General features: G+C 41.3%; 61 protein-coding genes and 1 tRNA gene (2 of these 62 cut by a window edge). 32 read left to right on the forward strand and 30 right to left on the reverse strand.

The annotated features are described in order from the left end of the window. On the reverse strand, positions 1-1,786 hold the 5' portion of the coding sequence (uvrB, locus tag PTT44_RS09340; protein WP_168159035.1) for an excinuclease ABC subunit UvrB. It extends 236 nt beyond the left edge of the window; only the first 1,786 of its 2,022 coding nucleotides appear in the window; its start codon is at positions 1,784-1,786; the stop codon falls past the left edge of the window. A 175-nt stretch (positions 1,787-1,961) separates the two neighbouring features. Between uvrB and PTT44_RS09345 the strand changes: the two genes are divergently transcribed. The 3 genes from PTT44_RS09345 (at position 1,962) to PTT44_RS09355 (ending at position 5,401) form a co-directional block, all read left to right on the forward strand. Then, the gene (locus PTT44_RS09345) at positions 1,962-2,753 is read left to right on the forward strand and encodes an A1S_2505 family phage non-structural protein (RefSeq protein ID WP_058869426.1); all 792 of its coding nucleotides are present in this window, start codon (positions 1,962-1,964) and stop codon (positions 2,751-2,753) included. A gap of 441 nt (positions 2,754-3,194) precedes the next feature. Then, complete coding sequence (locus PTT44_RS09350) at positions 3,195-3,728, forward strand: hypothetical protein (protein WP_035326867.1); 534 nt, start codon at positions 3,195-3,197, stop codon at positions 3,726-3,728. Positions 3,729-3,934: 206 nt separating this feature from the next. Next, entirely contained in the window at positions 3,935-5,401 is a 1,467-nt protein-coding gene (locus tag PTT44_RS09355; protein ID WP_168159036.1) for a sensor domain-containing diguanylate cyclase, read from the forward strand. A gap of 42 nt (positions 5,402-5,443) precedes the next feature. Here PTT44_RS09355 and PTT44_RS09360 read toward each other — a convergent pair whose 3' ends face one another. After that, the gene (locus PTT44_RS09360) at positions 5,444-5,623 is read right to left on the reverse strand and encodes a hypothetical protein (RefSeq protein WP_004693646.1); all 180 of its coding nucleotides are present in this window, start codon (positions 5,621-5,623) and stop codon (positions 5,444-5,446) included. 217 nt (positions 5,624-5,840) lie between these two features. Between PTT44_RS09360 and PTT44_RS09365 the strand changes: the two genes are divergently transcribed. Beyond that, the gene (locus PTT44_RS09365) at positions 5,841-7,067 is read left to right on the forward strand and encodes a pyridoxal phosphate-dependent aminotransferase (protein WP_058869424.1); all 1,227 of its coding nucleotides are present in this window, start codon (positions 5,841-5,843) and stop codon (positions 7,065-7,067) included. 102 nt (positions 7,068-7,169) lie between these two features. On the opposite strand, the gene PTT44_RS09370 is transcribed toward PTT44_RS09365, so the two are convergent. Next, positions 7,170-8,039, reverse strand: a complete 870-nt coding sequence (locus PTT44_RS09370; protein ID WP_168159037.1) for a DMT family transporter — start codon at positions 8,037-8,039, stop codon at positions 7,170-7,172. Positions 8,040-8,170: 131 nt separating this feature from the next. Beyond that, positions 8,171-8,590, reverse strand: coding sequence for a GFA family protein (locus tag PTT44_RS09375; protein ID WP_168159038.1), 420 nt, complete (start codon positions 8,588-8,590; stop codon positions 8,171-8,173). 341 nt (positions 8,591-8,931) lie between these two features. Between PTT44_RS09375 and PTT44_RS09380 the strand changes: the two genes are divergently transcribed. Next, positions 8,932-9,366 (forward strand): PaaI family thioesterase, encoded by a 435-nt coding sequence (locus PTT44_RS09380; protein ID WP_168159039.1) that lies wholly within the window; start codon positions 8,932-8,934, stop codon positions 9,364-9,366. Between the two features lie 69 nt (positions 9,367-9,435). Here the strand turns inward: PTT44_RS09380 and PTT44_RS09385 are convergent, their stop codons facing one another. Further along, complete coding sequence (locus PTT44_RS09385) at positions 9,436-9,894, reverse strand: hypothetical protein (RefSeq protein WP_168159040.1); 459 nt, start codon at positions 9,892-9,894, stop codon at positions 9,436-9,438. 251 nt (positions 9,895-10,145) lie between these two features. Here PTT44_RS09385 and PTT44_RS09390 point away from each other — a divergent pair. Continuing rightward, positions 10,146-10,221 (forward strand) — tRNA-Asn (locus PTT44_RS09390). Positions 10,222-10,394: 173 nt separating this feature from the next. Then, on the forward strand, positions 10,395-10,556 hold the full coding sequence (locus PTT44_RS09395) for a hypothetical protein (RefSeq protein WP_168159041.1): 162 nt from the start codon (positions 10,395-10,397) through the stop codon (positions 10,554-10,556). Positions 10,557-10,969: 413 nt separating this feature from the next. Here the strand turns inward: PTT44_RS09395 and PTT44_RS09400 are convergent, their stop codons facing one another. From PTT44_RS09400 to PTT44_RS09450, 11 genes are all read right to left on the reverse strand, one after another. Beyond that, entirely contained in the window at positions 10,970-11,623 is a 654-nt protein-coding gene (locus PTT44_RS09400; protein WP_168159042.1) for a tRNA-(ms[2]io[6]A)-hydroxylase, read from the reverse strand. A gap of 23 nt (positions 11,624-11,646) precedes the next feature. Then, complete coding sequence (gene pdxJ / locus PTT44_RS09405; protein ID WP_168159043.1) at positions 11,647-12,372, reverse strand: pyridoxine 5'-phosphate synthase; 726 nt, start codon at positions 12,370-12,372, stop codon at positions 11,647-11,649. 13 nt (positions 12,373-12,385) lie between these two features. Next, positions 12,386-13,096, reverse strand: a complete 711-nt coding sequence (gene recO / locus PTT44_RS09410) for a DNA repair protein RecO (RefSeq protein WP_168159044.1) — start codon at positions 13,094-13,096, stop codon at positions 12,386-12,388. A gap of 10 nt (positions 13,097-13,106) precedes the next feature. Beyond that, positions 13,107-13,304 (reverse strand): NF038104 family lipoprotein, encoded by a 198-nt coding sequence (locus tag PTT44_RS09415; protein ID WP_004693662.1) that lies wholly within the window; start codon positions 13,302-13,304, stop codon positions 13,107-13,109. Positions 13,305-13,339: 35 nt separating this feature from the next. Beyond that, on the reverse strand, positions 13,340-14,368 hold the full coding sequence (gene era, locus PTT44_RS09420) for a GTPase Era (protein ID WP_168159045.1): 1,029 nt from the start codon (positions 14,366-14,368) through the stop codon (positions 13,340-13,342). Between the two features lie 6 nt (positions 14,369-14,374). Continuing rightward, a complete protein-coding gene (gene rnc, locus PTT44_RS09425; RefSeq protein WP_058869418.1) occupies positions 14,375-15,067 on the reverse strand; it encodes a ribonuclease III in 693 nt (230 codons plus the stop codon). Then, a complete protein-coding gene (locus PTT44_RS09430) occupies positions 15,039-15,413 on the reverse strand; it encodes a DUF4845 domain-containing protein (protein WP_148826278.1) in 375 nt (124 codons plus the stop codon). Before PTT44_RS09430 ends, rnc begins: the two co-directional genes overlap by 29 nt. Before the next feature lie 21 nt (positions 15,414-15,434). Next, a complete protein-coding gene (gene lepB, locus PTT44_RS09435) occupies positions 15,435-16,262 on the reverse strand; it encodes a signal peptidase I (RefSeq protein ID WP_004693669.1) in 828 nt (275 codons plus the stop codon). Between the two features lie 20 nt (positions 16,263-16,282). Continuing rightward, positions 16,283-18,100, reverse strand: a complete 1,818-nt coding sequence (gene lepA, locus PTT44_RS09440) for a translation elongation factor 4 (protein ID WP_168159046.1) — start codon at positions 18,098-18,100, stop codon at positions 16,283-16,285. A gap of 145 nt (positions 18,101-18,245) precedes the next feature. Next, positions 18,246-18,722 carry an acyl-CoA thioesterase gene (locus PTT44_RS09445; RefSeq protein ID WP_010326440.1) on the reverse strand — a complete coding sequence of 159 codons (477 nt, stop codon included), beginning with the start codon at positions 18,720-18,722 and terminating at the stop codon, positions 18,246-18,248. Positions 18,723-18,833: 111 nt separating this feature from the next. Next, positions 18,834-20,213: a Do family serine endopeptidase gene (locus tag PTT44_RS09450; RefSeq protein WP_168159047.1), complete on the reverse strand. Its 1,380-nt coding sequence runs from the start codon at positions 20,211-20,213 to the stop codon at positions 18,834-18,836. A 228-nt stretch (positions 20,214-20,441) separates the two neighbouring features. On the opposite strand from PTT44_RS09450, the gene nadB reads away from it, so the two are divergent. Then, the gene (nadB, locus tag PTT44_RS09455; protein ID WP_168159048.1) at positions 20,442-22,076 is read left to right on the forward strand and encodes an L-aspartate oxidase; all 1,635 of its coding nucleotides are present in this window, start codon (positions 20,442-20,444) and stop codon (positions 22,074-22,076) included. Between the two features lie 45 nt (positions 22,077-22,121). Here the strand turns inward: nadB and PTT44_RS09460 are convergent, their stop codons facing one another. From PTT44_RS09460 to pabC, 4 genes are all read right to left on the reverse strand, one after another. Further along, complete coding sequence (locus PTT44_RS09460; RefSeq protein WP_010326437.1) at positions 22,122-22,538, reverse strand: PaaI family thioesterase; 417 nt, start codon at positions 22,536-22,538, stop codon at positions 22,122-22,124. 87 nt (positions 22,539-22,625) lie between these two features. Then, on the reverse strand, positions 22,626-23,225 hold the full coding sequence (tmk, locus tag PTT44_RS09465; RefSeq protein ID WP_125280455.1) for a dTMP kinase: 600 nt from the start codon (positions 23,223-23,225) through the stop codon (positions 22,626-22,628). After that, entirely contained in the window at positions 23,226-24,281 is a 1,056-nt protein-coding gene (gene mltG / locus PTT44_RS09470) for an endolytic transglycosylase MltG (RefSeq protein WP_004693810.1), read from the reverse strand. It abuts the gene before it with no gap. A gap of 1 nt (position 24,282) precedes the next feature. Then, complete coding sequence (gene pabC, locus PTT44_RS09475) at positions 24,283-25,095, reverse strand: aminodeoxychorismate lyase (RefSeq protein WP_168159049.1); 813 nt, start codon at positions 25,093-25,095, stop codon at positions 24,283-24,285. A gap of 164 nt (positions 25,096-25,259) precedes the next feature. Between pabC and PTT44_RS09480 the strand changes: the two genes are divergently transcribed. From PTT44_RS09480 to PTT44_RS09510, 7 genes are all read left to right on the forward strand, one after another. Continuing rightward, the gene (locus PTT44_RS09480; protein WP_168159050.1) at positions 25,260-26,270 is read left to right on the forward strand and encodes a sulfate ABC transporter substrate-binding protein; all 1,011 of its coding nucleotides are present in this window, start codon (positions 25,260-25,262) and stop codon (positions 26,268-26,270) included. A 37-nt stretch (positions 26,271-26,307) separates the two neighbouring features. Further along, positions 26,308-26,913 carry an RBBP9/YdeN family alpha/beta hydrolase gene (locus tag PTT44_RS09485; protein ID WP_078389712.1) on the forward strand — a complete coding sequence of 202 codons (606 nt, stop codon included), beginning with the start codon at positions 26,308-26,310 and terminating at the stop codon, positions 26,911-26,913. 85 nt (positions 26,914-26,998) lie between these two features. Next, a complete protein-coding gene (gene cysT / locus PTT44_RS09490) occupies positions 26,999-27,832 on the forward strand; it encodes a sulfate ABC transporter permease subunit CysT (protein WP_004693816.1) in 834 nt (277 codons plus the stop codon). Beyond that, entirely contained in the window at positions 27,829-28,710 is an 882-nt protein-coding gene (gene cysW, locus PTT44_RS09495; protein ID WP_004693818.1) for a sulfate ABC transporter permease subunit CysW, read from the forward strand. The genes cysT and cysW overlap by 4 nt, the downstream gene beginning before the upstream one ends. A gap of 12 nt (positions 28,711-28,722) precedes the next feature. Then, complete coding sequence (locus tag PTT44_RS09500) at positions 28,723-29,784, forward strand: sulfate/molybdate ABC transporter ATP-binding protein (protein WP_004693820.1); 1,062 nt, start codon at positions 28,723-28,725, stop codon at positions 29,782-29,784. 57 nt (positions 29,785-29,841) lie between these two features. Beyond that, complete coding sequence (locus tag PTT44_RS09505) at positions 29,842-30,765, forward strand: CysB family HTH-type transcriptional regulator (protein ID WP_087010831.1); 924 nt, start codon at positions 29,842-29,844, stop codon at positions 30,763-30,765. A gap of 120 nt (positions 30,766-30,885) precedes the next feature. After that, positions 30,886-32,094 (forward strand): outer membrane protein transport protein, encoded by a 1,209-nt coding sequence (locus tag PTT44_RS09510; protein ID WP_171527540.1) that lies wholly within the window; start codon positions 30,886-30,888, stop codon positions 32,092-32,094. Positions 32,095-32,155: 61 nt separating this feature from the next. Here PTT44_RS09510 and carO read toward each other — a convergent pair whose 3' ends face one another. Then, complete coding sequence (gene carO, locus PTT44_RS09515) at positions 32,156-32,905, reverse strand: ornithine uptake porin CarO (protein WP_168159051.1); 750 nt, start codon at positions 32,903-32,905, stop codon at positions 32,156-32,158. 302 nt (positions 32,906-33,207) lie between these two features. On the opposite strand from carO, the gene dapD reads away from it, so the two are divergent. The 6 genes from dapD (at position 33,208) to PTT44_RS09545 (ending at position 37,204) form a co-directional block, all read left to right on the forward strand. After that, positions 33,208-34,029: a 2,3,4,5-tetrahydropyridine-2,6-dicarboxylate N-succinyltransferase gene (gene dapD, locus PTT44_RS09520; RefSeq protein ID WP_004693827.1), complete on the forward strand. Its 822-nt coding sequence runs from the start codon at positions 33,208-33,210 to the stop codon at positions 34,027-34,029. Between the two features lie 95 nt (positions 34,030-34,124). After that, the gene (gene queE / locus PTT44_RS09525; RefSeq protein WP_004980577.1) at positions 34,125-34,835 is read left to right on the forward strand and encodes a 7-carboxy-7-deazaguanine synthase QueE; all 711 of its coding nucleotides are present in this window, start codon (positions 34,125-34,127) and stop codon (positions 34,833-34,835) included. A gap of 43 nt (positions 34,836-34,878) precedes the next feature. Then, positions 34,879-35,547, forward strand: coding sequence for a 7-cyano-7-deazaguanine synthase QueC (queC, locus tag PTT44_RS09530; RefSeq protein WP_005399706.1), 669 nt, complete (start codon positions 34,879-34,881; stop codon positions 35,545-35,547). Positions 35,548-35,563: 16 nt separating this feature from the next. Next, complete coding sequence (locus PTT44_RS09535) at positions 35,564-35,971, forward strand: hypothetical protein (protein WP_062034668.1); 408 nt, start codon at positions 35,564-35,566, stop codon at positions 35,969-35,971. A 72-nt stretch (positions 35,972-36,043) separates the two neighbouring features. Then, positions 36,044-36,736, forward strand: coding sequence for a diphthine--ammonia ligase (locus PTT44_RS09540; RefSeq protein ID WP_168159052.1), 693 nt, complete (start codon positions 36,044-36,046; stop codon positions 36,734-36,736). A 9-nt stretch (positions 36,737-36,745) separates the two neighbouring features. Further along, complete coding sequence (locus PTT44_RS09545) at positions 36,746-37,204, forward strand: peroxiredoxin (protein ID WP_168159053.1); 459 nt, start codon at positions 36,746-36,748, stop codon at positions 37,202-37,204. A 74-nt stretch (positions 37,205-37,278) separates the two neighbouring features. Here PTT44_RS09545 and PTT44_RS09550 read toward each other — a convergent pair whose 3' ends face one another. Continuing rightward, positions 37,279-37,878, reverse strand: a complete 600-nt coding sequence (locus PTT44_RS09550; protein ID WP_010326424.1) for a LysE/ArgO family amino acid transporter — start codon at positions 37,876-37,878, stop codon at positions 37,279-37,281. A 118-nt stretch (positions 37,879-37,996) separates the two neighbouring features. On the opposite strand from PTT44_RS09550, the gene PTT44_RS09555 reads away from it, so the two are divergent. Further along, positions 37,997-38,887, forward strand: a complete 891-nt coding sequence (locus PTT44_RS09555) for a LysR family transcriptional regulator ArgP (RefSeq protein ID WP_168159054.1) — start codon at positions 37,997-37,999, stop codon at positions 38,885-38,887. A 37-nt stretch (positions 38,888-38,924) separates the two neighbouring features. Here the strand turns inward: PTT44_RS09555 and PTT44_RS09560 are convergent, their stop codons facing one another. Together PTT44_RS09560 and PTT44_RS09565 are read right to left on the reverse strand one after the other, a co-directional pair. Continuing rightward, complete coding sequence (locus tag PTT44_RS09560) at positions 38,925-39,521, reverse strand: YceI family protein (protein ID WP_168159055.1); 597 nt, start codon at positions 39,519-39,521, stop codon at positions 38,925-38,927. Positions 39,522-39,564: 43 nt separating this feature from the next. After that, a complete protein-coding gene (locus PTT44_RS09565; RefSeq protein WP_168159056.1) occupies positions 39,565-40,134 on the reverse strand; it encodes a nicotinate-nicotinamide nucleotide adenylyltransferase in 570 nt (189 codons plus the stop codon). Between the two features lie 104 nt (positions 40,135-40,238). Between PTT44_RS09565 and PTT44_RS09570 the strand changes: the two genes are divergently transcribed. Together PTT44_RS09570 and PTT44_RS09575 are read left to right on the forward strand one after the other, a co-directional pair. Beyond that, positions 40,239-41,039, forward strand: a complete 801-nt coding sequence (locus PTT44_RS09570; protein ID WP_004693847.1) for an enoyl-CoA hydratase-related protein — start codon at positions 40,239-40,241, stop codon at positions 41,037-41,039. Between the two features lie 104 nt (positions 41,040-41,143). Continuing rightward, positions 41,144-41,899 carry a nitroreductase family protein gene (locus tag PTT44_RS09575; protein ID WP_168159057.1) on the forward strand — a complete coding sequence of 252 codons (756 nt, stop codon included), beginning with the start codon at positions 41,144-41,146 and terminating at the stop codon, positions 41,897-41,899. A 232-nt stretch (positions 41,900-42,131) separates the two neighbouring features. On the opposite strand, the gene PTT44_RS09580 is transcribed toward PTT44_RS09575, so the two are convergent. The 4 genes from PTT44_RS09580 to purL form a co-directional block, all read right to left on the reverse strand. Then, the gene (locus tag PTT44_RS09580; RefSeq protein ID WP_168159058.1) at positions 42,132-42,446 is read right to left on the reverse strand and encodes an NGG1p interacting factor NIF3; all 315 of its coding nucleotides are present in this window, start codon (positions 42,444-42,446) and stop codon (positions 42,132-42,134) included. Positions 42,447-42,450: 4 nt separating this feature from the next. Further along, complete coding sequence (locus tag PTT44_RS09585) at positions 42,451-43,215, reverse strand: abortive infection family protein (protein ID WP_168159059.1); 765 nt, start codon at positions 43,213-43,215, stop codon at positions 42,451-42,453. A gap of 125 nt (positions 43,216-43,340) precedes the next feature. Next, the gene (locus PTT44_RS09590; protein WP_252151854.1) at positions 43,341-43,469 is read right to left on the reverse strand and encodes a KGW motif small protein; all 129 of its coding nucleotides are present in this window, start codon (positions 43,467-43,469) and stop codon (positions 43,341-43,343) included. Between the two features lie 222 nt (positions 43,470-43,691). Beyond that, entirely contained in the window at positions 43,692-47,528 is a 3,837-nt protein-coding gene (gene purL / locus PTT44_RS09595) for a phosphoribosylformylglycinamidine synthase (RefSeq protein WP_168159060.1), read from the reverse strand. Between the two features lie 436 nt (positions 47,529-47,964). Between purL and PTT44_RS09600 the strand changes: the two genes are divergently transcribed. The 3 genes from PTT44_RS09600 (at position 47,965) to ruvB (ending at position 51,358) form a co-directional block, all read left to right on the forward strand. Continuing rightward, positions 47,965-49,305 carry a deoxyguanosinetriphosphate triphosphohydrolase gene (locus PTT44_RS09600; protein ID WP_168159061.1) on the forward strand — a complete coding sequence of 447 codons (1,341 nt, stop codon included), beginning with the start codon at positions 47,965-47,967 and terminating at the stop codon, positions 49,303-49,305. Positions 49,306-49,431: 126 nt separating this feature from the next. Continuing rightward, a complete protein-coding gene (ruvA, locus tag PTT44_RS09605; protein WP_010326413.1) occupies positions 49,432-50,034 on the forward strand; it encodes a Holliday junction branch migration protein RuvA in 603 nt (200 codons plus the stop codon). 313 nt (positions 50,035-50,347) lie between these two features. Continuing rightward, entirely contained in the window at positions 50,348-51,358 is a 1,011-nt protein-coding gene (gene ruvB, locus PTT44_RS09610; protein WP_005399718.1) for a Holliday junction branch migration DNA helicase RuvB, read from the forward strand. 54 nt (positions 51,359-51,412) lie between these two features. Here ruvB and PTT44_RS09615 read toward each other — a convergent pair whose 3' ends face one another. Both PTT44_RS09615 and PTT44_RS09620 read right to left on the reverse strand, forming a co-directional pair. Continuing rightward, entirely contained in the window at positions 51,413-52,645 is a 1,233-nt protein-coding gene (locus PTT44_RS09615) for an acetamidase/formamidase family protein (RefSeq protein WP_168159062.1), read from the reverse strand. Positions 52,646-52,861: 216 nt separating this feature from the next. Then, a complete protein-coding gene (locus PTT44_RS09620; protein WP_062034680.1) occupies positions 52,862-53,443 on the reverse strand; it encodes a hypothetical protein in 582 nt (193 codons plus the stop codon). Between the two features lie 221 nt (positions 53,444-53,664). Between PTT44_RS09620 and ybgC the strand changes: the two genes are divergently transcribed. The 5 genes from ybgC to tolB all read left to right on the forward strand — a co-directional run. Beyond that, positions 53,665-54,072, forward strand: coding sequence for a tol-pal system-associated acyl-CoA thioesterase (ybgC, locus tag PTT44_RS09625; protein WP_004693869.1), 408 nt, complete (start codon positions 53,665-53,667; stop codon positions 54,070-54,072). Between the two features lie 26 nt (positions 54,073-54,098). Then, positions 54,099-54,797, forward strand: a complete 699-nt coding sequence (gene tolQ / locus PTT44_RS09630; RefSeq protein ID WP_004693871.1) for a protein TolQ — start codon at positions 54,099-54,101, stop codon at positions 54,795-54,797. Then, on the forward strand, positions 54,797-55,249 hold the full coding sequence (tolR, locus tag PTT44_RS09635) for a protein TolR (RefSeq protein ID WP_004693872.1): 453 nt from the start codon (positions 54,797-54,799) through the stop codon (positions 55,247-55,249). The genes tolQ and tolR overlap by 1 nt, the downstream gene beginning before the upstream one ends. Positions 55,250-55,252: 3 nt before the next feature. Continuing rightward, entirely contained in the window at positions 55,253-56,560 is a 1,308-nt protein-coding gene (gene tolA, locus PTT44_RS09640) for a cell envelope integrity protein TolA (RefSeq protein ID WP_168159063.1), read from the forward strand. Between the two features lie 359 nt (positions 56,561-56,919). After that, positions 56,920-57,671: the 5' portion of a Tol-Pal system beta propeller repeat protein TolB gene (gene tolB, locus PTT44_RS09645; RefSeq protein WP_005399723.1), read on the forward strand. 532 nt of this gene lie beyond the right edge of the window; the window shows 752 of its 1,284 coding nt (coding positions 1-752); it begins with the start codon at positions 56,920-56,922; its stop codon lies beyond the right edge, outside the window.

Genomic DNA, 57,671 nt, shown 5'->3' on the forward strand with positions numbered 1-57,671 from the left:
TTTTATTTTGTCTGATGGTGCTACGCGGAATAATGCCATGCAGCTCATTAAAGGCCATTTGTTTTTCACGACGACGGGCTGTTTCATCGATGGCTTTTTGCATCGAATCGGTAATCCGATCACCATATAAAATCGCTTTGCCTTTTACATTACGCGCTGCACGACCAATGGTTTGAATCAAAGAGCGCTCAGAACGTAAGAAGCCTTCTTTGTCCGCATCCAAGATCGCCACCAAAGACACTTCAGGCATGTCCAAACCTTCACGTAGTAAGTTGATACCGACGAGAACATCGTAGACACCTGAACGTAAGTCATGAATAATTTTCACCCGTTCAACAGTGTCAATATCTGAATGCAGATAAGCAACTTTGACCCCATACTCTTTCAAATACGAGCTTAAATCCTCTGCCATACGTTTAGTTAAGGTGGTAACCAAGACACGCTCATCTAGATCTTTACGGATATTGATCTCAGACAAGACATCATCAACTTGAGTCAATACTGGACGTACTTCAATTTCGGGGTCAATCAGACCTGTAGGACGAACCACCTGCTCGGCCACTTGTTCGGCTTTTTCAAGCTCGTATTTGGCCGGTGTTGCACTGACATAAATTGTAGCTGGGGTAATCCGTTCCCACTCTTCAAACTGCATTGGACGGTTATCTAGAGCACTAGGAAGACGGAAACCATAATTCACCAAGTTTTCTTTACGCGAACGGTCACCTTTATACATCGCACCAATTTGCGGTACAGTCACGTGTGACTCATCAATAATCAGTAAGGCGTCATCAGGAACATAATCAAACAAGGTCGGCGGCGCTTCACCCGCAGGACGACCTGACAAATGACGTGAATAGTTTTCAATACCGTTGGTGTAGCCCAACTGCTGCATCATTTCTAAATCATAACGGGTACGTTGCTCAATTCGCTGAGCTTCAAGCAATTTGTCATGTGCACGAAAGAAACCTAAACGCTCTTTTAACTCTTCACGAATCGTGCCGATGGCGCGCTCTAAATTATCTTTCGGTGTTACATAGTGACTTTTTGGATAAATGGTTACACGCGGAACTTTACGTACCAGTTTGCCTGTCAGTGGATCGAACCAACGAATCGAATCGACTTCATCATCAAACAACTCGATTCGAATCGCATGCTGATCCGATTCGGCAGGGAAAATATCGATAATTTCACCGCGGATACGATAGGTACCGCGTAAAAACTCAAGCTCATTACGGCTATATTGCATTTCCACCAAACGACGAATGACGTCATCACGTGCGATACGATCGCCCTGTACAATATGTAGCAACATGCTCATATAGGCATTAGGGTCACCCAAACCATAAATAGCAGAAACTGAAGCAACAATAATTGCATCGCGACGTTCTAAGAGAGAACGTGTTGCAGATAAACGCATTTGGTCAATGTGGTCATTGATCGCAGAATCTTTTTCAATGAATGTGTCTGAAGATGGGACATAGGCTTCAGGTTGGTAATAGTCATAATAACTGACAAAATATTCGACGGCATTGTTCGGAAAGAAAGATTTGAACTCACCATAAAGCTGTGCAGCTAAGGTTTTATTATGTGCCATGACAATGGTCGGACGTTGCGTCCGTGCAATCACGTTGGCCATGGTATAGGTTTTACCAGAACCGGTAACCCCAAGTAACAACTGGTCGTGATAGCCCTTTTCTATTCCAGCAACAAGTTTTTCGATGGCTTGCGGCTGATCACCTGCGGGTTGGTAATTGGTGACTAAATCAAAAGGTTGTTTCTCACTCACAGACATATCCCAAGATTTGCTTCTTCAACCGACTATTTTAACAGATTCAATCCCGAGCAATTCTCGCTTTTAGATTTTTAATGTAATTTACTGAAAATATTACAAAGATTTTTCACTTGACCCCCCCGTATTTCAAGGGCAACATGAAGTGAAGAAGAGCGAAAAATCAGAGCCTATGACATACCAATATCATGACGAAAGCATCGTCAAAAACCTAGATGAACATACCGTATTTGTGTTTGGTAGTAACATGGCAGGTCAACATGCGGATGGTGCTGCCCGAACTGCACTTGAGCACTTTGGCGCAATAAAAGGCGTCGGACGTGGTTGGTCAGGGCAAAGTTATGCCATTCCCACCATGAACGAACACTTACAGCAAATGCCGCTCTCGCAAATTCAACACTATATTGATGACTTTAAAATCTATACTAAAAATCACCCTAAAATGACTTACTTTCTAACCTCTATCGGCTGTGGTATTGCGGGTTATAAAGTTGAAGAAATTGCTCCTATGTTTAAAGGCATTTCTCATAATGTTATTTTCCCCGCATCATTTCGCCCATTTGTGGAAAGAACTCTGCCACGTCTAAGTAAAAAGTTTTTGCATACTATTTTTAACGATGCTGTGATTTTCAGTACTCAAAATGATGACATGCTGATTCAGCATTTGGCCTTAACCGATAATGAAAAAAGTTTAGCCAAAATTATTCTCAACACACGCATGTATCCAACCGACAGTAATGGCCGTGATCGTGTGTTTGAAATTGAAGATATTTTACATGCGCTGTCTGGGAAAATATTTGATTTTGAGACCAACGCTGAGGGACGCATGCTTTTTGGTGGTGCCATTCTAGCGCTGTTGGAACTTTATAATATCAATGAACAAGACTTCATTGAGGTTTGGCAAGGCACACGAGAAATCGCACCACCGAAGCCTGAACATCGTGCGCGAAAAGCCTCACGTTAAATCCAGTCTTCTCAAAAAAGCCAATCCATCAGATTGGCTTTTTTAATTGAAAATAATAGAGTTATTGAAATCTTCCCTATCCCCCAATCGCCTACTACTACAACAAATATGTGACGGTACTGTACCTGCTTTTCCCTTTTTAACTTTTAAAAGTTCACTTACACTCTGAATCATAATCATACTTTTCAAAAATTTAAATAAATCATGAGAACAAATAGACAGCTTGAAGCCTTAAAATCCAAAAGAAACAAGCATGCACTTTTCAGTATGGCTATTGCCGTTGTCATGCTGATTGCATTTTATCAACTGCCTCAGTTTCAAGATTTTAATTTTATAAATCTATCCCCTGTATATTTTATCTTTGTTATTTGCTTATCCTTCCTCAAAAAGACAAAGAACGAACAACCAAAAAAGAACAACCTCCTCTTAAATATTTTATTCATGACGGCACCCTTCTTCATCATTAATGTTTTTGCACTTTCCAGTCTCAGCAAATTTACTGACTATTCGGCTGTACGTATTGCAAAACATATACCTAACCCACAACACATCGAGGGCCAAATTCGGTTAAATAGCTACACTGTGGGCTCTGGGCGTAATAAATCACACTATGAAGATATTGTATTAAATGAAGCTTCTCAGCAGCAACCACTAAGACTGGTTTGTAATTTCATGGATCGCTTTAAAAGCTGCCCGCTACTAGAAGACCTTCAACAACAAAAGGTTAGTATCCGTTATTACACAGACAACCGTCAGTTTATCTACCCAGAAGTTTTAGTGTTATCGGTCACAGCAGACAACACAACCATCAGCAGCCAAGACTTCATGCAGATCTATCAACAACAACGAAAGAATTTTTTGATTTATTTATTCTTCATGGTATTGATTCCAAACCTATTGGTAATCAATTTATTTTGGCGCGACCATCAATATCAACAATCACAAACTTTTCGCTATCGACCTCAAAGCATTTAGCGCTTATCGCTATCAGCATAAACGCTCTTTAAGCTCCAAAACCATTGGAGCTTATGCACTTTCTATGCGCAATCAATATGCATTTTTTGACTGAATCCCCCATAAACTCACATAAATTTTAAAAATAACTTTTTTTATCACATTATTTTAAAAAATTTTTTTAGCGCTTATACTGCTTTAAATTCCAACATAAAAACGAGATATAAATGCAATTATTGGACTCTCCTATTTTTGAATTATCTCCCATTGCCATGTGGTTAGAAGACTTTAGCGAAGTACAAAAACAATTCGATCTTTGGCGGAGTGAAGGTGTTGAAGATATTGCGTCTTTTCTGTTGGAAGACAAATCACGTATTTTAAGTTGTGCACATAAAATTAAAGTCCTGCATGTCAACCCGCAAACCTTAAAACAATTTGAAGCCCAAAGTTTTGAAGACTTAACCGCAAATCTTGCGCAAATTTTTAAAGCAGATATGTCAAGCACTCATTTAAATGAGCTGGTCGCACTTTGGAATGGTGAGACCTTATTTGAAAATACTGCTGTAAACTATACGCTTACAGGTCATCGCCTTGACATTCGACTGCGCGGAACAGTACTTCCCGGTCATGAACACGATCTTTCATTGGTTTTGATCACCACGGAAGACATCACCCCTTATGCCAATGCACAACGTTTAGAAGAAAAAAGTCGTTTAATTGCTGAAGCACGTTTTCAATACTCGCCTACTTCACTTTGGGTCGAGGACTTTAGCCGAGTCAAAGCACGTTTAGATCATTTACGTCGTTTGGGGATCAGTGACTTTAAAACCTTCCTTGATGTCCACAATGACTTTATTAATGAATGTCTCAGAGACATCATGGTTACCGATGTCAACCAAGCCACACTCGATTTGTTTGCTGCACGTGACAAAGACCATTTACTTAAAAATTTGCATAAAGTCTTTCAGAACGAAACCCAACAGACCTTTCGACATCAGTTGCTCGAACTATGGGATGGCAATATTCAACATAACTGCGAAGCGGTCAACTACGCGCTCGATGGCAGTATTCGCCATGTGCTGTTACATTTTGCCGTGTTTCCAGGCTTCGAAGACGATTGGGGTATGGTTCAACTGGCGCTCACCGATATTACTGCACGTAAAAAAGCCGAAAATTATCTTGAGTACTTAGGCAAACATGATGTCTTAACCAAACTTTATAACCGCTCTTTCTATAGCACTGAAATTAACCGACTTGAGCGCAATAACCTGCGCCCTGTGTCTTGTATTTTCTTAGATATGAATGGCTTAAAAGCCATTAATGACAACCTTGGTCATGACCAAGGTGACAGCTTATTACGCCGTATGGGTAATACTCTGAATCAGTTAATTGAAAACACGCAATACTCTGCTTCAAGGATCGGTGGTGATGAATTTGTGGTGCTATTACCTGCCGCCGATGAAGCCGCATTGAACCACTGTATTGAAAGTTTGCATGAGCTTTTAATGGTCGATAACCAATTTAACAATCATCAACCGATTAGTGTGTCGGTTGGAACTGCCACCAGCCAGCCAAATGAGCGGGTTGAAGATATGCTTAAACGTGCCGACACTGCGATGTATGAACACAAAAAAACCTACTATGCAGAAAATGATCGACGGGTTAGCAATTACAACCCAGCGAATGATCAATAAAAAAGCGCCCTAAACAGGGCGCTTTTTTATTTCAATGGCGAATCAACGCTTACCCATTGAACGACGGGTGCCACGTGGTGGCATCCAAGTACGATCTGCATATTGTTCAGGTTTTGGACGAACCTGATTATGTGCAACATCGTCAGCACTTTGTTCTGCATTTGGCATTGGGAATGGGAGATTCACCAAAGGTTTTTTTGAAGTAGGCTGTTGCTTACTCATGACCATCACTCTCATCAAATTGCGCTTATTTTAAAGTTTTTTTCATAAAGATGCGAGAAACTTCCTAATTCTGTACATTTTTGAAATCGTCACTTCAAAATTGAATTTTTTTTATGTTTTTTGCAGAAAATCTGTGTTTTTAAACGCCTTGCTTGAGTTTTTTAAGCTAAGATAGTGTGCTTTTTATTTTTTAAACCCTATAAGAAGGAATACTGCCGTGGACGTACGTCTCTCTGATCGTGTGAATGCCATCAAACCGTCCCCAACTCTTGCTGTTACCAACAAAGCTGCTGAATTAAAAGCGGCTGGCAAGAACGTTATTGGCTTGGGCGCAGGTGAACCTGACTTCGACACCCCACAACACATCAAAGATGCAGCAATTGCAGCGATTAACAACGGTTTCACAAAGTACACCGCTGTAGATGGTACGCCTGGCCTTAAAAAAGCGATTATTGCAAAATTCAAGCGTGACAATAACCTTGATTATGCTGCAAACCAAATTTTGGTTTCTTGCGGCGGCAAGCAGTCATTCTTTAACTTAGCATTAGCTTTGTTAAACAAAGGTGATGAAGTGATCATCCCTGCACCATTTTGGGTAAGCTACCCAGACATGGTGATTATCGCTGAAGGTGTTCCTGTTATTGTAAAATGTGGTGAAGAACAACGTTTCAAAATCACACCTGCTCAACTTGAAGCAGCGATCACAGACAAAACTCGTTTAGTAGTGCTTAATAGCCCATCAAACCCAACAGGTATGATCTACACTAAAGCTGAATTAGAAGCTTTGGCTGACGTTCTTCGTAAATACCCAGAAGTTTATATCGCTTCTGACGATATGTACGAACCAATCCGTTGGGATGACGAATTCTACAATATCGCAACAGTTGCACCAGACCTTTATGACCGTACAATCGTGTTAAACGGTGTGTCTAAAGCGTATGCAATGACTGGCTGGCGTATTGGCTATGCAGCGGGCCCTGCTAAGCTTATTGGCGCAATGAAAAAAATCCAATCGCAATCCACTTCAAACCCAACTTCTATTTCACAAGTTGCTGCTGAAGCTGCGTTGAATGGCCCTCAAGACGTTCTTGAGCCAATGATTGAAGCATTCAAACGCCGTCATGACTTAGTTGTTAGCGGTTTGAACGACATCAAAGGTATTTCTTGCTTACCTGCTGATGGCGCATTCTATGCATATGCAAACATCCGTCCATTAATTCGTGCGAAAGGCTTAAAATCTTGCACAGAATTCTCTGAATGGTTATTGGAAGAAACTGGCGTTGCCGTAGTTCCTGGTGATGCATTCGGCTTAGGCGGTTTCATGCGTATTTCTTATGCAACTGCTGATGAAGTACTTGTAGATGCGCTTGCACGTATCAAGAAAGCGGCTGATTCAATCGAAGGCGTAGATGCTGCGATTGCTTCAATTGCTGCTGAAAAATAATTTAACCCTTTAAAGTTAGATTAGAGAAACCCGCGAACTTCGCGGGTTTTTTATTTTTAAACAAAATCTGCAACATTTGCTCTTAAGCCCGTTTAAATAATTTTAGAGCCGTGTAGTACCAGCAGAATCTATTGTATCTACGTCTTTTTTGCTAGATGATGCCGAGATCACCAAGGCAATGCCTGCCAGAATAATCGTCGCAGAAATAATGATTCGGAAACTCAACGCTTCCCCAATAAACAATGCCCCACCCAGAATCGCCAAACATGGCACGGACAATTGCACGCTACTGGCCGTGACCCGATCAATTTTCTTCACTATGGCATACCAAAGTACATATGCCCCACTTGATGCCAAACCACCAGATAAGAGCGCTAGCAGCATACCTTTTGGGTTAATAAAACTCTGTGTGTAAAAAAATAAATAGACCAAGACGACAAAAGGAATCGCCACTACAAAATTTGCCAAGCTACTGGCCAGTGGATTATGCATATTTTTACCTGCGATGCTATACATCGCCCAACCTATGCCTGAAAGTACCATCAATGCAGCATAGCTTAAAGGAGGTGCCGAAGCCCCTGGTAGCAATAAAATCAAAAGACCTAAAATAGCGATCACCAGCCCCAACCCGCGTCGCAAATTGATTTTTTCACCATGACACAGGCCATAACTGACCATACTTAACTGCACTGTCCCAAATAGGAGTAATGCACCTACACCCGCGTCGATATGCAAATAGGCCAGTGAAAAAGCCACAATATATAAGGCAAGAAAAAATCCGTTTTTTACACTCCACTCTATTTTGGCCTTATGAGTAGAGAGCATATACAGTAGAAATAACATCATTGCACCGCTACAGACCCGAAGTAAGCTAAAACTCATCGGATCAATCTGCTGCTCAGCCAACGCTAAACGACATAGCACCGAATTGGCTGCAAAGGCCAACATTGCAATGGAAATTTTAAGCAGCATGTTTGAGCATCCTTATTCAACAGCCTGCTTTAGATATATCGAATATATCTTATTAAATCTAGAGAGTTTTTCTCATGAAATTTATCAGCAATAACAATGTTCAACTCAGATGATTCAACCTGAATACCTTATTATTTAGCATCATCTGGTGAAAATAAAGCAATCACATCAGCTTCCGTGAGCTGCTCCGTAGAATACTTGAATTGGTAAAAATCAGGCTTATTATCAATATAAATTTCTGTTGTAAGCTTTAAATCTTTTGGCTGTACTTCCATTGCAAATACATTGATATTGCAATAGCTGCCGTCCTGAGTTCGCCAAAAAAGTGACGTGCCACATTCGCTACAAAAACCTCGCTCCCCCCAATCCGATGACTTGAATAATTTTAAATATTCTTGATTTTCAAACTTTAAACTACTGGGTTCGACATCAATACTCATGAGCACCCCGCTCGACTGCTGGCGGCACATAGAACAATGACAAGCATGCACATCATGATTTTTGAGTGCGGCTTGGAACTTAGTTTTACCGCATAAACAGGACACGTTCATTGTGAGTTCCTTCTTCATATGAAGACTGTGTAAAATTACTAAAACCTTGTTTATCTTATATATAAATAAAAAACAAAAGAGTGTATAAATTTTGTGCACCATTTTAAAACAATGCTCACGTTTAGGCTGCTCCGTTCTATCAACACTCAAATTATCAAAATGAATAATCCTAAATCTTTTTCCTAAAATATGTTCACAGCATGAGCTCAATCCATGATTACGATTTCGTTGATTTTGTACTGATCAATCCAATGCTCAATATTGACGAAAAGAGTGAATTTTGCTTAATTAGATAACAAGTTCCAAAAAGGAACTCATAGATAAATATAGGAATGAACAAGATGAATCCCAAAGAAATGACAGGACTACAACTCTTAGAAGCCATGTGTACAGGAAAAATTCCACCTGCAAGTATCAGTGAAACCATTCCCATGCAGCCTTTTGAAGTTTCTGAAGGGAAAATTAGCTTTAAAGCAAAAGCAGATCATCGTCATTTAAACCCGCTTGGTGGCGTGCATGGTGGCTTTGCAGCAACAGTACTCGACTCAGTGACGGGTTGTGCCATACATACTATGCTTGAAGCTGGTGTTGGCTATGGCACCATTGATCTGAATATTAAAATGTGCCGACCAATTCCAAGAGACAAAGAACTGCTTGCCATCGGCAGCGTGATCAACATCAGTAAGAACTTAGGTATTTCTGAAGGTAAAATTGTAGATGAAGACGGTAAACTCTACGCCCATGCCACAGCCACCTGTATGATTATTCGCCCCTAAAAACGAAAGGCACTGATAAATTTCAGTGCCTTTTTTACGCCAAAGTAAACTTTACTTCAGCATGACAGATCAAATTGCGGTTTTAAACGTCTTCAGCGTCTGCAATTTTGAGGCATCAGGACGCTCAACTCCTTTATAAATACAATAGTATTTAAATGCGCTGTCTAAACTCACGTCTAAACTTTTACCTTCAGCAGCAGACCAGACTTTTGAACGATTATTACCTGATAAAGCGCTGCCTGACAACTGATACAAATACAGATCATGTTCTCGCTGCACAGTCTTTTTAAGAGTGGTCGTCGACTGTGTTGAAAGCAACTGACAAGGACTATTGACCAGCCAACGCTCACTAAACCAAAGTTGTAATAAATCACCCAAATACAAGTCTGTACAACCGACTGGCCAAACATCAATATAGGCAGACTCTACAGGGGTATAGTATTGTTCAGGGTTTGAAATAATAGAGAGATACTGATCTTGATAATCAGCTAGGTTCGCAAAAATATCGGAAATGGTAAGCGTATTCATTCGCTTTCTCCTGTTTAGCCATTTTAGTGCTGGCAAGTTGGTTATAAATCCACACTGTTTAAGTTTTCACTTAAACGCTCTGTTGTTAAAGTCAGACTATCAACGACTTTTCAACATTGCAAGCACTTCAATACGATTTTTTTTGAAAATGATTTTTTTGTTCAAATAAAAAGCATCCAATATAAAAATCACAGCAACATGACATTTTAGACTTGACCCACTATGAAATGTCCTTATAATCGCATGCAGATTCTCCAATAGCTCAGTCGGTAGAGCGACGGACTGTTAATCCGCAGGTCCCTGGTTCGAGCCCAGGTTGGAGAGCCAAATTCAAGAAAGCCCACACTATAAGTCGTGGGCTTTCTTCTTTTCTACGTCTTAAAAATTTCGCTGCTTAAGATGTAAATCTTCCAGCTAAACCCAACAGAAAGCCAGAACTAAACTATTCTCGAAAAATCACTTATCTTAAAAACACTAAAAAATGATTCACAAGAAAAATCATGAGCACATTTAAAACACATGTGGATGTTCGTCCAGATCACTTCCCGATCACAGCAATTGAAATGAAAAAATGGAAAGGGCAAAAAGATTGGGAATACCAGCTTAGTTTTAGTGATCCTGCTTATGAAGATATTTCTACTGGATGTAATCATTATGAGTAAAATGACAGCTTATTTTTAATTTTTATTTACCCACCACAGCCGATCATTAAAAATATTTTTTAAGAAAATAGATCTTTCAACCCAATTAAGTCATGTCTCTGAGACTTTGCGAAATACTCTTTCTGATGTAACCATTTTTCATGATGTGCAATGGTGGAACGTGGAAGATATAAAAAATACAATAAATCATCGTCAAAATTCTAAGCACACCTACTCAAATAACTCATGCCACTGACTCATATTTCGCGATTTTATTGAAAGAAATTACAGCTCTCAATACATCATATCTACCCCTCTTTGATTAAAAAGCCCAATCGATAAAGATTAGGCTTTTTAATGAGTCAGAATTATCTACACTGAGAATCTGCAACTTTCGAACAGTCTACAAACTGTAGCATTCACCCGCTTTATTCCTAAGCCGCTTCCGCAGGCACACCACTATGGAAACGGAATACATCATCAGGTGTGCTAATCAGATCTTTTTCAACATTACGGATATGATCAATACGGGCTTGAATATCTTCTTTCGGATTTTTCAATTTCCCCGTTTGCGCAACCTCTAAAGCCAAAGCTAAATAGTCTTCAAAATGACGTGATTCAGACTTCAAAAGGTAGCGATAGTAACGACCCAATTCATCATCCACCAAAGGTGCTAACGCGTAGAAACGCTCACAAGAGCGTGCTTCTACAAAGGCACCAATGATTAAAATATCAATTAAAGCCTCAGGCTCATAAGTCCGCACTTCTTTACGTAAACCACCCGCATAACGACCAGCACTCAGATTGCTCCACTCTAGCCCGCGCTTTTTCATAAATTCAAGCACTTGCTCATAATGCAGCATTTCTTCACGAACCAGTTGTGCAAGCTTGACTTGCAAATCTGTAAAAAAGCTATAGCGAAACATGAGGTTCATCGCTGTACCTGCAGCTTTCTTCTCACAATTCGCGTGGTCTTGCATCAGCACATCAAGATTACTCAGTGCTTCAGCCAACCAAGCTTTTGGTGTTTCACAGCCCAAGAAGTCCATGACGGGCTTCATGAGTTCATCATAATTGATATTCGACATATTCAAATCTTAAAAACTTTAAATTAACGTGCAGCTTTAATCACTGCTTTCATTTCGCGTACTGCTTGTTCCAAGCCCACAAAAATAGCATCGGCAATCAATGAATGACCGATATTTAATTCGTGTATCTGTGGAATTTGCGCAATTGGCGTTACATTTTCAAGGTTGAGTCCATGCCCTGCATTGACCACTAAACCTTTCGATGCTGCATATTCGGCACCTTTGACAACACGCTCAAGCTCATGTTGCTGAGCTTCAGGTGTTTCTGCATCAGCATAAGCGCCTGTATGAATTTCAATGGTTGGTGCACCACAAGCAACCGCTGCATCAATTTGTGCAAAGTCAGCATCAATAAACAAGGACACATCACAGCCAATCTCAGACAAGGCTTGAGTTGCCGCTTTAACATCGTCAAAATGTCCAACCACATCCAAACCACCTTCAGTCGTCACTTCTTGGCGTTTTTCAGGAACAAAACATACATGGTGCGGTTTAATTTCTTTGGCAAATGCAATCATTTCATCTGTAACTGCAAGTTCCAAATTCATACGTGTTTTAAGCGCTGGACGCATACGACGCACATCATCGTCCTGAATATGACGACGGTCTTCACGTAAATGCAAAGTGATACCTTCTGCACCGGCTTGCTCACAGATCAGTGCTGCATTGACTGGATCTGGATAAGAAGTCCCACGCGCTTGTCGTAAAGTTGCCACGTGGTCAATATTTACACCAAGTAATGCAGCCATATTCATTTCCTAATTACGATTGAGTTTGAGTGTTCTGAATCCACAACTGACGACTTTTTAAGGGGCGATCGCCCAACAATGAACTGATCATTTGTCGATACAACTTGGTCAGTAATTGTAACTGTTCCAAACCAAAATCCCTACCCTTTTCATATTGGCACATGCTTAAAATTTGCTGTCCGTTTAAGGTTGCCCGCGAGGCTTGTGCAGTAGGAATAAAGCCTTCATTCAACTGGAATATATAGTTGAGTGATGCTTGAATTTCAAGTTGATTGGCATCGGTCGAAAAATCTAAGGCATAGCCCAAATCTTCCAGCAGTTCGTGCTCAAACTGCCTTAGAATTTGTTTTAAAAACTGATTAGGATTTGCTTGCTGCTCCAGTTGTTGTAATTGCGTTAGCGTATGCGCATATTGAGCAAAACTTTGCTCCATTTGTACTTCGAGCGGACACAGCCTGAGTAGGATCTCATTGAGATAGAAACCTGAAAAAAAAGCATCCCCGAAGAAAAAAATCGGCTGATTGACAATTTCAAGTTTTGTAAAATTTTTGAGTTCAGATTTACCCGAAGCTTGTAAACAAATCGGCTGATATTGTGGCGGCGGGGTTTGTCTTAAAATACCATCAACTCGCCCATGCTCTTGGGTAAATAAATGCACAATATGACTACGTTCACGGTATTTTCTATGGTGAATTAAATAACCATGCAGTACTTCATTGCGCATGAGAAATTAACTAATCTTTTTTATCTTTATCATTCTGTTCGCTGTCTTCATCATCCCCATCTGGGATAACAGCACCAACCACCGCTGCGGTTCCTTTCACCACGCCTTTTGTGGTTTTATACGCAATCTTTACAGGAACGGTGACGATCTTGTGTATACAACCTTGCAAAAACAACATACAAGCCATTACTGCGAACACTTTGACCATAACACCATCCCTATAAAAATTTGTTATCTTAAAACTTAAATATCGCTATAACCTAAGCTTTTCAATGCACGCTCATCATCAGACCAACCGCCTTTCACTTTAACCCAAAGTGTCAACATGATCTTTTGTTCAAACATTTTTTCCATATCGATACGGGCATCCATACCAATTTTTTTAAGCTTAGCGCCTTTTTCACCAATCACAATCGCTTTCTGGCCTGGACGGTCTACAAAAATCGTTGCATCAATGTATGTACACGCTGGTTTTGGACGACCTGTTTTTTCATTCACCGTTGCTTCTTCAGTCTTAAACGACTCAATTTGCACGGTTAAATCATAAGGTAGTTCTTCACCCAACTGACGCATGATTTTTTCACGGATAATTTCTGATGCCAAGAAACGCTCAGAACGATCTGTCAGTTGATCCAATGAATACATCGGCGGTTGGAAAGGTAAATATTTTTCGATGGTATCGCGCAGATGGTCTAAGTTTGCCCCACGGAGTGCAGAAACAGGAACAATCTCAGCAAAATTCATTAATTTTGCACGTTCTTGAATTAAAGGTAATGCATGGTTTTTATTTTCAAGTGTATCAATTTTATTGATCACAAGAATCACTGGCATCTCAGCATTTTTGAGTTTTTCCAAAACGAGCTCATCGTTTTGAGTCCACTTGTCTGCATCCAGAACAAACAATACCAAGTTGACATCACGCAATGCAGAAGACGCAGCACGGTTCATCATTTTATTGATGGCGCGTACTTCTTTTTTATGCATCCCTGGCGTATCAACAAATACCGCTTGAGATTTTTCACGTGAATCAATTCCCACAATTTTATGACGTGTAGTTTGCGGCTTACGTGAAGTAATCGATAATTTTTGCCCCAATAAATGGTTCATCAACGTAGACTTACCTACATTTGGACGACCGACAATTGCTACAAAGCCGCTACGAAAATCCGTTGGAATTTCTGTGCCTTGTTCGCTAAAAAACTGGCTAATTAAATCATTACTGTCGCTTTGCGACTCGTGATCAGCATCGATGTGATCGGAAGAATTTGACATGGCAGATTACTGCTCCAAAAGTTTTAAAATATCCGCCGCGGCAGCTTGTTCAGCAAAACGACGGCTGGTACCCTCACCCATTACAACAGACAATCCATCCACTTTACATTCCACTTTGAAATGCTGATTGGGTGCATCGCCTTGAATATCAACCACATCATAAACTGGGAGCGCTTTTTTTCGGGCCTGAAGATATTCTTGTAAACGAGATTTAGGATCTTTAAGTTGATCGGTTGGCTCGATATGGTCTAAATATGGCTCGTACCATTTTAACACAATCGGCTCCAACACCGTTAAATCACTACAATCCACATAGATTGCACCAATAATCGATTCAACTGTATCCGCAAGAATGGACTCGCGATGATGTCCACCTGATTTTAACTCGCCTGTACTTAAAATGAGTGACTGGCTCAGTTTTAAATCATTTGCAATTTTACCTAAAGCTTCCTGACGAACCAAGGTTGCACGCATACGCGTCAAACGGCCTTCGTTCTCAGTTGGATAAGCTTTATAGAGATAATTTGCAATAATCATCCCTAACAAAGAATCGCCTAGAAACTCTAGGCGCTCATAGTTGTATTTGTGGCTCACCGATCGGTGGGTCAGTGCAAGCTGAAGTAACTCAGGTTGTTTAAACTGATAACCGATACGGCTCGCTAAGCGGGCTTCACTTAGCTTGGACTGAGCTTTGATCAAAACTTTTCTCGAACTTTAATACTAAATCTATATTCAGTAAGAAGGGTTTTCTTACCTCATACTCCTTTTTCACCTGCAACCCTTCGGTATTGGTGACTTGCATAATTTCTTTAATCTTCACATCACGAATACTATTCATTTCCAGACGTTTTGAAAGCTGACTCTCAAACTCCGCGGGCTGAATATTTTTCGGGCTGCTTTGAAATACTTCCTCAATTTGGCTATTGATCATCCGATCATCAAAATAAGGAGCCCAAACTGCAATTGCCACTTTCGCCATAAATGCAAACCCCATGATTGCAAATAAAATGGCGATATAAGATGCCCCTTGTTGATTCTTGCGCATTTTTTATTTTCCGAATCGATATTAGTCAATGCTACCGTTACGGTTAAATGACGGCAACTTAAAGCCAGGCTCTTTATGCATCCAAATATAAAATGCACGACCTGTTAGGTTCTGTTCAGGAACCATTCCCCAGAAACGACTGTCAGCACTTTGGTCGCGATTATCCCCCATCGCAAAGTACTCACCTTCTTTTACTTTCACTTCCCAATATAAACCATTTTCAGCAGAGTATTTACCATTTTCTACAAAGTTAATATACGGTGCTTGGCGTGCAACATTGACGCCCTCTAACTCACGCATAGTAAAGGTATGCTTGCCAATGGTTTCTTTATGATATATCGAAGTAGGCGTATCTAAACGGTCTTTTTCACGGCTAAATTCAACAGGAACTTTAGCAACTTTTTGACCATTAATGGTTAATTGGCCATGATCAAAAACAATGTGATCGCCAGGAATACCAACTACACGTTTGATATAGCTGATCGTCGGTTGCGGTGGATAACGGAAGACAATCACATCACCACGCTCAGGCTCACCCACATCAATCACTTTTTTATTCACAATCGGTAGGCGCACACCATAGTCAAACTTATTGACCAAGATGAAGTCACCAGTTTCTAAAGTCGGCACCATCGAGTCGGAAGGAATATTAAAAGGTTCATAAAAGAATGAACGTAAGCATAGAACAATTGCAAGGACTGGCCAGAAATCATAAGCCCACGTAATGACAAAATTTTCATTTCCCTTGCCTTTCGTCGCTCGTTGTTTAAATACAAACTTATCGAGCAACCACACCAAAAAGAAAATCAGTGTGACAGGAACAAGTATCAAATTAAAATCAAAATCCATGGGCTTATATTCCTACCTTTTTATCTTTCTACTTTCAACACAGCCAAGAACGCTTCTTGTGGGATTTCTACACTTCCCACTTGCTTCATACGTTTCTTACCTTCTTTTTGCTTCGATAGCAGTTTCTTCTTACGAGAAACGTCACCACCATAACATTTCGCCAATACGTTTTTACGCATTGCCTTTACGGTTGAACGAGCAATAATTTGTGCGCCAATGGCCGCTTGAATTGCCACATCAAACATTTGACGTGGAATCAAATCTTTCATTTTTTCAACCAATGCAATACCACGATGACGCGCATCTTGACGGTGACAAATCATTGCCAAGGCGTCCACTTTATCGCCATTGATTAGAACATCGACTTTTACCAATGATGAACTTTCAAAACGTACAAAGTTATAATCGAGCGACGCAAAACCACGTGAACACGACTTCAATTTATCAAAGAAGTCCATCACCACTTCCGCCATTGGAATTTCAAAGGTAATTGAAACTTGGTTCGCCATAAACTTCATGTCTTTTTGAACACCACGGCGTTCCACACACAAAGTCATGACATTCCCCAAATACTCTTGCGGTACAAGGATATGGCACTCAGCAATCGGCTCACGTAAGTCTTCGACTGTTGAACCATCTGGCATTTTAGATGGGCTATCGATATAAATCGTTTGACCATTCTTCATTACCGCTTCATAAATCACGGTCGGTGCAGATGAAATGAGGTCTAAATCATACTCACGCTCTAAACGCTCTTGCACGATTTCCATGTGTAGCATGCCTAAGAAGCCACAACGGAAGCCAAATCCTAAAGCATCTGAGCTTTCAGGTTCAAAGAATAACGCCGAGTCATTGATCTGAAGCTTATGCAAAGCTTCACGGAACGGTTCAAATTCACTTGAATCAATTGGGAACAAACCTGCATAAACCTGCGGCTTCACTTTTTTAAAGCCTGGTAAGGTTTTGACTTCTGGTGTGCTTGCAAGGGTAATCGTATCACCCACTGGTGCACCAAAAATGTCTTTAATCCCTGCAATTACGAAACCAACTTCACCCGCTTCAAGGATGTCTGTCTCAGTATGTTTAGGATTGAAAATACCCACAGAAGTAATAATGTGCGTTTGGCCTGTTGATTTCATCAACATCTTGTCGCCCTTACGCACACGACCTTCTTTCACACGTACCAAAGAAACCACGCCTAAGTAGTTATCAAACCAAGAGTCGATAATTAAAGCTTGTAATGGCGCATTACGATCACCAGTAGGTGCAGGAATGACATTAACAAGGGTTTCTAAAACGCTATCAATCCCAAGACCTGTTTTTGCCGAACAGGTTGGCGCTTCAGTTGCTTCAATACCAATAATGTCTTCAATTTCTTGAATCACACGTTCAGGTTCAGCCTGTGGTAAATCAATTTTATTCAATACAGGAAGGACTTCGAGACCTTGCTCAATTGCGGTATAACAGTTCGCAACTGACTGTGCTTCCACGCCTTGTGCTGCATCTACAACCAACAATGCACCTTCACAAGCCGCCAATGAGCGTGACACTTCATATGAAAAGTCGACGTGCCCTGGTGTATCAATAAAGTTCAATTGATACTCTTGGCCATTTGGATGGGTGTAATACAAAGTAACCGACGCAGCTTTAATGGTAATACCACGCTCACGTTCAAGTTCCATGGAGTCAAGTACTTGTGCTTGCATTTCACGATCTTGCAAACCACCACAGGTTTGAATAAAGCGGTCAGCGAGCGTTGACTTCCCGTGGTCAATGTGAGCAATAATACTGAAATTACGGATATTTTTAATATCAACAGATTTTTTAGCTTGCGCCATGGGCTACCTTGAACAAAATGAAGCGTTATGCAGACAAATTTCGATGCACAACAAAAGCCGAATAGAAATTGCGAAGGATTATAACAGATGGTTTTTTTAAAGTATCCATATTAATACGCTTCCTTTTCACAACTCTGACGCTTTTTTACGTGTTTTCGCTTTTCACTGGGCTTTTTGAGTAATCCATTGAAAAATCTAAGGCATTCACATCTTTTGCAAGCGGTTGGTAAGCTTGGGTAAAACTGGGTGACATACGTTTTGCACGGCCGGTTTCAATCTCTACGCAAGCCCACTTGGTTTGAGCAACAAATAAAATGCTATTGTCTTTGGGTCTATAAAACACATATTGGCGTGATGAATATAATGCGTTTATATCGTCAAACCATGTGCGTAAGATTATTTCATCCTCTTTAAATGCAGCTTTTCGGTACTGTACATGATGCTCAACCGCAACCATGGCATGTTTTAACTCGATATATTCTTTTAAGCCTAAACCCAGTGCATCAATATGTGCTGTTGCAACATCCTGCATCCAATGCATATAAACCACGTTATTCACATGGCCTAACTGGTCGATATGTTCTGCTTGTACCTGAAGTCTTAAGTCAAAAATACTACTCATAAACACTCTATTGAATCTAAATATCCTTATGAAGATGGCAGTGTACGCAAATAACAGGCATCATCAAATTGCAAAAAATAAAAAACCACTCCGAAGAGTGGTTTTTTTCGCTTATTGGATGCGCATCCCTAAAATGGCTGGTGTGCCTTGTCGGATGATTCCAACGCGGGCAACCTGACCTTTTTTCAACTCAGATGCCGCTTGGACAAAATCATTGGTGTCTTTTACGACTTTATTATTAATGTGAGTGACCACATCACCAGCCACCATGCCTGACTGTGCTGCTGCGCCGCCACGTTTCACTTCTTGAATTAACACACCACCTTTCACATTAAGCTGTGATAATTCAGCTGGTGCTAAATTTCGGATAGCTATACCTAACACAGGCCCTTTAGTTTGTGTAACTACATCGGATTTTGCAGGTGTGTCATCCGGTGCAGTGGTTAATGTTGCTGATATATTCCGCTTTTTATCATCACGCAGTACTTCAAGCTGTACCGTTTGATTTGGCATGGTACGATTTAAATAGTTCAATAACTCAGAGGTACGTGAGATCGGCGTTCCATTGAATTTTAAAATAATATCGCCTGCTTTTAGTCCCGCTTTCTGCGCAGGTGAATTCGGCTGAACATTGGTAATCAGTGAACCTTCAGGTTTTGGCAAATTATAAGACTCTGCCAAATTTCGATCTAGATCTTGTAGATTAAAGCCTAAATAAGAGCGCGTAACTTTACCTGTTTTCTTAAGTTGGTCAGCAATATCCATTGCGACATCAATTGGAATCGAGAAAGACAGCCCCATATAACCGCCCGTACCACTGAAGATACGCGAGTTCACACCAACTACTTCGCCCTGTTGGTTGAATAACGGACCGCCTGAATTTCCAGGGTTGAGAGCCACATCGGTTTGAATGAAAGGTACCGATGTCTCCCCCATCATATTACGCATTTTCGCACTCACGATTCCCGCTGAAGCCGAATAGTCGAAACCAAACGGTGAACCGATCGCAAGCACAGGTTCGCCTACACGTAGTTGATCAACATTGCCTGCGCGGAGTGATGGAAAATTCGTACCATTCACCTTAAGCAAGGCCACATCAGTTCGTTCATCACTACCTACCACAGTCGCATCCAGTTCACGACGGTCATTAAACATAATCGTGACTTTCGATGCATCTTCTACGACGTGGTGGTTTGTCAGTAAATACCCATCTTTACTAATAAAAAATGCGCTGCCATAAGCCGTTTTTTCTTGCGGCGCTTGCTGCTGCGGAATAATGACTTGATTACCAAAAAAACGCTTCAAAATCTCAGGTATTTGCTGCTGCAGTAACTCTTCTTGAGTCATCTTTTTAACCACATTTACACTAACTACAGCAGGGCTGACTTGCTCAACCAAGTTTGAGAAATCAACAGGTGCTGCTTGTGTTTGCACCGCAGCCATTGTGCATGCAACAGCAAAAAAACCAGTTTGTATCGCGCGACTTTTCATATCAAGTATTGACCTATATGTTTGTTATCAATTTATGTATTAGCGTTTTTAGCATAATCTTTGTCTATCTTGGGTAATAATATGTTCTATTATGTTTGTATAAACAAGTGCTTAAACTTCCTTAAAAAATACGTTCTTTATTTATATTTCCCATCAATTGTAGAGATTTTACCCTTGCCTTTTCGTGAAAAAAGCGCTGTCATTAGCGAACTTTTTCCAAATTAGCTGATGGACATGTCTAATTTAAACACAACGCATCATTTTGATGTGATTATTGTGGGAAGTGGCGGTGCAGGCCTGAGCTTAGCCTTATCGTTGCCTCAACATTTCAATATTGCTGTTCTTGCAAAATCAAACCTGACCGATGCAAGTACCTTCTACGCACAAGGTGGCGTTGCCGCTGTTTTAGATGAAACGGATTCCATCGAACAGCACATTGATGACACCATGATTGCGGGCGCTCACTTGTGTGAGAGCGAAGCCGTAAAGCAAACCGTTGAAGGCGGTAAACCTTCTGTTGATTTTCTACTGAAACACGGCGTGCAGTTTACCCTTGATGATCAAGAACAGTTGCATCTAACACGTGAAGGTGGACATTCTCAACGCCGTATTATTCATGCCGCAGATGCCACAGGTCGTGCCATTTCAACTACCTTAGTTGAACGTGCGATTGAAAAAGATAACATCACCATTTTTGAAAATTATATCGCCATCGATTTAATTACCTCTCAAAAACTGGGCTTAGAAGAACAAAATCGTGCATTAGGCTTGTATGCACTCGACGAAAAGACTGAAAAAGTCCATACCTTTTTAGCACCCTTCACCGCGCTGGCGTGTGGCGGTGCCATGAAAGCCTATCTGTATACCTCGAACCCAGACATTGCAACGGGCGATGGTATTGCCATGGCGTTTCGTGCAGGTTGCCGCGTGGCGAATATGGAATTTAACCAATTCCACCCAACCTGTTTATACCACCCGCAAGCACGCTCTTTCCTCATTACTGAAGCAATGCGTGGTGAGGGTGCCTATTTACGTTTACCCGATGGCGAACGCTTTATGTTGCGCTTTGATGAACGTGCAGAACTGGCTCCACGTGACATTGTGGCGCGAGCGATTGACTATGAAATCAAACGCTTAGGTATTCGTCACGTTTGGCTCGACATTAGCCATAAGCCCGAAAGTTTCATTAAAGAACATTTCCCAACCTTATACGCACGCTTACTTGAACTCGGCATCGATATTACCAAGGAAATGATTCCTGTTGTTCCTGCTGCGCACTATACCTGTGGCGGTGTGGTGGTTGATGAACACAGTCAAACTGACATTGCAGGTCTCTATGCGATTGGGGAAACCTCGTACACAGGTTTGCATGGCGCTAACCGTATGGCCAGTAACTCACTGTTAGAGTGTTTTGTGTATGGCATGAGTGCAGCAGAGCACATCGAAAAAAGTTTTGATTCTAATTATCAATCCCCAACTGCTCCGTCTTGGGATGACTCGCAAGTGATGAATCCTGATGAAGATGTGGTGATTTTGCAAAACTGGGATGAACTCCGTCAAACCATGTGGAACTACGTCGGCATTGTGCGTACTACGAAACGTCTTGAACGTGCGCTACACCGCATTGAAATGTTGAAGCGAGAAATTACCGAGTATTACCAAGATTACCAAGTCAGCAAAAATCTGATTGAACTGCGCAATTTGGTTTTAGTCTCTGAAATGATCGTGCGTTGTGCTATGGAGCGTAAAGAATCGCGCGGTCTACACTACACTTTAGATTACCCTGAACTGTCGAATGAACTGCGTAAAACCGTACTCACCCCTTTAAATTTTAAAGTTGAAACCCCTTTAGTGAATAACTAATTAAAAAAAGCCTGATTCGTCAGGCTTTTTTTATTCAGTCATTTTTTAGGATTTAGGTGGAATAGAATAAGTTCCCACCACATGTGCAATGGGTTCATCCTTACCCACTGAATACAACCACACATCCCCAACCACCAATGCTTTGCCAACTTTCATTAATTTACATTCACCGCGGATATTTGTAGAGGCTGCGGGTTTACTTAGAAAATTGACCGATAAATTGGTGGTCACGGTTAAACCGACCAGCCCAATCTCCCCTAAAATAGCGATATACAATGCATAGTCTGCAAGAGTCATCATGGTTGGGCCTGAAACCGTTCCACCCGGTCGCAAATCGCGCTCATCCACCTGATACACAACTGTTGCTGCGCGCTCAGTGACAGACTCGATACGACATTTTTCTAAACTTTGCGGAAATTCCTTTTCTAAAAAAGCTACAATCTCAGTTAAGTTACTTTTCATTTTTCCTTCAACATACAGTCCTTTGTCACTGACTATAAAAGAAAAATGCATTTCACTACAGTCTGAAATAACATTTCAGGCTTATTTTTAGTTTAAATATTGCAACGCTTGTGCAAAAACCTGCTCGGGTGACTGTGTTGCATCCAAGCGTTTGACCCGCTCAGGATATTGTTCCCATAACTGCTGATAACCTGCTCTGACTTTTTCAAAGAAAGTGACTTTTTCTTGTTCAAAACGATCCAAAGCCCCCCGTTCCCGCGCACGAGACATGCCTGTCTCAATCGGGGCATCGAGCCAAAATGTAATATTTGGCATATGGCTGACAAAGTTTTCATTCAGCAGTTGCAGCTTCGACTGGCTTAAACCACGTCCTGCACATTGGTAAGCAAAGCTGGCATCGGTAAAACGGTCACACAACACGGTTTTATGTTTCGTTAAAGCAGGCACGATCACTTGTTCTAAGTGCTGTGCACGAGCCGCGTACATCAGCAGCAGTTCGGTATCATTCGACATCGACTCTTCATGATTGACTGACAATAATAGCGAGCGAATTTGCTCAGCCATCGGTGTACCACCTGGCTCACGCGTTAAAACAACCTGCTGACCTTGTTGTTCTAGATGCTCATAAATTTTGCGAATCAGTGTGGTTTTACCGACACCTTCTGTGCCCTCAAAACTAATAAACATCTATTCATCCTTCTTGGTTTTTAAAACGCTGAGATATTCTTTTACAGCTTGGTTGTGCTGCTCTAAAGTCTCACTAAATGTGTGTCCACCATTGCCCGTTGCAACAAAGTAGATGTTTTTACTGTTATCTGGGTGCATGGTAGCTTCAATGGCTTTTTTACTTGGTAAAGCAATTGGCGTAGGGGGTAAACCATTGATGGTATAAGTATTATAGGCTGTTGGGGTCCGCAAGTCTTGACGGGTAATGTTGCCTGTGTATTTATCGCCCATACCATAGATCACCGTTGGGTCCGTTTGCAAACGCATGCCGAGTTGAAGACGACGCGCAAACACACCCGAAACTTGCTCCAGTTCGCGGTCAACATTGGTTTCTTTTTCAATGATAGAGGCCATGATCAGGGCTTCGTATTTGTCTTTATACGGCAAATTTGCCGCACGGTTTGCCCACGCTTCATCTAAAGCTTTCATTTGGCGTTTGTATAAATCCGTTAAGATTTTTTTGTCTGACTCCCCTTTGGCGAAGAAGTAAGTATCGGGGGCAAAAAGCCCTTCAGCATGCGTATAAGGAATATCTAAGGCTTTTAAAAGCTGATCCATGGGTAAATTGGAGACTTCCTTTTTAACCAATGCATCCTTTTTCAATGCCTCGATCAGCTGTTTAAAGGTCGTCCCTTCAATCACCAATATACGATTCATCTCGGCATTATCAACATTGGAAATCATATCCAAAACTTGGCGAATACTCATACCTTCACGCACTTCATAAACACCGGCTTTCAACGTGTCATGAATAAATATTTTTTGATAAAGCTTTAAAATAATGGGAAAACTAGCCATGTCTTCTTTGGCTAAGCGGTCAATAAAACCGGAATAGGTATCGCCAGAGTTAATTGCCAATAACTGTTTTTTACCCTCGACAGGATAAGATTTAAACAAACTCGACCACAGTACAATCATCAATAAAACAATGATGCTCACAGCAATCAATAACAACCCTTTCACTTTGCGTTGGGGTGGTTGCGTTTTCTTTTTCGATTTGGTTTTGGCTGCGGACATACTACTGCATCTGATTAAGTTGAAGACGATGGAACAAATCTATACACGGCTGAACATCTAAATACTGATGATTCAGACTTTTGGCTATTTTCATAGGACTCAAGGCATTGCAGAAAAATAAACTTTGAAAGCGTGGAATTTCTTCCATATCAATCATTCTCAGCTCACAGCTCATTCCTTGTTGCTGCATCCGTGCCAATATTTCGGCACGCATGACACCATGCACGCCATTATAACGAAGTTCGGGACTAATCCATCGATCATTTAGCAGAATGAAACAATTACTGCTCACACCTTCAACGACAGAACCTTGCACATCTGTGACCAACGCTTCCAACCAACCGTGTTGTTCTGCTTCATGCTTGAGTAAGACTTGCTCTAAACGGTTTAAGCTTTTCACACCCACCATTTGCGGCATACTTAACCCCATCGCATATTGCAGTACCCCTGAATCAATTTCGCTGTATGTCAAAGCCTCTGATGCTTGCGGATAGAAAAACACCCAAACGTCAGCAGGATGTGTGGGCAAACTATAACCGCGCTGCCCTTCACCCCGACTAATAATAATTTTCAGAGTGCCATTTAAGTGTGCATGGGTTTGTTTTAATTGCACTATGCTGTGCTGAATAAAGGCTAAATCTGCTGATAACAGTAGTCTTTCACAGGCCAATTTCAAGCGTGCTATGTGTAGAGGCTCTAGTTCGATCACACCATCACGAATACGCGCTGTACTAAAACAACCATCTCCATAGTGAAATGCACGATCTAATAATTCTATTTGTTTGATTTCCTGTGCATTTTTATAGCAATGCATGCCAATCTACCCTGAAACAATTTTCTGCTTTAGTTTAATGAATTCTAAGCTGAACTCTTTTTCTTTTTTATTCATATAAAATTCATTTTTTATTATTTTTTTAGCAATAAGACTCACAGTATTCTTGCCTCATGTTTAAAAACGTTTAAAATTTGAGGTCTCACATGAGCTTATCTAAGTTAAAAATTGGGGTACTAGCGGCGCTAGTTTCAGTCACATCTTTTGGTGTTGCAGCAAAAGATTTCCTTAACGTGTCGTATGATCCAACACGCGAACTCTATGAAGACGTCAACAAACAGTTTGGCGCTTATTGGAAACAACGCACAGGGCAAGACATTAACTTCAAACAGTCTCACGGCGGCTCGGGTAAACAAGCTCGTTCGGTAATTGACGGTCTAGGTGCAGATGTGGTGACACTTGCACTTGCAGCAGATATCGATGTGATTGCTGAAAAAGCAAAACTTTTACCGACCAACTGGCAAAAGAAATTACCCAATAACTCGACACCATATACTTCGACTATTGTATTCCTCGTCCGTAAAGGTAATCCACAAGGCATTAAAGACTGGGGCGACCTCGTGAAGCCGGGTGTTGGCATTATTACACCAAATCCAAAAACCTCAGGTGGTGCACGCTGGAACTACTTAGCCGCTTGGGCTTGGGCGAAACATCAACCTGCGGGTAACGATGCCAAAGCACAAGAATTCGTGCGTAAAATTTATAAAAATACCAAAGTGCTGGATTCAGGTGCACGTGGTGCAACCACAACTTTTGCTGAACGCGGTATCGGTGATGTTCTCTTAGCATGGGAAAATGAAGCACACTTAGCAATTCGTGAACAACCGGGTAAATTTGAGATCGTGACGCCTTCGCTATCTATTTTGGCAGAACCACCCGTTGCCATTGTTGAAAAGAATGCGGAAAAAGACGGCAATCTGAATCTGGCGAAAGCATATCTCAACTATTTGTATTCACCTGCTGGACAGGAAATTGCGGCGAAAAACTTCTATCGCCCACGTAATGCAACTGTCTTGAAAAAATATGCAACCACATTCAAACCGTTGAAGTTGGTGACCATTGATAAAGAATTTGGCGGTTGGACTAAGGTACAAAAACAGCACTTTGAAAATGGTGGTGTATTTGACCAAATTGTGAAAGCCAATACGACGAAATAAAACCGAGTCCAGTAAATAGCTGTAAGGGAGCATCGACATGATTCATACTGTAATTGTACCGGGCGTGGGTGGAAGTGAACATGACCACTGGCAATCGTGGTTACAACGTCAGCTCAAGTCATGCTCTCGTGTACAGCAGCAGGATTGGAATAAACCCGTACTCCATGAGTGGATTGAGCAATTTGTCAAAACAGTTCAATCCATTCAGGAACCGATTCAAATTGTGGCACATAGCTTTGGTTGTTTAACGACAGTCGCTGCTTTAGCACAGCATCCTGAGCTAAATCAAAAAATCAAAAATTTAGTTCTGGTTGCACCAGCTAACCCTGCTCGCTTTGGTGATGCTGGTTTTGCTCGTGAGAGCCAAAATGACTATCAGCAATATTTCCACCAACTCAAGCTGCAGGTTCCCACCCAAATGATCATCAGTGAAAATGATCCTTGGCTTAATTTTCAAGATGCGCTGCAACTGGCAAAAGCATGGAAAATTAGGCCTAAGAACTTGGGGCAAGTCGGACATATTAATGTTGCGTCAGGTTTTGGGCCATTCCCTGAAATTTATGATTTTTTGATTTCAGAAAATGTGCTAAAAAACATTAGTTTTTACAATGAAAGCAAGTATTTATTTAAATTTGCAATTTAAACGCTGCAAATGATACTTGTGCCGAAATTCAGTTTTATTTGAGCTGACTCTTTTTAGGTCAGCTTTCTCTCTTTGAGGAGTAATCATGTCGCAGCGATCCCGAGTGCTGCCAGGATTTGGTCTTTCTCTAGGCTTTACCCTAGCATATTTGTCATTAATCGTTCTTATTCCATTGTCCGCTGTTTTCATTAAATCTTTAGGCATTGGTTGGGATGGGTTATGGGAAATTTTAAGTTCAGAACGTATTTTAAAATCTTTGCAGCTCAGTTTTAGTACAGCCCTGATCGCCGCGTTTATTAATGTGGTTTTTGGTCTCCTTCTAGCATGGTGTTTGGTTCGTTATCGTTTTCCGGGCAAACGCATTGTAGATGCCTTGGTCGACTTGCCGTTTGCCCTACCCACAGCTGTTGCAGGTATTGCACTCACCTCGCTTTATGCGCCTACAGGTTGGATCGGTCAGTATCTTGAACCTTTAGGGATTCAAGTGGCCTATACCCCAATTGGTATTACCTTAGCACTGATTTTTATTGGTATTCCGTTTGTGGTACGAACTGTGCAACCAGTCCTCAGCGACTTGGAAACAGAGTTAGAAGAAGCAGCATCAGCATTAGGTGCCAACCGTCTACAGATTGTGACCAAAGTGATTTTGCCAATTTTATTTCCAGCACTCATCACCGGTTTTGCACTTGCCTTTGCTCGTGGCGTCGGTGAATACGGTTCAGTGATCTTTATTGCAGGGAACCAACCGTTTAAAACAGAAATTGCGCCGCTCATGATTATTTCACGCTTAGAAGAATATGACTATGCGGGTGCAACCACGATTGCAGTCGTCATGTTGGTGCTGTCTTTTGCCATTTTATTCCTGATTAACTTGTTACAAGCATGGGCAAGCCGTCGTACAGGGAGAACAGCACGATGAATATCAACAGTAATGCGCTTGCCGAAAAGCTACAATCGCGTGATGCAACACGTGAGCCAACTTGGGTTCGCTACACCCTGATTACAATTGCTCTACTGTTCTTTTTGAGCTGTTTGATCTTACCGCTGATTTTGGTGTTCGTTGAGGCCTTTAAACAAGGGGTCGGTGTCTATGCTCAAGCCTTGGTTCATCCAGACACGCTCTCCGCAGTCAAACTCACTTTATTAACCGCGGTGATTGCAGTCCCACTGAATGTCGTATTTGGTGTTGCGGCCGCTTGGTGTGTGGCCAAATTTAACTTCCGTGGCAAATCAATCTTAACCACGATTATTGATATGCCATTTTCAGTATCCCCTGTTATCGCGGGCTTAATGCTGGTACTGATTTTTGGTACGCAAGGTTGGTTCGGTAGTTGGCTGATGGATAACGACATCAAAATTCTGTATGCCGTTCCTGCCATTGTATTAGCAACGATCTTTATCACCGTTCCTTTTGTTGCACGTGAACTTATTCCTCTCATGGAAGCCCAAGGAACTGAAGAAGAAGAAGCTGCGATTGTACTCGGTGCATCAGGCTGGCAAACCTTCTGGAAAGTAACCTTACCCAACATCAAATGGGGTTTAATTTACGGCGTCATTCTGTGTAATGCACGTGCAATGGGTGAATTTGGTGCGGTATCGGTCGTTTCAGGTCATATTCGTGGTGAAACCAATACCTTACCTCTGCATGTCGAAATTCTCTATAACGAATATACCTTTAGTGCAGCTTTTGCTGTGTCTTCACTCTTGGCGCTTTTAGCGATTGTGACCCTTGTGTTAAAAACATGGGTTGAGATTCGCCAAGAAAAGCAAAACAAACATAATGATTCAACAGTTTAAAGGAATGACCTCATGAGTATTCAAGTTAAAAATATTGAAAAACACTTTGGTGCATTCCATGCGCTGAATAACATTTCTCTCGATTTTCCTGATGGTCAATTGGTTGCATTACTTGGGCCATCAGGCTGTGGTAAAACTACCCTGCTTCGTATTATTGCGGGACTTGAGTCCGCAGATGGCGGTCAAGTCATCTTAGAAGGTGAAGATGCAACCAATGTACACGTACGTGAGCGCGAAGTTGGCTTTGTATTTCAGCACTATGCCTTGTTCCGCCATATGACCGTGTTTGACAATATCGCTTTTGGTCTCCGCGTTCGCCCACGTGCAACTCGCCCATCTGAAGCTGAAATTAAAAAACGTGTCACGCGTTTACTGGACTTAGTCCAATTGGGGTTCTTGGCAGATCGTTACCCAGCACAACTCTCAGGCGGTCAGCGTCAACGTATTGCACTGGCACGTGCTTTGGCAGTTGAACCACGCGTACTATTACTGGATGAACCTTTTGGTGCTTTGGATGCAAAAGTACGTAAAGAGCTCCGTCGTTGGTTACGTACTTTGCATGATGAACTTCATATCACCTCAATCTTTGTAACGCATGACCAAGAAGAAGCTTTAGAAGTCGCGGATCAAATCATTGTGATGAATAAAGGGAACGTCGAGCAAATTGGATCACCCCGCGAAGTGTATGAAAAGCCAGCAACGCCGTTTGTGTTCGACTTCTTAGGTCAAGCAAACCGTTTCGAAGGTCAAAATAACGCAGGTACGATCCAAATTGGTGAAGACCGCATTCAATTAGACTCTTTACGCAATGCGCCTTCGGGTGACGTAATTGCCTTTGCCCGTCCAGATGAATTAAGGATTCATGCACAGCCGCAAGACAATGCCATCCAAGCAACGTTCGTTCGAGAATTATGGATCGCGGGCAAAGTGGTTGCAGAGCTCCATGATCGCCAAGGCAAGCTGATTGAAATTTCACTGACTTCTGAAGAAGCAAAATTACACCAATTTAGACCTAATCAAACGGTATGGTTAAGCCCATCAAACTTGCATTTATTTGCAAAACCTGCGGCTTAAGACCTATTGAATGGGGCATGTTGAATGCCTCATTCATCATAAAAGAGATCCAAAACTATGAACTTTCAACAACTCAGAATTATTCGAGAAACGGTGAGACAAAACTTCAACCTCACCGAAGCCTCTGCTGCACTATATACCTCTCAGTCAGGCGTCAGTAAGCACATCAAAGATCTAGAAGATGAATTAGGCGTACAGCTTTTTATTCGTAAAGGTAAGCGCTTACTAGGTTTAACTGAACCAGGCCAAGCACTACTGGGCATTGTTGAACGTATGTTGGTCGACGCAGACAATATTAAACGTCTTGCAGATGATTTTAACCGTGTCGATGAAGGCACTTTGACGATTGCGACTACACATACGCAAGCGCGTTATGTACTACCGCCGATTGTCAACCAATTCAAAAAAGAGTTTCCAAAAGTTCATCTTATTTTGCAACAAGCCAGCCCAGTTGAAATTACCGAAATGCTTCTCCAAGGTGAAGCTGATATTGGTATTGCAACTGAGTCACTGACCACTGAGGACAATCTGGCTAGCGTGCCGTTCTATAATTGGCAGCACAGTATTATTACCCCGCAAAATCACCCACTGGCAAGCAAACAAAATATTAGTATTGCAGACTTGGCGGAATATCCACTGATTACCTATCACGGTGGTTTCACAGGCCGTTCAAAAATTGACAAAGCTTTTGAAGATGCAGGTATGGATGTCGACATCGTAATGTCTGCTTTAGATGCCGATGTGATTAAAACCTACGTTGAACTGAATATGGGTGTTGGTATTGTCAACAATGTGGCATATGACGTTGAGCGTGACTATCGTTTAAAACAAATTCCAACCGATATTTTTGGGCTTAATACTACATGGATTGCAGTGCGTAAAGGTCACCTCCTGCGTGGCTATGGCTATGAATTTATCTCACTCTGCTCGCCAGATGCAGACATTAAAGCACTAAAAAGAGTGGCTTATCCAGAAGACTAAACCATTCTTATTTTCAAAAAGAGGCCTCCAAGCCTCTTTTTTTATTTTTAAATCCATATACTTTAAATGGGTATAGTGTATTATTTAATCAACTGATAAAAACAATAGTGAGCAATAACAGTGAATAAAAATCTGTTGGGCTCTCCATTACTTTGTTTATGTTTCTATTCGTCGGGATCATGCTTTGCTGCTGCTTTTGAACGATCAGGCCAAACGATACAACCCTTTTTTGAACATGGAAATTATGCAGAAATTTCTTTGGCTTATATTGATCCAGATGTTTCTGGCCAAGTTCAACATACAGAGATACTGCAACAGTTTGGCATCACTGACTTTTCAACAGGCAATTTAAGCAATGAACAAGTAATGCTGGGAGCTGCGTTAAAACTCCAACTAAATCCTCAATTCAACTTTGCTGTCATTTATGACCAGCCTTTTGCTGTAGACATCGATTATCGCTATCGCCCAAAAATTTACGGTGAAAGTTATGAGGTTGAATCTGCCGATATCGACTTTGAAAGTCATAATCTCAGTTCGCTTTTAGGCTACCAATTCAACCCACAATGGGAAATCTATGGTGGTTTAAGCTATCAAAGTTTTGCAGGCTCTTTAAAAGCGAAAGGTCAGGCCTATTCTGTGTTTGATGGTTATGATGCCGAGTTTAAACAAGATGAAAGCTTGGGCTGGTTAGCAGGTATTAGTTATCAAATCCCTGAATATTATTTTAGAACATCTTTGACTTATCGCTCAGCCATTAAACATGAAATCACCACAACAGAGTCTATCAAGGTCGGCGTGGACACCCCCAATGTGATGGAGGTGAAAACACCACAATCGGTAAACCTTGATTTCATGACAGGACTTCCCTATCAAAATATCTTGTATGGGACGCTACGCTGGGTGAATTGGCAAGACTTTGTCATTCAACCACCCAAATTTAAAGCCGTGATCGATTATGCAGCGATGTTGTACCCAGAAGCCAAAGATATCAAACTCATTCAGTACAGTGAAGATCAATGGTCTGCAAAACTCGGCTTAGCACACGTATGGAACAAAAAATGGCTGAGTACTATGGAGCTGCTCTGGGACTCTGGGATTAATAATCCTGCATCTACGCTTAATCCAAGTGATGGTTATCAAGGTATTGGTCTAGGCAGCATGTACACATACAATACTGATTTTGATATCTCGGCTGGTCTTTATTATTTGCGTTTTAAGAAGTCCAAAACATCTTCTGACTCAAATCCACTGGCAAACATTACAGGACTTTCAGCGCTGAATGACAATGATGCATGGATCTTTGGACTCAAATTTGCGCATCATTTTTAAAGAATTTAGCTAAAATCAAAACATAAAAAAACGAGCCGAAGCTCGTTTTTTTATGTTTTGATTACCAGTGATAACTTACACCTAATTTTGCAACTGGCATCCATTCATGTTTATCATCTGTACGGATTTTTTCCTCATCAGCCGCAATGTTATCTTCAAGTGAACCACGCGTTGGGTTAGGTTCTGCACCACCGCTAACTAATGTTAAGTTAGCATCAGGATTACCTGTATAGTATGCACCCACTTCACCAAACACTCCCCAGTTTTGGTTAATCTTTGGAGCCCAACCTAAACCCACGTATGGAGCGAAATCATTTTTATAGTTCATTTTACCATTAATATGCGCACCGTTCGCTCCAGCAACAAAATCTGTATGGTTTACAGAGAAACCTTCACCTGCTTTTACACGACGATCTAGCTCATATTCATTATCAATATAACCAATACCAGCTGCAACATAAAGACCCTGTGCCCATGGATTTGTACTTGCACCCCAAGGACGAATTTCAGCATTTAAATAACCAACGCTGTTGTCCATATCCATATCATACTTTGAGCCATTGATAGATAAATCATCAGACCATGAAATATCACCGCCGTTGTAACCTAAAGCTAAACCCACATATGGATTCGCTGTCCACAACAAGGCACCACCATAACCTGTTGTACCGACTTCAGCACGAACACCAGTAGGAATTAATTTATTTTGGTCAAAAGCATAACCATCTTTTACGACTGCATCATCAGCAAAAGCTGTACCTGCGACTGCTGACATTGCTGCTGCGAATGCAACTAAACGTAATGATTTCATGTTTTTTCTCCTCCAATTAAAGATTTTTTTACATCATTTACCATTTTTTGATGAGCCCATCTTAAAACACCCCCTGACTATTTTTTATTCTAGATTTAGGCTGTTTTTGTTATTTTTTGATACATTTTATACTTTCTTGTTGTTTTAAATGATAATTCTTTACTTAACGCTTCTATTCAAACAGCTCTAAAAGACTTATTTCCAATCATTCATTATTATTTCCGATCCTATGCTGTTTTTTCATCTATTCTCTGCACAATTTAGTGTAAAATCAGGAAAATTTTTTTTCTGGAAGGAAGATCATGTCTCAGCTTTCAACAATTATTGAACAAGCGTTTGAAGACCGTGCGAATTTTACAGCAGCGGACTGTCCTGCTGAAGTTCGTGCAGCAGTTGAAGAAGTCATTGCTGGTTTAGATAACGGGACATTACGTGTTGCTGAAAAAATTGATGGTGAGTGGGTTGTTCATCAATGGGTGAAAAAAGCTGTACTTTTATCATTCAAACTAAATGACAACAAACCAATTGAGTCATGTGACCTTCAATTCTACGACAAAGTAGATACTAAATTTACAGGTTGGACTGAGGAACAGTTTAAAGCGGCTGGCGTACGTGTTGTTCCTCCTGCAGTTGCCCGTAAAGGTTCTTTCCAAGCGAAAAACGTGGTGTTAATGCCTTCTTATGTGAACATTGGTGCATATGTTGACGAAGGTACCATGGTTGACACATGGGCAACTGTTGGTTCATGTGCTCAAATTGGTAAAAACGTTCACCTATCTGGTGGTGTAGGGATTGGTGGTGTTCTTGAGCCACTTCAAGCAAACCCAACGATTATTGAAGACAACTGCTTCATCGGTGCACGTTCTGAAATCGTAGAAGGCGTGATCGTAGAAGAAGGTTCTGTAATTTCTATGGGCGTGTTCATTGGTCAATCGACTAAGATTTTTGACCGTGCAACTGGCGAAATTCACTATGGTCGTGTACCAGCAGGTTCTGTTGTAGTTGCAGGTAGCTTACCTTCTAAATGCGGTACTTACAGCCTGTATGCTGCAATCATCGTGAAAAAGGTAGATGCACAAACACGTTCTAAAACGAGCTTGAACGATTTACTACGCGACGAATAATTTTTCGTTGTCGTGCGGAACTAAAGTTCCTCATCTCTACGGTTAAGACTAGCCGTAGAGATTTTTGTTTTTCTAACCTGTGGTTTAATTTTGCTATGAATACGCTTCGATCTTCTGCTATCCCTGTTTCTGATCCTTCTGCGGGTCTACGTATCACGGAGATCTTTTATTCTTTGCAAGGAGAAGCCAACACCTCAGGACTGCCAACAGTTTTTATTCGTTTAACGGGTTGTCCACTACGTTGTACTTACTGCGATACGACCTACTCCTTTGAAGGTGGCGAACGCCAATCTTTAGATCAGATTATTCAAACCACACTTGATTTTAAAACCCCTTATGTCTGCGTGACAGGTGGTGAACCTCTTGCACAGCCCAATGCGTTGCCTTTAATGCAACGTCTTGCTGACCTTGGCTGTGCAGTATCTTTAGAAACCAGTGGCGCTTTAGATGTGTCTAAGGTTGACCCACGTGTTTCAAAAGTATTAGATTTGAAAACCCCAACTTCAGGTGAAGTTGCACGAAATTTGCTTTCGAATCTCGACCATTTAACCCAGCACGACCAAATCAAGTTTGTAATTTGTAACCGTGAGGATTATGAGTGGTCAAAACAGCAAGTTGAAGACTATAAACTCAATGAAAAAGTCAGCACAGTATGGTTCTCTCCTGCTTTTGCCGTTGAGAAAGGTGCCGCTCGTTTACCTCAACTTGCGCGCGACTTAGCGCAATGGATATTAGAAGACCATCTCCCTGTTTGCTTCCAACTCCAACTCCACAAGTTGCTTTGGAATGACGAAACTGGTCGTTAATACATTGCCTATTCATCTTTAATTTATATTTGGAGAAATTTGTATGCGCCCTCGTGCCATAGTTTTGTTATCTGGCGGTTTAGACTCAACAACTTGTTTAGCATGGGCGCAAGCACAGTATGACTGTACAGCGCTCAGCTTTATGTATGGTCAACGCTCAACCACTGAACTCGATGCCGCACGCGAACTGACAAAAAAGGCAGGCGTAGAACATCGTGTCATTAATATCGACTTAGGTAATTTGGGCGGTTCTGCGTTAACAGACCATAGCATTGATGTTCCAGATCATGAACAAGTCGGTATTCCTGTAACTTATGTTCCAGCACGTAACACGATTTTCTTATCTTATGCCCTAGCAGCAGCAGAAGTTTTAGATGCCGAAGCCATTGTGATTGGTATTAATGCTGTTGATTATTCAGGGTATCCTGACTGTCGACCTGAATTTATTGAGGCATTTGCCAACATGGCTCGCCTTGCCACCAAGGTTGGCGTTGAAGGAAAACCTCTTAAATTTGAAACACCTCTGTTACATTTATCCAAAGCAAATATTATTCGCTTAGGTATAGAACATGGCGTAGACTATAGTCAAACGGTGTCTTGCTACCAAGCAGATGACCAAGGACGTGCTTGTGGGAAATGCGACAGCTGCCGTCTTCGTAAAGAAGGTTTTGCAGATGCTGGCGTAGCAGACCCAACGCGTTATATACCGTAACGACAAGGTACAGTTTATGAAAAATTTAAAATCAAACATTTTGCTTTCTACATTGGTGTCTGCAGCTGCATTGTTCGCTACAGCTTCAAATGCTGCTGAATCGAACAAATTACAAGAAGCATATAAAAGCAGCAATGTAAAATCGGCATTGATTAATGTTTGTAAAGAAGAAACCGCAAAAAGCAAAAAGCTTAGCGCAGCAGAAGTAAGCAAATACTGTACTTGTGCAGTTGAAGCTGATGGTAAGTTGACCAATGCACAAAAATGGGAAATCCAAAGTGCGATCAACCAAAAGAAAAGCCCGTCTACTTTAGCTTTTGTACAAAAGCAAAATAATGACTTACAAGCATGTTTCGGTCCACAGTTAACAGGTAAATTAAAATCTTTAACTGAAGAAGCCATGAAAGCTGCTCCGAAAAAATAATTCACTGAATGTGAATGAAGCCTGCTCTATGCAGGCTTTTTTATATGTTCAAAATAGATAGAACTTGAAAATATGCTCACCCAATGGAATACACGCGCCCAAAATCGTAAATTTGTTGCGTCATATAGTGGTGGAAAAGACAGCAGCCTTGCTTTATACCAAGCGATGCAAATGGGTGAACCTGTTGCATTAATTGTCATGTTAGAAGAGCAAGGTCTGAAATCACGCTCACATGGAATGTCCCTCGGTATTATTCATGCGCAGGCCAAAGCAATTGGGCTTCCCATCTATAGTGCCTCTGCGACGTGGCAAGACTATGAAAACCAGTTCATTCAACTGTTACGAAAAGCTCAAGCTCTTGGAGCAGAAAGCTTAGTTACAGGTGATATTGATTTAATGGCACATGCCGAATGGAATCAATCCGTTTGCGATAAAAGTGAGCTCAGCTTATGTATGCCACTGTGGCAACGTCCACGTCTAGACATTGTGCGTGAGTTTATCCAACTTGGCTTTCAAAGCATTATCGTTACTGTCAATTTAAACTTAGGCATGAAGGTTGAAGACTTAGGTCGAGCACTTAACCTTGAGTTTGTTAATGAATTGACTGCAAGAGGTATTGATCCTTGCGGTGAAGCGGGTGAGTTCCACACCACAGTAATTGATGGTCCCATTTTCAAACACCCACTTTCGGTGATTAAAGGTGATATTCTGTATCACGAAAATTATGCCTTTTTACCACTTACATTAGAACAGCACGACATTTAAGGATAAAACATGACTGATAGCATCCAACTACCGAATCAGAACTTCCCGACCACAACAGGTGAAGTGAACTTAACTGAAGTGCCGACTGAATGGCTAATTGTGTATTTCTACCCGAAAGATTCAACGCCAGGTTGCACAACTCAAGCCGTTGGTTTTTCATGTTTAAAAGATCAGTTTGATGCCCTACAAACCACAATCATTGGTGTTTCACGTGACTCGGTTAAAGCGCACCAGAATTTTACGGAAAAGCAGGCTTTAACCATTAATTTAATTAGCGACAAAGAAGAAGTACTGTGTAAACACTTTGATGTGATTAAAGAAAAAAATATGTATGGTAAAAAAGTGATGGGCATTGAGCGCTCAACTTTTATTTTCCATAACGGTAAACTGGTTAAAGAGTATCGTAAGGTAAAAGCTGCGGGACATGCTGAACAAGTTTTAGAAGACTTAAAAGCATTACAAGCTTAATGCATATAAGCCCGCAGATGCGGGCTTTGTTTTTTGTGATTTTTTAATTTATAGTTTTTTATTGCACACGCTTTTCATTTCACAAGCAGTGAAATGGCGATTCCCCACATCACTAAAGCAATAATCGCATCTAGCACATTCCACGCTTTCGGATTTGCAAAAATGGGGATAAGCACACGAGCACCATAGCCCAAAGCAAAGAAAAACAACCAAGATGCACACACAGCCCCTAGAGCAAAGTACGCAGGTTGCTCAAACTGTGTTGAAATAGAACCCAGTAAAATAACCGTATCCAAATACACATGCGGATTAAGCCAAGTCAGCGCCAAACACAGCAAAACAATATTCACTAGATGATGCTTTTCAATGGAACTTGCCTCCAAGCCCTGCTGTGATTTGAATGCCTGCAGCGCATGTTGGAATCCATAACAAAACAGGAAAAGCGCCCCTGCCCATTTGGCAAACTGAATAATTTCAGGATAGTGCTGAAGCACTTTTGAAAAACCAGAAACGCCCAAGACAATTAGAATCGAATCCGACAATGCACAGACAAAACATACCCAAAAAACAAACTGCTTTTTGAGCCCCTGTTTAAGCACGAATGCATTTTGAGCCCCAATGGCAATAATGAGGCTCATCCCAACTGCAAGCCCTTGTACATATGTACTTAACATTTTGACTTTTCAACTTAATTGATGATGTCAGGATTATCTTTCATTTTTAGTTAAATTAAGTATTATTTAGAAAATATCAATATAACTAAAATATTTTTAGTTTAAAGTGAGTCCCGATATGCTGAATCATAAACAGTGCGACGCATTTTTAGCTGTGGCAGAAACAGGAAGTTTTGACCTTGCTGCTGAACAGCTATGCATTACTGCTTCAGCCGTCACTTTACGCGTACAAAGCCTAGAAAAAAGTTTGGGGCATTTACTGATTGTGCGGGAAAGACCTTGCCGCCCCACACAAGCAGGTCAATCGCTGCTGCATTATTTGCAACATAGTCGTCTGTTAGAACAAAGTTTCATTCAGAACCTCACGGGTCATATGAACACCTCTGCTTTTTATCAAATCAATATTGCGACCAATGCCGACTCCTTAGCGACATGGCTGTTGCCCTTGCTACATTCAACATTAATTGAACAAAAGATCGTGGTGCATTTTCAGGTCGATGACCAATCGCAAACCCACCACTTACTTGAAGCCGGCTTGGTGAATGCCTGCGTGACAGATGAATCACAAGCCATGAAAGGCTGTGTAGCGGAATACATTGGCGATATGAACTATCGTTTTGTCGCCACACCAACTTTTGCGCAGCAATGGTTTAAACAAGGCGTTAACCGAGAGTCTCTACGTACAGCCCCTGCACTGATCTTTAATGCAAAAGATCAACTCCACACCGCGTATATCCAACAAAAGTTTGGCCTCAATCCAACTCAATATCCACATCACTTTATTCCGTCTTCCAGTGCATTTTTTGATGCGGTTACGATGGGACTCGGCTACGGTTGGTTGCCCTATTATCAAGCCAAACCGCGTTTGCAGGATGGCTCATTGGTTGAGGTAGATCCTCAACTCAATATCGATTTGCCTTTGTATTGGCATCATTGGAAACAGCAGTCGATGCAGTTAAATCTGCTAACAGATCTCTTGATTGAACAGGCTCACGCAGCGATGAATTAATAAAGCCCTGAATATAGGTCTTAAAGATATGAAGCCTCTATTGCACTTTCCACTGCCCTGACAGTTGAATATTCACTTTTTCGCCTACACCAGCAATGGCTTTTTTCATGCCAAAATCACTTCGGTTAATTACGGCTGAGGACTGGACATCCAGTAGATTGGCATTATTGGCACTTGGTTTTAGGGTCGTGCTAAAGCTAACAGGCTTGGTGATGCCGCGAAGTGTTAGGTTCCCAACAATATTATATCGACCACTACCCAAGTCTTTAAAACTGGTGCTTTTAAAGCTAGCAGTTTTGTACTTGGATGCATAAAACAAATCTTCACCCAAAATCATATTTTTCAGTGAAGGTTTACTTAAGCTTAGGCTATTTACATCCATGACAAAATTCGTTGAAGCCTGCTGTGGTGCCTTGGCATCAAACTGCATAATGGATTGCACTCGATTAAATTTAGCTCTTACAACGGTCACACCCAAGGATTTAATTTCAAAGCCTACATTACTCTGAGGCGTCAATGTCCATGACTTGGCTTGCACTTGAGTGCTGAATGTAAATGTAATACCTGCAATCATCAAAGCATTTTTAATGACCGTATAACGTGCAATCTGTTTCGCCTGTTGTTTTCTATCCATTGAACTCGATCCTCGTCGAAATATTTTTATTCGACTGAGAACCTTAGTCTAAATTGGATGGGTCCTGAGTTAAAAATTTGTGTTGTAACTGTTTATATATTTCACTTTGTTGGAATTTATGTAAAAACTCACTGGTCCCCAATGGAAACGCCTGCTCTAAAATTTTCCCACGATAATAAGCTTCACGAACGGGGGTTGCAGACATCGCATCTTGTAGGCTATCTAGCTCAACCATTTGCCACTCAGGAAAAAGCTGTAAATAATATGAGGAATCATCTTTAAAATGGCCAATCAGTCCAACCTTCGCCTCATGTGTGACTACATGATTCACTAATTTTTTTACCAATTGCACCCATTTAACATCATTATAAACATCAATTACATGTACAAAGTGAATCCGTTTTTGATGTGCTTCTGAAAAGTTCGACAAAATCATTTCTTCACGTTCAGACGCTAAAAATGGATTTTTCGTATTTCGTTCATTTTGCGCAGAGCCTAAAGCCAAAATGACATTTTCACTTTGCTCTAAAGCAATCTTAATGGTTTGCATATGCGCCAAGTGAAATGGCTGGAAGCGACCAATGAATACGAGATAATCAAATGTATATGGCATAAATCTTTTACTTTTTTATGAACTGGTCAGTTGTGTCGATCATAAAATTATGCGACATAATGAGCCCATAAAATTAAACCAAACTTTCTAGCAAGGATAGTACGATGACACTGAGCTGTATTCAACAACCTCATCAACATTTGAATGCAAAATTAGACAATGGCGTACTGACATTAGCCATTCACCGTCCTGAAGCAAAGAATGCGTTGTATGGCGAACTTTATTTATGGATCGCAAAAGCTTTAGATGAAGCAGATCTAGACAATAGCGTTCGTGCTGTCATTCTACGTGGTGAAGACGCGGACTTTACCGCTGGCAACGACATGCAAGATTTTATGAAATCTGCAGCGCAAAAAGGTCAAGCACCTGCGGCTGAAGGCCCTCCATTTATTTTACTTAAATCTGCGGCAAAATTTTCTAAACCGTTGATTGCGGCTGTACGTGGTGTGGCGATTGGTATTGGGGTAACGATCCTATTACATTGTGACTTGGTTTATAGCGATAACACTGCCCTATTCCAAATTCCATTTGTAAGCCTTGGTTTATCTCCAGAAGGTGCTTCAAGCAAATTATTGGTAGAACAAGCGGGTTATCACAAAGCTGCTGAATTACTGCTGACCGCTCAGAAGTTTGATAGTGCAACTGCAGTTGCTGCAAACCTTGTCAACAGTATTGAAGATGATGTCTATGCAGCAGCAGCTAAAAAAGCGGCACAATTATCTGCTTTACCGTTAGCCTCTTTAGTGCAGTCTAAGGCATTGATGAAGCACAATGTAAATGAAATTGTGGCTTGGATTGATCATGAAGCTGAAATTTTCATGGATCGTGTCGGCTCTCCAGAAATGATGGAAGCCGTATCAGCATTTATGCAAAAGCGTAAACCTGATTTCACCCAGTTCAACTAATCCTTCATCGTTGAATGACTAAAAACCACTGTGTTGCATATTACACAGTGGTTTTTTTATTTTCCGTCCCAACATATTTAAGAACCCATTCGGAAAAACTACTTATGTCGAACACTACAGAAAAAAAGCGTTACTTTGAGCCTGCACCACAAGGTATCGATGTTGAAAATTTTAAGAAAGTCATCCAAAGCCGCCGCTCAGTTCGCAAATTTACCAAGAAAGAAATTCCAACTGAAGTACTTGATGACTGTTTAGATTTGGCCCTACTTGCACCAAACTCATCTAATCTACAGCCTTGGACTTTTTATGTGGTGCAGAACCCGACCAAGAAAAAACAACTGGTCAAAGCTTGCCTAAATCAGCTAGCAGCAAAAACCGCATCCGAACTGATCGTGTGTGTCGCGCGTACAGACCGTAATGATGAAATGGCGAAACGCAACATTACAGAGTTCCCTTTTCCTGAAGCGCCTGCGGCTGTACAGAAATATTATAAATTCATTCCTTATAACTATAAGACAGGTTACTTAAATGCACTGGGTAACTTTAAGAAAGTGGCTTTCAAAATTGCACGTAGCTTAGATAAACAACTACCCGTAACTGCGTTTACTCAAGCCGATGCTAAACTTTGGGCAAGTAAAACCACAGCTTTAGCTTGCGAGAACCTAGTGCTAGCTTTACGTGCCTATGGTTTCGATAGTTGTATGATGGAAGGTTTTGATGAGCCTTTGGTACGTAAACTGTTAAATCTAAATGATCAGCAATACCCTGTGATGGTGATTGGTGCAGGTGAGCGTGCAGAAGACGGTGTGTTTTTCCCGCAGTATCGTTTTGATCGTGAGTTATTTATTCAGAAGGTTTAATATTAGTTTTCTCAAGGGAATCCTTTCATTAAAGTTTTAATTTCAGGATTAACCTTCGGTTTTACCTACTTTTCTTTCGGGAAAAGTAGGTAAAACCATTGTCATTCGCGAAACTCGTTCTATTCCGTCGTTTATCAATTTAGTCGCAGAAACTTTAACTGATAAATTAAGTCCTGCCTCAAACAGTTGCGAATGCCGTTAACGTGTATCAAATATATTTTTAGGTTCATCATTAAAGAACATCGACCATCTGAATAAACTCAAAAGCGGGCTCTTCATAGGGATGTGTTAATTTTAAAGCCTTTGCCACAGCAGAAGCTTTTTCCTCTGGAACAATGGTTTCCACCCGCCACTCTGGAATTTTCTCCAAAGCATCCAACTGACCTATAAACGGATTTGCTCCTTTTACAGGTTTAAACTGGCCTGTACCTAAGACCTGCCAAGCACAGTGTTCATAGTTTCCTATACCACCGGCCCCTGCTTCAAAAATCGCAAGTTTGGTAGATTCAAGGTGAGATTCAGGGACATAGTAAATAAGTTTGAGCATTAAACTACTCTTTATGAGAATTTGATAATTTTTCGGACTCGGCTCTTATATCCCAAGTTGAGAAAAGAAACACTGACATGGTTCCTGCTAAATTCACTGCTAATTCTGCATGTCTTGGAGCAGGTCTAAAATTAACTTTCCCTTGTCCATGTGCATCACCAACCTTATTCCGTAAAGCCCCTAGTCCTTCAACAATAGAACTACAACCACCTAAGATTTGCTTAAAAGTTTGTTCCGTATGTTGTGATGGCGATAAATTTAATGCTTTACCAACCAATCTATATAACTGGTTTATATCAGGACTATTTCCGTAATCGATTTTTAACTCATCAAGAATATGCTTACATGTAGATTCTAATAATGTTCTTGATAATGTAATTGCACCTTCAGGATCAGATATTCTCCTATCCAATGCTTTTTGCCAAATACTATGAATATGATCAGAATCCAGTTTCTGTACTAGACCACTTACAATTTGATCCGATGGCGCCGAATCATTTAACTCAAGTTTTTCCAATAAAGGCTGAAATGATTTCCAAATAAACTCTCGACGTTCAGCATAACTAGCATATTCATACTTAATAAATTGCCAAAACTGAGCAAGGTCTCTACATGTTCTAATATATCTTGGAACTAATTTTTGAATATTTTGATTTTCTAAAACTATTTTTCTTAGTTTTTGAAACTCCTCATTATCGCTATTTCCTCCTGTAGCTACAGAAATTAATAAATTTTGAAGAATTTCAATTTGTATAATTAAATCAGACATATCTACTTACTAAGCAATACTCACCTTGATTGGTATGAGTATATTTTATTCTTTTTTAAAAACCATCATTTTCAATTTTTCCCTTAAAAAAACCGCCTCACGGCGGTTTTTTTTAATTATCAAAATCACACCTGCAACATATAACCCAAAATCAAAAAGATCAATTGCAAGCTTAAAATCACAGCAAACAACTTCCATCCTTTTTTACGCAACGCAGACTTATCGACTGCTTCGTATGTAACTGTTTTAATCATGTCATCACCTCATACATGAGTGTTGATACTGAAATTGTTTAGTAATCCATCTTTCTTCTATTTTGCATGATATTTGTGCATTTATTACACAATATCACTTTCACATAAATATAAAAGCAAAATCTAAACCAACTTCAACGGGAGAAATAAAAATTAAAAAAACAAAAAGACAATTCAATAAAAAAGCCACCCGAAGGTGGCTTTCAAAACACAGACTTCAGATTAACCAATGAACTTACGTGCATTACGGAACATACGTAACCATGCACCGTCTTCAGTCCACTCTTCAGGCTTCCAAGAATGCTGTACAGCACGGAAGTTACGTTCAGGGTGTGGCATCATAATCGTTGCACGACCATCTTTCGATGTGACACCTGAAATCGCTTCTGGTGAACCATTCGGATTCATTGGATAGTGTTGAGTTGGGTTCCCTTGGCTATCAACATAACGCAAGATCACTTGATTGCCTGCATTTAATGCAGCCAAGTTATCCGCGCTTGTCACCACACGACCTTCACCATGTGCAACTGCGATCGGTAGGATTGAACCTTCCATACCTTCTAACAATACAGAGTTCGATTTTTCAACACGAACGTTTACTGCACGCGCTTCAAACATCTCAGAAGTGTTACGGTGGAAACGCGGCCAAGCTTCAGCACCCGGAATCAGTGGCGCCAATTGCGACAACATTTGACAGCCGTTACAAATACCAAGAGAGAACGTTTCGTCACGATTGAAGAATTTTTCAAATTGGTCGCGAAGTTTTGGGTTGAACAAAACTGATTTCGCCCAGCCACCACCTGCACCCATGACGTCACCGTAAGAGAAACCACCACATGCCACAAGACCTTCAAAGTCATCTAGGCTGATACGACCTGCAAGCAAGTCGCTCATGTGCACATCTACAGTGTTGAAACCAACTTTGTCGAATGCCGCAGCCATTTCAACATGACCATTTACGCCTTGTTCACGTAAGATCACCATGTTTGGACGACGTTCGTTGATGTAAGGCGCTTCGATTGGCTCATTCAAATCAAATGTTGGTTTTGCAATAATACCAGCATGTGATTTGTCCGTGATCAATGCAAATTCTTGATCCGCTGTTTCTACGTTGTCACGTAGACGTTGGATCTGATGTGATACTTCAGTCCACGCCACTTGCAAGTCTGCACGTTCAAGCACTAAGCCATTTACCGTCAATTGATCGGTGTTGTTTACCGTACCAATGACCGCAATTGCATCGCGTAATGTAGATGCCGCAACTTCTTCTGCAAGTGTTGCCCAATCAGACGCGCTGATTTGAAGCACTGCACCAATTTCTTCTGCAAATAGACTTTCAGTTGATTGATCTTCTAAAGCCACACCAAGACGTGCTGCAAACATCATTTCCGCAACAGTTGCAAGCAAACCACCATCACCAATGTCGTGGTAAGCCTTAATTAAGCCACGGTTGTTCCAGTCTTGAACCAATGCAAAGAAAGCTTTGAAGTCGTCAAAACTATCCACATCAGGTGTCACTGAACCAATCGCTTTATAGACCTGAGCAAGGATCGAACCGCCTAGGCGGAACTGACCTTTAGAAAGATCAATACGCACAAGCACTGATTCTTCATTTTTCAATTCAGGCGTTAAGGTTTTACGTACATCAGTCACAGGAGCAAAAGCTGTGATTACACCTGACATCGGTGAAGTCACCGATTTATCTTCGCCTTCATCATTCCAAGTCGTACGCATTGACAATGAGTCTTTACCCACTGGAATTGCAATACCAAGTGCAGGACACATTTCCATACCGATGGCTTTTACACCTTCAAATAAAGCTTGGTCTTCACCTTTTTGCCCTGCCGCTGCCATCCAGTTTGCAGACAATTTAATGTCACTGATCTGATCGATTTTTGCAGACATAATATTCGAGATCGACTCTGCAACCGATAAACGCGCAGATGCCGCAGGATTTAGCAAGGCAACTGGCGGACGTTCACCCATCGCCATTGCTTCACCTGTATAGCCTTGTAAGCTTGTTGTGGTTACTGCTGCATCTGCAACAGGAACCTGCCAACGGCCTACAAACTGATCACGTGCAACCATACCTGTAATTGAACGGTCACCAATGGTGATCAAGAATGATTTCGATGCAACCGTTGGATTTTTAAGTACACGGTAAATTGCATCTTTCAAATCTGTAACTTTAGATGCATCAAAGTCGTCGCCTTGACGTTCAATCGTTTCATACGAACGGCTCATACGAGGTGTGCCACCTAGCATGACTTGCATTGGCATATCCACGGCTTTGTTATCAAACAATGGATCGTTCACCGTCAATTGACGCGCTTCTGTTGCCTCACCTAAAACAGCAAACGGACAACGTTCACGTGCACATAATGATTCAAATAATTCTAAAGAACTTGGACGAATCGCCAACACATAACGCTCTTGCGCTTCATTTGACCAGATCTCCATTGGAGACATGCCCGGCTCAAGTGATGGAATCTTACGCAAATCAAGAATCGCACCCAGTTCGTGGTCATTCACCAATTCAGGCATTGCGTTCGAAACACCACCTGCACCCACGTCATGCACAGACACGATTGGGTTGAAGTCTTCCATACGCCAGCATGCATCAATCACTTCTTGGCAACGACGTTCCATTTCAGGATTTTCACGTTGTACAGAAGCGAAGTCTAGGTTTTCACCTAATTTACCACTATCTACAGAAGATGCGGCACCGCCACCAAGACCGATCAGCATTGCAGGGCCACCAAGAACGATCAATAAATCGCCTGGTTGAATCGCATCTTTTTCCACGTGGTCTGGACGAATGTTGCCATAACCACCAGCAATCATGATTGGCTTATGGAAACCTTTCACATCGCCATTTACATTTTGTTCGAAAGTACGGAAGTAACCATTTAAAGCAGGACGACCAAATTCGTTGTTAAACGCAGCACCACCCAATGGGCCTTCAATCATAATTTGAAGCGGAGATGCCATACGAGATGGTTTACCGTAGTTTTCTTCCCAAGGCTGTTCAAAGCCCGGAATATTTAAGTTTGAAACCGTAAAGCCTGTTAAGCCTGCTTTTGGTTTACCACCACGACCTGTTGCACCTTCATCACGGATTTCACCGCCCGAACCAGTCGCAGCACCCGCAAAAGGTGCAATCGCTGTTGGGTGATTATGCGTTTCCACTTTCATCAGGATGTGAGCCGCTTGACTCTTGTATTTATAAACGTGGTGACCCGTCGCTTCATCTTTCTTTGGATAGAAACGCTGAGTATCAAAACCAACGATCACCGAAGCATTGTCTTTATATGCCGACAATACATCTGTTGGTGATTCTTTATAAGTGTTTTTAATCATTTGGAACAATGACAATGGCTGTTTTTCACCGTCAATTGTCCATTCAGAACCAAAGATTTTATGACGACAGTGCTCTGAGTTTGCCTGAGCAAACATCATCAGTTCGATATCGTGTGGGTTACGACCGAGCTTGTTAAAAGCAGCAACTAAATAATCAATTTCTTCATCAGAGAGTGCAAAACCAAACTCAGAGTTCGCTTTTACTAAAGCATCTTTACCCTGACCTAAAATGTCGATTGCATTTAAAGGCTTTGGTGCAGTTTCAGAAAACAATGCCGCAGCGTCTTCAATTTGATTGAACACACTTTCAGTCATACGGTCATGTAAAACTTGTTTTACTGCATCCGATACTTCAGAAATACCTTTTAAAGTAAACAAAACACCGCGTTCTAAGCGGTGTATCGGGGTATTACAGTTGGCAAAAATATCCGTTGCCTTTGATGACCACGGCGAGATTGTGCCTACACGTGGCGTCACGAGGACTTGAACTTCATCACTTGTCGCTTCGCGAACTTGGAAGGTTGCGCCATCATTTAATAGCTGCAAAGCAGATTGCTGTTGTTGCTCGTCGAGCGCTTGGTCGAAAAGGTAAACCCATTGGCTTTCTATTGATTGAACAGAACTGATAGACGATAGACGTGTTAAAAGTTGTGTTTGCTTAAAAGAAGAGTGTGCAGGTGCACCGGCAACGATAAACATGCTGTTTTTGGCTCCACGGGCAGGTCTAGACAACCTACCTCAATGTGACTTGAAGAGAGCGCATATTCTACTGTGTATTGCCAAAATCAGCTAGTCGTCTACGACTTAAAAAAGTGAGATTTCTTTGTTTTAAAAGATCAATTTACTTTGACTTTAAAAATCAAACATGATTAGTAACAAATGTTTTAAGGGATAAATTTCAAAGATGCCCGACTTTTGGGCTTTTGTTGGGTTCTAAAAACCCTTTTCAATTGATTTTTAAGCTGCAAATAACGAAGTCGATAGCCTCCTTGAGAACAAACATGACTGCTTTAAGATGTTCTATTTCTGAAAACTTAATACTGCATAAATTAAAAGACAACTTATGTCGCAGCCCTCTAGAGCTCGTCACACTTTTTTGGCATGATGAAGCCAATGACTTACTGAATAACGATAAATGATGCAAATGCGTTGGTTGGAACTGCTCTCAACAGTTCGTATTGGAAGTAAAAAACAAAATACCGAATTGGCACGTAGCCCATTTCACAAAGATTATGATCGAATTATTTTTTCCCAAAGTTTTCGCCAACTGAACCGAAAAACCCAAGTCCATCCACTGACTCAGCACGATGGCATTCATACTCGTTTAACGCATTCGCTCGAAGTGTCCTGTATTGGCCGCTCTCTTGGCATGCTTGCAGCGGAAAAGATCAAAGATGAACTACCAATGTGGATTTCCCCTGCCGATGTTGGAGCCATTATTCAAGCGGCTTGTTTAGCACATGATATTGGGAACCCACCGTTTGGTCATGCGGGTGAATATGCTATTCGTGAATGGTTTGACGATGCGTCACATGGTAACTTTTTAGAGAAACTTTCCGCAGAAGAACAAGCCGATGTACGTCAATTTGAAGGTAATGCCCAAGGTCTACGCTTACTGACTAAAATTGACTATCACCCTAATGATGGTGGCATGCGTCTGACCTATGCAACACTTGGGGCTTACTTAAAATATCCATGGTTGTCTAAAACCATCGAATCACAAGGCAATACTCCTGCCAGTAAACGTGCCAAATTTGGCTGCTATCAGGCAGAAAAAGAAATCCTGCAACAAATCTCAGAGCAACTTGGACTGATTCAACTGGGTGAATATCATTATTGCCGTCATCCACTGACTTATTTACTTGAAGCAGCAGATGATATTTGCTACGCCCTGATTGACCTTGAAGATGGCATTATTTTAAACATGTTGTCTTATGAAGAAGTCGAACCGATTTTTTTAAGCTTGCTGGGTGAATATAGCGCACCAACTGAACTGTCGATGCCAGATACGACTTGGCAGCAAAAAATTGCAGCCCTGCGTGGACGAGTGATGAAACGTCTGGTTGAAGAAGTCACATCGGCATTTGCTAAGCATCATTTTGAAATTTTAAACGGACAACTGGCTGGCAGCTTACTGCAATACTGCGCTGCTGATATTGAGCTAGGCATTAACCGTGCAAAGGATTTAGCACGCGATAAAATATTTGAACACCCACAAAAAGCGGGTTTGGAAATTATTGCCCATCAAAGCTTACAAAATATTTTAGATGCCTTTATTCCGCTCACTACACCGCATAAAACATTGAGCTTTAAAGAACAACGCTTAATGGCGATTTTATGTCGTTCTGGTGCGCACTTTGGCGGTAACCACTATGAAAATATCATGCAGGTCTTAGATATTATTTCTAAATTTTCAGACCACCAAGCGTACAACTTGTCTCAAGAGTTACAAGGCAATAAGGCAGGATTGATTTAAATAAGTCATCAACATCCGGTTTGATGATAAAGCCATCAATCCGAACTCAATTTTCCATGAGTCTTTTGCCTTTCTGCGCAATGCTCACTACTATGCAACCATTGATAAAAAAGTGAATCACACAACATGATCGGATGTCTTATTGGTGAAGTCTTCGCACTAGAAGCACCCACCGTACTTTTAAATGTAAATGGTGTCGGTTATGAAATTGATACACCACTGACAACCTTCTGCCAACTACAAAAAGGCCAGAACATTACCTTATGGACGCACCTTGCCGTGCGTGAAGATGCTCAACTGCTCTATGGTTTTCTACATCAACAAGAAAAAATCATTTTTCGCACCCTATTAAAGGTCAACGGTGTCGGCCCTAAAATGGCTTTAGGTATCTTATCCACGCTCAGCGTCGATATGTTGATTCATACTGTCGAACATGAAGATATCAATACACTGGTTAAAGTACCTGGTGTGGGTAAAAAAACCGCTGAACGCCTCATGATTGAACTACGTGATCGCTTTAAAGCGATGTCTTCAGGCACAGTACCAAGCAACTCAACCGTTGAACAAATCCAGTTCACAGGCAACTCTGCCGTTGCAGAAGCCGAAGCTGCGTTGCAGTCTTTAGGTTATAAACCTTTAGAAGCACAGAAATTGGTCAATGCTGCAAAAGGTGATTTTACTGAAGCAAGTGACATCATCCGTGCTGCACTCAAATCGATGAATAAATAAAGCATCTCAATCAAGACGACATTTGATACACGTAAGTGTCATTCGCAACTGTTCGAGTCAGGAGACATTTGCACATCAATGTTTCTGCGATATAGTCGATACGAACTTTCATTCGATGAGTTTTGCGATGAGGTACATTGCACCGCAAGTGGTTTTCTTGCGAAGCATTGCTTCTCATTTTGTAAAACAAAAGTAAGACGAACCGCAGGTTATTCCTGAGTTTCGCTTGAAAATGGAAAGACTCCGCCAAGGTATATACTTTCTTTTCTGACATTTTGCTACAAAGCATATTCACCTAAAGTTTAAATAATATATGCAAGACCGTCTCATCGGTGGTTCCGAAAAACCCGAAGATCATATCGACCGCGCTATCCGCCCGACCTCACTCGATGACTACATCGGTCAGCCCGTAGTTCGTGAGCAAATGGAAATCTTTATTGGCGCAGCACGTGGTCGTGGTGAAGCCCTCGATCACACCTTAATTTTTGGTCCACCGGGACTAGGTAAAACCACACTTGCCAATATTATTGCCCGTGAAATGGGTGGAAACCTCAAGTCGACTTCAGGCCCCGTACTAGAACGGGCTGGGGATTTGGCAGCCATGCTGACCAACCTTGAAGAAGGTGATGTGCTGTTCATCGACGAAATCCACCGTCTTTCCCCCGTGATTGAAGAAATTCTTTACCCAGCCATGGAAGACTACCAACTCGACATTATGATTGGTGAAGGTCCTGCCGCTCGTTCAATTAAGCTCGACTTACCCCCTTTTACTTTAGTTGCCGCAACCACACGTGCTGGACTCCTCACCTCTCCTTTACGTGACCGTTTTGGCATCGTGCAACGCCTTGAATTCTATTCAGTCACTGACTTGACGCATATTGTGACTCGTTCTGCCAATTTGATGGATGTACCTATTACGCGTGAAGGTTCAGCAGAAATTGCACGTCGTTCGCGCGGCACACCACGTATTGCAAACCGCTTATTACGTCGAGTTCGTGACTATGCGCAAGTCAAAGGTACTGGTGAAGTGACACAAGACATGGCTCAGCGTGCCCTCGATATGCTCAATGTCGATAAAGATGGTTTAGACACTTTAGACCGTCGTTATTTGAGTATGTTACTTGAACGTTTTGATGGCGGCCCTGGTGGTGTAGAAGCTTTGGCAGCAGCGATGGCTGAAGACTCAGGTACATTAGAGGACGTGATTGAACCGTATTTAATTCAACAAGGTTATGTGATGCGGACAGCCCGTGGCCGTATTGCCACCAATATGGCGTATTTGCAGTTTGGTATGACACCGCCTGAACCGAAGGATAAACCCTAAAATACCTGTTTAATGCAAAAGAAGGAGGCTTAATGCCACCTTCTTTTGCATTCACTATTTATTCTTTGTTTCTTTAAACTCATTAAAGTCTGCTTTACGGATCATGGCATGAATACCTTTGGTACGATCAACTACTTGGGATACCTCAAAATCTGTAGCGGCACTTAAATAAGCATATGCAATTTCTTCTGAAATACCATATTCATCAACCAAAAAGCGAATCGCTTCACGTGTTGATTTACGCATTGCTTCGTCCAAATCTTCGTCTAAACCAGGCGTAATCCAAAACTCCGCATTCTCTGCTAGAGGTTGTCTAATGGTTTTACCAGGTACTTTATCCTTGCCCGCTTTTAACAATGTAATTTTAAACGTTGCCCGCGCTGATCCCTCAAGAGCAGTCAAGGAAACTTCACCATCTCCTTGAACAAAATGACTATCACCTGTATAGAACAGTGCACCTGGCACTTGTACAGGATAGTACACCGTTGCCCCAGCACTTAACTCATTAATATCAATGTTTCCTCCATAAAATGATGGGGGTACTGAATGCACAGGTTCGCTTGTATTTGCAGCCACCCCCATAGTCCCCATAAATGGGTTTAAAGGAAAGCGGATTGATGGGCCTGTATCAGTTTTTAAAACACCTTCCCAAACTCCATTTTTATTTTTTTCAATTGGCGTAAAGATAGAAACATTACCGTATGCATCTGGATTATTTGCTGAAGCTCCATCCATCTTTTTACGCTTTGGAAACTCAGGTAATGTACCCTTTCCATGTCTATTTGAAATCACACCATAAGGAACTCGTGGTTCAACTTTTAAGATTTCAACTTTTAAAATATCCCCAGGCATTGCACCATCAATTGCAATTGGACCTGTGATGATGTGTGGACCATCTTTATGAAAATCATGCTTTAAATTGGAGCGCGTAATTAATTTTGCTTCATCTAGAACATTTTCAGATTCAACCCCATGCGATGAAAAATACTTTTCAGCATCTCTCCCCTGATCTTCAAGCAATCCTTCATGTGAAACAGTATCAAAGGTCACTGTACTTTCCGAAGGAACTGTTAATACTGGTTTAGCATTCTTATTTGGTAAATAGCCCCATGTAATTGTTTTTAATGTACTTGGAACATAATAATTCCCTTGATATTCACCTTGTTTTAATAACATTGGCTTATTTTCTAGTTGTTTTAAAACCTGAAAGTCATCAGCAAAAGTGAAAGATGAAAGTGCTAAAAGACCAGATGTGACAGCTATAGATAATGCTAAACGCGTTGTCATATGTAAATTTCCCTAATTTAATTACATAACGCTAAAAGCAAATTTAATGCCATTTTAAGTTAATATTCACGTTTTAATAAGGTTATACCTACCGCACTATTAGTCAGCTTCTTAATACAATACTGGGTATGCATTGATAAAATATTTAAATAACATTATCTTTTTTTTAAACTAGAATCCATCACAAGCCTTGGCTATACATCCCCTCTCGACAATTTATAAAGAAGAAATTTCTCTCACCTCTTCGACCAGCATTAACTCACACGCCCCATTTCCTGTGTCTGTCCGACTCAGTGAACTGCGCCACGTCCAACCATCAGCCGACTTAACTTCAACCAGTTGCCCTTTTAAATAAACCATGTCGTCTGCATCAATATCTGCAAGCTTTTGTGCAACAACTTTATTGGCTGGGATCAAATGCGTATTGGCACTACTCGACGCAATCTCATTTACTGGAATGGGTGGATTGTTCTCATAACGCCAATAATACCAACGATTACTTTGTGTAATGGATAATTGCTTGTAGACTTCAGGTTTCGCCATCTCGTTCCAACCCAAAGCAAAATCCACAGGACTTAGATCTGCTTCACGGCCCATCCTATAGTTTTCACGCGCCAACACACGAAACTCTCCCGCATATGGTTCTAAGGAAGTAATCGTGTAGCCTTCAACTTGCTGTACATTTTCAGTCGGTGAATATAACTCTAAACTTCTGCTTCCTTGCTCAGGTTTAAGCCAATATGTCCACAGCGCAAATGCCACAGCCAAAATAAGCAGCAGCTTAAAATAACCATTCATTCCCTTATCCTTATATTTTTATAGCCATACAGCGCTTAACTCCCCCAACAGTCATGAATCACAATATTTGACATCTTGTGCCATTGGAGTGAAATCTCATAATGCTAAACTGCGATGCATTAGTACTTTGACGTGCACCAATTTTAAGACCCTGTCCTTAAATATAAAAGCGCCAAGTCAATCTAAATCGACTCGTACAACTGGAAAAACGGAATACTCTCATGGCGAATAAATTTGAATTCAACATTCGTGTCTATATTGAAGATACTGATGCAGGTGGCATTGTTTACCACGCCAATCATATTCGCTTTATGGAGCGTACCCGTACAGAGTGGTTACGAGCTTCTGGTGTAGATCATTACTGGCATCAAAAAGACTATAACTTCGTTGTACACAAAATTAATGTGAAATATTCACGTCCAATTTTAATGGATGATTTAATTACTGTTACAGCAAGTGTTGTTTCGTGTAAGGCTACGTCATTTGTGTTGCAACAAAATATTTATCGTGGTGAAATCATGCTTGCATCTGGTGAGGTCGAATTGGCATGTATCAGTTCAGAAATGAAACCACGTCGACTTCCCGATGAAATCCGCGAACTGATTCTAAAAGAATTAGGACAAGACTAAAAAAATTATTGGCACATGTAGTAACTATGGCAACTCAACTCGAATCATCTCTTCAAGTTTCAGATCTAATATTACAAGCAAGCCCAGTCGTACAACTGGTAATGCTGGCTTTACTTTTGGCCTCGCTGTTTAGCTGGTATCTGATTGCCAAGTTACACATGAGTTATAAAAAAGCACAGGCAGACGATGACCATTTCCAAAAAATTTTTTGGTCGGGTGCTGAACTGAATACGCTGTATAACAATGCGCAACTTAATTCCAAACGTGTCGGCCTTGAGGATATTTTTTATCAAGGTTTAGGCGAGTTTTTAAAACTCAAAAAACGCAATGCTGCCCCAGCACAAACCATTGAAGGCACAGAACGTATTTTACGCGTCGGTCTAAGTCGTGACCAAAGCCAACTTGAACAAGGCTTAGGTGCTTTGGCCAGCATTGGTTCTGTTGCCCCGTATGTCGGCTTATTTGGTACCGTTTGGGGCATCATGAATGCATTCATCGGTTTAGCAGACGTAGATCAAGTCACCCTTGCAACGGTTGCACCCGGTATTGCTGAAGCCCTCATTGCTACAGCGATTGGTTTATTTGCAGCGATTCCAGCGGTATTGGCATTTAACCATTACACTGGAAAAGGCGAAACGGTTTACTCCGATCGTGCTTTATTTGCAGAAGAAATGGTTGCGTTATTACAACGTCAGTCTTTGGGTGAAACTAAGGAACATGACTAATGGCAATTCAACGTTCAGGGCGCTTCGAGCGCATTAAAAAACCACTAAAAAGTGAGATGAACGTCGTCCCATATATTGACGTCATGCTCGTATTATTAGTGATTTTTATGGTCACCGCACCCATGATTACCAGCGGCATCAATGTCGATCTTCCTCAGGCCAATGGCAACCCCATTGAATCAAAAGATGCACCTGCAATGGTCAGCTTAGATAAAGAAGGTCGCTATTTCCTTAAATATAAAACACACAGTTCAGCTGAACCTTTGGCTTTATCTGAATTGACGTCTATTTTAAGTGAAGCACAGCAACAAGCTCAGGCTGAAAATAAAACTTTAACCGTTGTTGTGGAAGGTGAACAGTCGCGCTCTTATGGCGAAGTCATGTCGCTCATGAACAGTCTACAAGAAGCGGGTCTCAGCCAAGTTGGATTACTCACAGAGCCATTAAAGTAATTTATGAAAGATTTTAAAAAGCCACCGTTTAAACAAAAAGCCATCGCGCTTGGATTTACCTTTGGTGTCCATGTGATTGCTGTTGTTGGCTTACTTTATCTTGGTATGAGTAAACCACCAGAGCCACCGAAGCAAATTAGAACTGTGCTCATCAAACCTGAGGACTTAAAGCCTGTTACGCTTGAAGAAACAGAGTTTACGGAAACAGCACATGAAAATGTCGCCAAAGAAATCACACAAACTGCTCCGCCCGCTGTAGAGCCTGCACCTGTTATCCTAACAGCGCCACCTATAACACCCGTTGTACCAAAGGTCGACGCTCAAAAAGCAGCAGCGGATGCCAAAGCTGCTGAAACGGCAGCGCGTAAAGCTGAATTACAGCAGCAGATTCAGGCACGTGCAAAGGCAGAAGCTGAAAAACTACAAGCTCAGCAAGAACGTGCTGCTGCCCGTGCAGCGGAGCAAGCTAAAAATGCTGAGAAAGCCAAAGCAGATGCAGCGGCGAAAGCCGAAGCAGACGCCAAACGCCGAGCAAACTTAGAAGCATTGAAAAAAGCAGAGGCAGTACAAAAAGCGAAGCTTGACGCACAAAAGAAAGCAGATCTCGCTAAAAAGCAGCAACAAATTACTGACGCCAATAAAGCTAAAGTTGCGGCTGATGCAAAAGCCAAAGCCGATGCCGATAAAGCCAAGGCTGCCGCTGATGCAAAACGTAAAGCCGATGCGGACAAAGCAAAAGCCACCGCTGATGCAAAAGCCAAAGCAGACGCCGATAAAGCCAAGGCAAATGCCGATGCTAAAGCTAAAGCAGATGCAGCGAAGGCCAAAGCTGACGCTGATGCGAAACGTAAGGCTGATGCGGATAAAGCTAAGGCAAATGCTGATACAAAAGCCAAAGCTGATGCCGAAAGAGCCAAAGCCGCCGCTGATGCAAAACGTAAAGCCGATGCTGAAGCAAAAGAACGTGCAGCTGAAGAAGCACGTGCTTCATCTGCAAAACAAGCTGCCGAAGAAGCCGCGCAAAAGAAAGCTGAAGCAAAGCAAATTGCTTCAACAGCTAAGCGCGACTTTGAAAATAAAATTAAGCGTGCATGGGATACCCCAGCAGGTTCAACGGGTAAAACCGCGACTGCACGTGTCACGCTTTCGGATAGTGGCGCTGTACGCTCTGTGATCGTAAGCTCCAGTGACCCTGACATGAAAGCCAGCGTCGAAGCAGCTGTTCGTTCTGCTGCACCCTATCCAATGCCTTCAGATCCAGAAGCGCGCCGTCAAGCACAAAGCTTTACCTCATCCTTTACTGCAAAATAACCCAAATCCCTCTGAACAGTCAGGGGGATTTTTTTAGCCTAAATCTCAGTACTTTTATATACTCAAATAACTTATTTTAAATACGTTTAATCTGTTTTGGCTTTCAATAACAATCAGTGCAATATCTTTAATTTCAGTCGATATTTCACTCCATACAAGCGAGTCTCTACTGCTCCTTATCACACATATCTACCTATGCGTTTTTGCATTTACGCTTCAACGACTTAATTCTTACTCATTTTTCACAGTGTTATAACAGATCAGTCATAATTTCATGCTTTTAATATTAGAAAATCATGCCATTATGTAGAACAATTAAACCCACAATAAAAGCCGTTTGTTTGAGTAAATAACGAATGATGGAAATGACGCGTAAACACCTTCTTAGCCTAGCCATTTTAACTGCTTTCAGCCCAGTCTTAGTGACTCAAGCGCATGCTCAGCTTCATTTAGAAATTGCAAAAGCACCTGAAGAAGCGCCTAAAATTGCAATCGTACCTTTTAGCAATGACAGCAGTCTCTATCCTATTATTGAAACGGATTTAAACCGCTCAGGGAAATTTACCAGCGCTTCAAAAAATTTACCTGCAACAGCCAGCATGAATAATCCGAACGCAGCCAACTGGCAAGCAGCTGGTGTTCCATATGTCGTTACAGGAACAGTAAAAACCACTGAAAATGGTAGCTACGAGGTTCATTACCAACTGTATGATGTCCAAAAACAACAATATCTTTTAAATGAATTATTAACTGTTCCAGCATCACGCGTTCGTTCTGCTGCACACATGATTAGTGATGCCATTTATCAAGCATTAACTGGTATTCCAGGAGACTTTAGCGGTCGTATTGCTTATGTGCTACGCAATCCAGCTACACCGGAACAACGCTATACACTACAAATCGCGGATACTGATGGTGAGCAGCCACGTACAATTTTAACGTCACGCGACCCCATTCTATCGCCTGCTTGGACTCCAGATGCCAAGAAAATTGCTTATGTTTCATTTGAAACCAAACGCCCTGCAATTTATGTCCAAGACCTTTCCACAGGTGCGCGTGAAAAGCTTGCTAGCTTCCGTGGTCTAAATGGCGCACCAAGCTTCTCTCCAGA

Origin of the sequence: Acinetobacter sp. Gutcm_16 (genome assembly GCF_028649355.1) — a bacterium.
Taxonomy (GTDB): Bacteria; Pseudomonadota; Gammaproteobacteria; order Pseudomonadales; family Moraxellaceae; genus Acinetobacter; species Acinetobacter johnsonii.

What these genes read in the sequence shown, in the direction of transcription:
- ruvA (WP_010326413.1), top strand. Translation starts at nt 49,432, where the DNA reads ATGATCGGATGTCTTATTGGTGAAGTCTTCGCACTAGAAGCACCCACC.
- PTT44_RS09345 (WP_058869426.1), top strand. Translation starts at nt 1,962, where the DNA reads ATGACATACCAATATCATGACGAAAGCATCGTCAAAAACCTAGATGAA.
- tmk (WP_125280455.1), bottom strand. Translation starts at nt 23,225, where the DNA reads ATGTTTATTAGTTTTGAGGGCACAGAAGGTGTCGGTAAAACCACACTG.
- PTT44_RS09395 (WP_168159041.1), top strand. Translation starts at nt 10,395, where the DNA reads ATGAGCACATTTAAAACACATGTGGATGTTCGTCCAGATCACTTCCCG.
- PTT44_RS09600 (WP_168159061.1), top strand. Translation starts at nt 47,965, where the DNA reads ATGATGCAAATGCGTTGGTTGGAACTGCTCTCAACAGTTCGTATTGGA.
- PTT44_RS09450 (WP_168159047.1), bottom strand. Translation starts at nt 20,213, where the DNA reads ATGAAAAGTCGCGCGATACAAACTGGTTTTTTTGCTGTTGCATGCACA.
- cysT (WP_004693816.1), top strand. Translation starts at nt 26,999, where the DNA reads ATGTCGCAGCGATCCCGAGTGCTGCCAGGATTTGGTCTTTCTCTAGGC.
- cysW (WP_004693818.1), top strand. Translation starts at nt 27,829, where the DNA reads ATGAATATCAACAGTAATGCGCTTGCCGAAAAGCTACAATCGCGTGAT.
- PTT44_RS09375 (WP_168159038.1), bottom strand. Translation starts at nt 8,590, where the DNA reads ATGAACGTGTCCTGTTTATGCGGTAAAACTAAGTTCCAAGCCGCACTC.
- PTT44_RS09370 (WP_168159037.1), bottom strand. Translation starts at nt 8,039, where the DNA reads ATGCTGCTTAAAATTTCCATTGCAATGTTGGCCTTTGCAGCCAATTCG.
- PTT44_RS09555 (WP_168159054.1), top strand. Translation starts at nt 37,997, where the DNA reads ATGCTGAATCATAAACAGTGCGACGCATTTTTAGCTGTGGCAGAAACA.
- PTT44_RS09615 (WP_168159062.1), bottom strand. Translation starts at nt 52,645, where the DNA reads ATGACAACGCGTTTAGCATTATCTATAGCTGTCACATCTGGTCTTTTA.
- pdxJ (WP_168159043.1), bottom strand. Translation starts at nt 12,372, where the DNA reads ATGGCTGCATTACTTGGTGTAAATATTGACCACGTGGCAACTTTACGA.
- PTT44_RS09590 (WP_252151854.1), bottom strand. Translation starts at nt 43,469, where the DNA reads ATGATTAAAACAGTTACATACGAAGCAGTCGATAAGTCTGCGTTGCGT.
- tolR (WP_004693872.1), top strand. Translation starts at nt 54,797, where the DNA reads ATGGCAATTCAACGTTCAGGGCGCTTCGAGCGCATTAAAAAACCACTA.
- PTT44_RS09500 (WP_004693820.1), top strand. Translation starts at nt 28,723, where the DNA reads ATGAGTATTCAAGTTAAAAATATTGAAAAACACTTTGGTGCATTCCAT.
- PTT44_RS09580 (WP_168159058.1), bottom strand. Translation starts at nt 42,446, where the DNA reads ATGCTCAAACTTATTTACTATGTCCCTGAATCTCACCTTGAATCTACC.
- dapD (WP_004693827.1), top strand. Translation starts at nt 33,208, where the DNA reads ATGTCTCAGCTTTCAACAATTATTGAACAAGCGTTTGAAGACCGTGCG.
- tolA (WP_168159063.1), top strand. Translation starts at nt 55,253, where the DNA reads ATGAAAGATTTTAAAAAGCCACCGTTTAAACAAAAAGCCATCGCGCTT.
- PTT44_RS09350 (WP_035326867.1), top strand. Translation starts at nt 3,195, where the DNA reads ATGACGGCACCCTTCTTCATCATTAATGTTTTTGCACTTTCCAGTCTC.
- recO (WP_168159044.1), bottom strand. Translation starts at nt 13,096, where the DNA reads ATGCGCAATGAAGTACTGCATGGTTATTTAATTCACCATAGAAAATAC.
- PTT44_RS09445 (WP_010326440.1), bottom strand. Translation starts at nt 18,722, where the DNA reads ATGAGTAGTATTTTTGACTTAAGACTTCAGGTACAAGCAGAACATATC.
- PTT44_RS09385 (WP_168159040.1), bottom strand. Translation starts at nt 9,894, where the DNA reads ATGAATACGCTTACCATTTCCGATATTTTTGCGAACCTAGCTGATTAT.
- PTT44_RS09485 (WP_078389712.1), top strand. Translation starts at nt 26,308, where the DNA reads ATGATTCATACTGTAATTGTACCGGGCGTGGGTGGAAGTGAACATGAC.
- PTT44_RS09550 (WP_010326424.1), bottom strand. Translation starts at nt 37,878, where the DNA reads ATGTTAAGTACATATGTACAAGGGCTTGCAGTTGGGATGAGCCTCATT.
- PTT44_RS09585 (WP_168159059.1), bottom strand. Translation starts at nt 43,215, where the DNA reads ATGTCTGATTTAATTATACAAATTGAAATTCTTCAAAATTTATTAATT.
- queC (WP_005399706.1), top strand. Translation starts at nt 34,879, where the DNA reads ATGCGCCCTCGTGCCATAGTTTTGTTATCTGGCGGTTTAGACTCAACA.
- ybgC (WP_004693869.1), top strand. Translation starts at nt 53,665, where the DNA reads ATGGCGAATAAATTTGAATTCAACATTCGTGTCTATATTGAAGATACT.
- nadB (WP_168159048.1), top strand. Translation starts at nt 20,442, where the DNA reads ATGGACATGTCTAATTTAAACACAACGCATCATTTTGATGTGATTATT.
- PTT44_RS09535 (WP_062034668.1), top strand. Translation starts at nt 35,564, where the DNA reads ATGAAAAATTTAAAATCAAACATTTTGCTTTCTACATTGGTGTCTGCA.
- PTT44_RS09400 (WP_168159042.1), bottom strand. Translation starts at nt 11,623, where the DNA reads ATGTCGAATATCAATTATGATGAACTCATGAAGCCCGTCATGGACTTC.
- PTT44_RS09430 (WP_148826278.1), bottom strand. Translation starts at nt 15,413, where the DNA reads ATGCGCAAGAATCAACAAGGGGCATCTTATATCGCCATTTTATTTGCA.
- PTT44_RS09415 (WP_004693662.1), bottom strand. Translation starts at nt 13,304, where the DNA reads ATGGTCAAAGTGTTCGCAGTAATGGCTTGTATGTTGTTTTTGCAAGGT.
- PTT44_RS09545 (WP_168159053.1), top strand. Translation starts at nt 36,746, where the DNA reads ATGACTGATAGCATCCAACTACCGAATCAGAACTTCCCGACCACAACA.
- ruvB (WP_005399718.1), top strand. Translation starts at nt 50,348, where the DNA reads ATGCAAGACCGTCTCATCGGTGGTTCCGAAAAACCCGAAGATCATATC.
- PTT44_RS09540 (WP_168159052.1), top strand. Translation starts at nt 36,044, where the DNA reads ATGCTCACCCAATGGAATACACGCGCCCAAAATCGTAAATTTGTTGCG.
- queE (WP_004980577.1), top strand. Translation starts at nt 34,125, where the DNA reads ATGAATACGCTTCGATCTTCTGCTATCCCTGTTTCTGATCCTTCTGCG.
- PTT44_RS09355 (WP_168159036.1), top strand. Translation starts at nt 3,935, where the DNA reads ATGCAATTATTGGACTCTCCTATTTTTGAATTATCTCCCATTGCCATG.
- PTT44_RS09575 (WP_168159057.1), top strand. Translation starts at nt 41,144, where the DNA reads ATGTCGAACACTACAGAAAAAAAGCGTTACTTTGAGCCTGCACCACAA.
- pabC (WP_168159049.1), bottom strand. Translation starts at nt 25,095, where the DNA reads ATGCATTGCTATAAAAATGCACAGGAAATCAAACAAATAGAATTATTA.
- lepA (WP_168159046.1), bottom strand. Translation starts at nt 18,100, where the DNA reads ATGGCGCAAGCTAAAAAATCTGTTGATATTAAAAATATCCGTAATTTC.
- PTT44_RS09570 (WP_004693847.1), top strand. Translation starts at nt 40,239, where the DNA reads ATGACACTGAGCTGTATTCAACAACCTCATCAACATTTGAATGCAAAA.
- PTT44_RS09360 (WP_004693646.1), bottom strand. Translation starts at nt 5,623, where the DNA reads ATGAGTAAGCAACAGCCTACTTCAAAAAAACCTTTGGTGAATCTCCCA.
- PTT44_RS09505 (WP_087010831.1), top strand. Translation starts at nt 29,842, where the DNA reads ATGAACTTTCAACAACTCAGAATTATTCGAGAAACGGTGAGACAAAAC.
- purL (WP_168159060.1), bottom strand. Translation starts at nt 47,528, where the DNA reads ATGTTTATCGTTGCCGGTGCACCTGCACACTCTTCTTTTAAGCAAACA.
- PTT44_RS09380 (WP_168159039.1), top strand. Translation starts at nt 8,932, where the DNA reads ATGAATCCCAAAGAAATGACAGGACTACAACTCTTAGAAGCCATGTGT.
- PTT44_RS09620 (WP_062034680.1), bottom strand. Translation starts at nt 53,443, where the DNA reads ATGAATGGTTATTTTAAGCTGCTGCTTATTTTGGCTGTGGCATTTGCG.
- lepB (WP_004693669.1), bottom strand. Translation starts at nt 16,262, where the DNA reads ATGGATTTTGATTTTAATTTGATACTTGTTCCTGTCACACTGATTTTC.
- PTT44_RS09560 (WP_168159055.1), bottom strand. Translation starts at nt 39,521, where the DNA reads ATGGATAGAAAACAACAGGCGAAACAGATTGCACGTTATACGGTCATT.
- carO (WP_168159051.1), bottom strand. Translation starts at nt 32,905, where the DNA reads ATGAAATCATTACGTTTAGTTGCATTCGCAGCAGCAATGTCAGCAGTC.
- PTT44_RS09460 (WP_010326437.1), bottom strand. Translation starts at nt 22,538, where the DNA reads ATGAAAAGTAACTTAACTGAGATTGTAGCTTTTTTAGAAAAGGAATTT.
- era (WP_168159045.1), bottom strand. Translation starts at nt 14,368, where the DNA reads ATGTCAAATTCTTCCGATCACATCGATGCTGATCACGAGTCGCAAAGC.
- tolQ (WP_004693871.1), top strand. Translation starts at nt 54,099, where the DNA reads ATGGCAACTCAACTCGAATCATCTCTTCAAGTTTCAGATCTAATATTA.
- PTT44_RS09565 (WP_168159056.1), bottom strand. Translation starts at nt 40,134, where the DNA reads ATGCCATATACATTTGATTATCTCGTATTCATTGGTCGCTTCCAGCCA.
- mltG (WP_004693810.1), bottom strand. Translation starts at nt 24,281, where the DNA reads ATGTCCGCAGCCAAAACCAAATCGAAAAAGAAAACGCAACCACCCCAA.
- PTT44_RS09480 (WP_168159050.1), top strand. Translation starts at nt 25,260, where the DNA reads ATGAGCTTATCTAAGTTAAAAATTGGGGTACTAGCGGCGCTAGTTTCA.